Origin of the sequence: Corynebacterium pilosum DSM 20521 = CIP 103422, assembly GCF_000373805.1 — a bacterium.
GTDB classification, from domain to species: Bacteria; Actinomycetota; Actinomycetes; order Mycobacteriales; family Mycobacteriaceae; genus Corynebacterium; species Corynebacterium pilosum.
This window is the reverse complement of sequence record NZ_KB892443.1, coordinates 1-52,329: the sequence shown is the minus strand read 5'-3', so window position 1 is coordinate 52,329 and position 52,329 is coordinate 1. Positions and strand designations below refer to the sequence as shown.

Below are 52,329 nucleotides of genomic sequence, written 5' to 3'. Positions count from 1 at the left end.
AGCCGGGCCATTTCCTCGTTTTCCTCGGTGGTGACACCGGGGGCGGTGCCGGCGTCGACCTCGGCCTGCCGGACCCAGTTGCGCAGGGTTTCCCGGGATACCCCGAGCTCGCTGCCGATGGCGGTGCAGGTGGCGGTCAGTGATCGGTAGTCCTCGCGGTGCTGCTGGACCATCCGGACGGCCCGGGTCTTGAACTCGGGGTCGTAGGACTTTTTCATGCTGGTGATCCTTCCTTATCGGAAGGCGGCAAGAAACCCGTGACGGTTCAGGTAGACGTGATTTGTAGCCAGGGTGGCATTGAGATCAGCAGTATTTGGGAACCGCCCTTTGATGCCTACCCGCTGACTGACCTGTTCGAGACCAGCCAGATCGTGGACATTACCTCGCGCATCAAGAAGATCAACGAAGTTGCCGGGTAGTGCTTCCCTGACCCAGACACATAAAAGGAGAGCGACGTGTGGTTTACATGTCGCTCTCCTTCCGCTCCGTGGAGTTCAACAACGGTTGGCCCGATGAGAAAGAGCGGTTTACACCAGCGCGTAAACACCCCAGGTGATCAGGAATCCGATGACACCGTAAATCGTCGTTAGTGACGTCCAGTACTTCAGGCCTTGTTTCACGTTCAGGCCCAGGTACTTGGTGACAATCCAGAAACCAGAGTCATTGATGTGGGACAGGCCCAAGCCACCAAATCCGATTGCCACCATGATCAGAGTCGCCTCGATGCTGGACAGGCCTGCATCGGCGATGGGCTGGGCGAGTAACCCGGCTGTGGTCAACAGTGCCACCGTGGCTGAACCCTGGGCAGCGCGCAGCGCGGCAGTGAGCAAGAAACCCATCAGGATCAGTGGGAGACCCGTCGAAAGCAATAGTTCAGACAGAACGGAGCCGATTCCGGACTCCACGAGGACGTTGGCAAAGCCACCGCCAGCACCAGTCACGAAGATGATCACCGCGACCGCCGGCAGTGCCGAATCGAGGATGTCCGTGGCCTTTTGGTTGCTCCACTTCTGCTGGCGTCCAATCAGAATCCAGGCCACGATCACAGAGATCAGCAGGGCAACTGGTGAGGACCCGAAGAAGGACACGAACGTGTTAAGGGTGGTCCCTTCGTCGGTAAGCATCTGCCCGGTCGTACCCACCATGATGATCAGGATCGGCAGCAAGATCAGGCCGATGACCAGCCATGGTGAGGGTGGATTGGGAAACTCGCGGGATTCATCGGACTCTGCAGGCGATGAGACACGCGCGATCTTATCCACGCTGATCTTCCGCGAAAAGAAGTAGCCGATGACGGCAGTAACAGCCGCGATGGGCAGCGCCAGGGTGAGAAGTAGCCCCACATCCTCGGTGAGCAGCTCGGCCACAGCCACTGGGCCAGGGTGCGGTGGTAGCACGACGTGGACGGTCAACAAGGTCGCCGCCACCGGCAAACCAATCTTTAGCGGATTGATTCCGGCGACTACCGCGAAACCGAAGACGATTGGTGCCAGGATGATGAAGCCGACATCAAAGAAGACGGGGATGCCAAGAATAAATGCGGCGATCGTAATGGCCACCGGGATCCGGGCACGCCCCAACTTGTCCGTGAAATATGTGGCAAGTGACTGCGCGCCACCGGACTCTTCGATGATCTTGCCCAGCATCGCGCCCAGGCCGACGACGATGGCCACACTACCCAGAGTGCCCCCAACGCCCTTGGTGACAGACTCAACAGCCTCAGACAGTGGGATGCCAGAAGCAGCGGCCGTCACCATTGACACCAGAAGCAATGCCACGAATGCTGGCAAGCGCACCCAAATGACTAGTACGAGGAGAAGCGCGACCGCGGCGATTCCCAAAAACAGAAGTGATACACCGGTCATGGCAGCTTATACTTCCCGCGTCGGGTCGGAGGGGGACACCACTCGGATGATCGACGAATCGTCGTCAGCTCCCATTCCGCGGGCAAGTCCCTGGAGGTACTGTTGCTCGGCGGCTGCAGCAACAGGAACTGCAATTCCTGCGTCTTTCGCGGCGGCAGTCACAATTCCCATGTCCTTGACGAAGATATCGACGCGTGACTTCACCTCAGCCCCCTCGTCGGTGTACGCCTCCAGCATGCGTTTACCGCGATCACCCAGCATGAACGACGAAGCGGCGCCACTCATCAAAGCATCGAGGGCTGCCTTTTGGTCGAGGCCGAGCTTTCCCGCCAATGCCATGGCTTCGCCAGCCGCTGCGATATGTACGCCGCACAGAAGCTGGTTAACGGTCTTCATGGCCTGGCCCTTGCCGGGCTCATCCCCAACGATCACCAAGTTACCGGCCATTTTCTCAAGGACATCGCGGAACTTATCAACCACTTCCGGATATGCGCCAACGGTGACGAGAAGGTCACCTTCGCCAGCGCGAACTGGGCCGCCGGAGACTGGAGCATCGATAATCTCGATGTTGTCGGATTTCAATCGCTGCGCCGCTTCAACGACTGCCGCGATGCCGACGGTGGAGGTGAGCAGGATCGCGGCACCTTCCTTCATCATGTGGGAGATGCCTAATTTCCCGAACAGAACGTCATTGAGCTGCTGTTGGTTTCGCACGGCCAAGAGGACGACATCTGCTTCAGCTACCGCCTCTTGAGAATTTGAAAAGGTGGAAATTCCAGCGGCTTTCGCCAGTGCGAGCCGGGCTTCAGCGATATCGACGCCATTGACCTTGAAATCCTGAGCAAGGTTAGTGGCCATTGGCAGTCCCATCGCGCCTAGGCCGATGACAGTGACAGTGTTAGTCATGGTGAAAACTCCTTTGAGGGTTAGTTGTGTTCAGTGAGTCGAGTGACAACGTCGATAAGCGACTCGTCGTTGCCTACGTTTCCTGCGAATACGATGTACGGGACGCCCTTAGCCGGCCCATCCTCCGACTTCCACAGGCTGATGATTCCGGGCTGCATAGGGCCAACGACAGTCGCCCGCGTCATCTCTAGGCCCTTCGATGCAGTGTCGGAGGACGTGATGCCGCCCTTGGCCACGACAAATTTCGGGGTCACTTGGTGAATCATCTTGTTCACGGTGGAGACCAGGGAATTCGATACTTCGCGTGCAATGCGCAGAGAATCGTCCTTATCCTTGCCGGTGACCAATTCGCGTGATGTGTGGAGAATGACATTGCCCGATTTCAAAGTCTGCGCGATATCGTCGGCAAGCATCTCTGTGTACTGCTCTGGTTCCTCGAGAACCTCGTGGACATTGAGTTCGCGGACCTGGGCGACATTCCTCTCTAACAGTGCGTTGAGCTGACGGGTGGTCGTCGGAACGTGCGAGCCAACGACGATCAACCCGCCCTTGACGTGGTCCTTTGTTACCCCGGCGCTGGTGAGTGCAGCAGCGTCAACGACAGACGGGATATCTTGGCCGATGATGGCGCGGACGAATGGTGGCCCAACACGGTAAATGAAATTCTTACCAGCTTCTTCGGCTTCGTGGAGAGCAATGGCGAGGAGGCGTAAATCATCTTCGGTGACGATGTCGACGGCAATTGGTTGACGGTTTTGCGCGCTTTGAAGTTTTTCTAGCGCAGTCCCACCCCGGAGATCATTCAAGGAAATCTCGATGACGTGGTCAGCGGGGGTTGCTCCCTGGGTTTTCTCCTCCACCCATTTCGCGAGGCGGGAGTGCGAATAGCCAAAAGTGGCGTCCTGGGCGAACTCGGTTTCTGCCACGGGGGTGAAGCCATCGGTGTCATTGCCGGCATAGTGGACGCCATTGACCGTGATGCGCCCCGCATCCCCAAAGGCTGGGACGATCAGATAGCCATCAATATCTTGTCCGGCGGCGCTGGCGACATCGGCCAAGGTGTCGGGTTCAAGTGGGAAATGTCCACGCAAAGTGGAATCGGACCGAGAGACGAAGGTGAGGGCGCGGTTGCCTGCGGCTTCTAATGCCGCGCGGGCTACGTCGCGGTTGATTTGCTCCGCATCAGCAGAGGACAGGGACCGCGAATTGGTCATGATGTAGATCGCCGGCGTGTCTTGGCCCAGTGCCCACCGCAAATCTTCAGGTTCCCAGCGTGTGAGGACGGGAAGATTCGCAACCGATTGAGTGCCAGTTGGGTCATCGTCGAGAACGATCAATGTGTCTGGTCGTCGCGGAACTCCGCTCGCAGCACAAGCAACAGGTGCAAGCATCCCTTCGGTTAGCTGTTCGAGAGAATATGGCATTTTCCATTCCCTTTCTGTCAAGTGTGTCGCCTAACCCCAGACCTCTGTTGCCAGACCTCTGAGGACTTAGGTCAAAGTTAGCGATAAGGGAGTGGAAATGTAAATGGCGGGGGTATTAAAACAGGTAAAAGCCCACTTAAAGCAATTACCGGGGTTAGTGAAGTGGGGGACGATAAGGGTCTGAACCGTCGATGAACGCGCTGATATCGTCGAAGGTCTGGCTCATATGTCCGCGCATCGCATTTTTTGCCCCCTCCGCGTCCCCAGTCTCGATTGCGTGAAGAATGTTGGTGTGATGCTGAATCGCGCGAGCGCGAATTTCAGATATTGAGTTCGTCTCAATCCTGGAATGAGCAAGGGCACCTTTGAGAGGCATGACCATAGCGCGGACGAACGGATTGCCCGAAGCGTCGAGAATAGCGTCGTGGAAATCTACGTCTGCGATGTTAGCCTTTTCTGCATCGTCGGCCGCATCTGCTTCGATGTAGCGGCGCAGGCTGTCTTGCATAATTTCTATTTCTTCTTGGGTTGCATTCTGTGCGGCGAGGCCGGCGGATCCCACCTCGATCATGCGACGCAACTGCGTAAGATACATGCCAACTTGCTTGTTATCGAGTTGCTGCGACAGGGCATACACCACGGTCTGCACATCGGTCCACCGATCCTGATCGGTGACAAAAGTCCCCCGGCCGTGGACGACCTCAAGAACGCCCCGGTTCGCTAGAGTGCGAACAATTTCCCGCATCGTTGGGCGGGATACGTTGAGATACTCTGCAAGCTTGATTTCGTTGGGGAGCGCGTTACCCGGCTGGAACTCACCGCTGATAATGGCGTCGAGAAGGTGCTGAACGCCTTCGGTTACTAGGTCCTTACGCATTTCCTGCCCTACTGTTCAAACATCAACGTATTTAGAGTAGCTGGTGCACAACCCCTATAGCGAGGCCACGACGGTTCTGGATAGGTCTTGACACTACCAAGGTCGCTCAAATTCTATCGAAAAGTAGAAGCGGCGCCGACCTGAACCTTCGGCCCAATGTGCTGACCGGGAACTCGCTTTTCGACGACAGTTTCTGCGGTAATGTTTTCTGAGACGATAGTTTGAATTTTTCAACATCAAGGATGCTCGAAACCATGAAAAAGCTCATTGTTGCTCTTGCCGCGTTGGCCCTAGGCACCGCAGGCTGTACGAATTCGGAGAGCTCACCTGAGCCGACCGCTGAAGAGTCCTCGACATCCAGCGCGTCGTCGACTTCGGTTCGCGAGAATGCGGTGCTGGGCGAAGGAGATAGTTTCGAAGTCCCCTGTTCAACGTTGGATTCGACGAGCTGCATGACAGTTGACATTGTTTCCATCAATGCACAAGCGACCTGCGCAACCTATGAGGGCGCCGAGCCTGGCCGCTTCGTTGCCCTTGAATTCACCGCGTCGATGCCAGAAGACGCAGACGCAGACTTCACTTCGCCTTTCCGCACGATGCCTTGGAGCGTATCGACGACCGATGGCGAAATTAGTCGGGCCGACACAGAAATACACTGCGATGGAGCCGACAGTTACCTCAATTTGATGGACGAATTCCCCGGCTATTCGGCCACCGGTACAGCATACTTGCCGGTACGTGACAACGCTGACTTGGTCCATTTTGAGGTCGCCGATGGTGACAAGGTGAAGATTGCCATACCGGCCGACGAAGGCGGTGCAAAGAGCAACGAGTCTGGTCAGCCGGCGGAAAGCATCGACGAACCTGCACCCGCGGCCTCGCAGCCCCCTGCTCCCACTCGAGCGCCCGCCCCAACCCAAGCTCCGGCCCCTGCGCCAGCACCTGCCCCGCAACAAGAGCCGGTGATCGGCTTTACAGAAGCGCCCGGCCAAGTTGCACCGCACCCGCTGGACAAGCAGATTGCATCATGCGGTGACCCGAGTATCCACGAAACCGGCACCACGTTCTTTACCGATGGCACCTCTGGGTGGACGCAGCAGTGCTCGAACCAGATGATGTAGCTGCTAACAGTGGCCCAACTAAAAGCTTTTTGCAGAAAGCGAACACTTCAGTGCTTTCCCAGTTAAAATACAGCACATGAAACGACTAATCCTAGCTGCGACTGTAATCCTGCCCCTGACGCTAGCTGGATGTGACGAGGCGAACGACGAGCCGGAAACGCTTGCGGAACCTACCTTGGAGACTTCAACAGTCACCTCGGAGGAAACGACCAGCTCAGATAGCTCGTCCAGCGAGGAGAGCGCAGAGGAGCCGACGTCAGAAGAGCCCGAACCAAACTTGGGTCCATGTGATCCGGGCGCCTTTAACCTGGAGGGCCCGACCGAAACGGTGGTTCCTTACTGTGATGGGCAGTGGGCTCACGCGGCTAAGTGGCAAACGGATCACAGGGTTTCTGTCAGGTGGGATGGCTCCCAGTGGACACGACTGGAACATCAGGGCGAGCTTGATAGTGGCGCGTGGTGCTATGACCATGGTTACTGGCTTGACCAGGGTGCACCAGCCGAGTTTGTCGCAGAATTGACGGAGTGCTACTAGTCTGATTCCTCAAATTCGTCGGTTTGAATGGATCTTTTAAAGAAGCAGCCATCTTGCACCAGGTGGGGTGTGCGACGACCTGCAGATTTGCAACGGATCGGTGCGAGATGGCGCCATTCTGCACCGATCCATTTTAAAGCACCTGGTCGTTGGGGAGGGGACCTGGTGCAAGATTGCCCTGTAGTGTCCAAGGGGTCGCCGCTTGCTCGCACCAATCTCCTATGAAAGAAAGCCTTAAGACAAAACTCCCAATCATCATTGGGAAAGTTGGAATGGCTCATTGCAAATGTCCAATGAGGATTTTCCAATGAGGTTCCATCATTGGGAATCAGCTGGTCAGGAAAGTGTAAAACTATGTTAAACTTTTAAACTATGACTTGAGATCATGCGCGATTAACCGACCTGATCGCTAAACTTAGAGCCTTCGGGGATGACACAACGCTGGTGGAGTGTAGAGAAGCGGCTGGTGGCGTGCCTGACCGTCTAGGAGAAACGTTGTGCGCTTTCGCCAATATGCCACAAGAAGGAATCATTGTTCTGGGTGTCAGTGAGCGACAAGGTTTTGCAGTGACGGGTGTAGATAACCCGTCTAAACTTGAGAAGAGCATCGTCAGCGTCAACCGTAACGCTGTAGACCCTGCGCCACAGCTGCGTTTCTTTCACATTCCCGTAGACAGTAAAGACGTGGTGATCGTGGAAGTAGTCCCACTGCTGCCGGCAGCAAAGCCTGCCCGTTTCGAAGGTATCCCGTACTTGAGGCAAGCGGACGGGGACTATGTAATGAACCCTAATGACCTGCGCATGCTCGCGTTGTCAGCGCTGACGGAGAGTGAACAGCCAGAGTTTGACTTCAAGATTTTGCCCGGCACTGATACGGCTGTCTTAGACCAAGAGGTTCTACAGAATTACGTCTCCACGATCCGTCAATCTCGAACGCGTATATCCAAAATTGATGATGACGATCGCCTGTTACAAATGACAAACGTGTGCGATTCAGAGGGAAATCTTCGCTTGGCAGGTCTTTATGCCCTTGGATTTCTCCCCCAATCGACGGAACCTGCCCTAGGGGCGACCGCGGCTGTCCGCCTCAGTAGGGAAGAAGGCGGCGGGAGAAATCGTAATCTCACTGAAATCGAGGGGCCACTGCCAGCGATGCTAGAAGAGGGCATGAACTGGATTCGACGAAATTCATCGACGACCAGCAAATATAACAGTCAAGGGAACCTGGTTGATACCCCCGAGTTCCCACCAACAGCCATTCGCGAGGTCCTTGCTAATGCATTGGTGCACCGCGACCTCGGCCCATCGCTGGACGTGGGGAAGAAGGTAGAAATTCGCATCACTGACCATGCTCTTATCGTCAAAAATCCCGGTGGACTTCGTGGCCTGTCACTTGATCAGCTGGAAAGTAGAACGCTTACTAAGGCTGCGGTGAATCAGCGGTTGTACGAAATCGCCAGGTACATCCGGATGCCCGACGGCGGGAGAGTCATCGAGGGGGAAGGCGGGGGAATTCAGGAGATCTTGGTCTCTGCCAGGGAAGCGCGTCTGCCCAAACCGCGGTTCATCAACACGGGAGTAGATTTTACGGTGATTTTCCGACGAGGCTCCCGTTTTACCCCAGAGGAGGATGCCTGGCTGGCGGGCCTAGGCATTGAACTTGATCCAACTTCCGAAGATCTGTTGGTCACTCTTCGCTCGCATGGTCCGTTGTCGATTGCCAAGATTCTTCAGATCTACCTGCTGATGAGTGAAAAATCATGTGCCACAATGCTGGACTCACTCAGTCGCACTGGGCTGATAGAGCGTGAAAACGAGATCATCCGTCTTGCGAACACTGATGAGGAAGTCAGTAAGCCAAACAATGAAAGCTTTAGCGATCTTGCAGCTCTGGGTAAAAACGTCCCCACAGTTTTCGCAGTTTTGGCGGATGGTGAGTTCACGGTCCGCGAGCTGCAAGAAATTACCAAGCTTTCAGATGGGCAGGTGCGTTACGCCTTGGCACCGTTATTAGAACGCAAAATTGTACGTATGAACGGCGGTCAGGGTAGTAGGAAAACAACTTACTCCCTTCGTGAAGATTTAGAGTCGGAGGCCGCCCGGTCCTGGTAGCGTGAGTGCTCAAAGCTTGCCATAGGTGCAGCCACCCTGCACCAGGTGGGGTGTGCGACGACCTGCAGCTTTGTAACGCAGCGGTGCGAGATGGCGCCATCTTGCACCGATCCATTTTAAAGTGCCTGGTCGTAAGGGAGGGGACCTGGCGCAAGAATGCCCAGGGATTGCCCCCTGCGCGCTGGTCTCCCCGCAAGCCCTGCAGCGGAGAGTCTCGAACCAAAACTCCCAATCATCATTGGGGAAGTTGGAATTCCTCATTGCAAATGTCCAATGAGGAATTTCTAATGAGGGGCCATCATTGGAAATGCACTGTTCAGGAAAGTGCAAATCGCGTTGCACATTCAAAGTATGACTTAAAATGACGTGGATTTCGGTCGCCCAACAGCCCTCTCACCCTGCCAGGATGCGGGTGACCAGCCGGCGCAGCCGGTCCGGCGCGATCTTGCCGGCGACGTAAAGAATCTTGTCCAAGGTAGAGACCCCATAGTGCAGCTTCCCGCGGTTCCATCGGCCGGTCGCAGTCGCGGCGGTGAAGACGGTGTCGGCGACCTGCTCCGGGGTGATGTTTACTCCGAGGCGGCGGACGCTGGCCGCGTCGACGTCGGCAAGCGTCGTCTTTGCCCACAGTGGCCACACGTCGACGACGCGTATGCCGTCGCCCCGCCATTCCAGGCTTAGCGCCTCCGTCAGCGTGCCAACATACGCCTTAGTCGCCGAGTACACGGCAATCGACGGCTGCCCGAAGATCGCCGATGCGCTGGCGATGTTGATCAGCGTGCCGCGCGTTTTCGCAAGGTACGGGTGTGCAGCCCGCGCTCCAAGGGTGACTCCCACGGCGTTGACGTCGACAAGCGAACGGACGCGGTTCGGATCGGCGTCGGCAAGCGGCCCGGAAGCAATGATGCCGGCGTTGTTGTCCACCACGTCGATGCCGCCGCCGGTGTGCTTGGCGAAGTCAGCAAGCGCCGCCTCCCACTGCGCGGAATCGATTACATCCAGCTGACCGGTGACCAAGTTCGGGTGCTCGAGCGGGACATCGGCGATGTCGTAAGCACCGACCAGCCAGCCTTCATCAAGAAAATTCCGGGCCGTGGCCAGGCCGATTCCGCCGGCGGCCCCTGTAATAAAAATAGAACGCATAAGGTCGATCTTAGAAGTTGGACCCACCTCACGGCACCATTCACAGACACAAAGAAACTGCCCGCGCAGACAACAAGTCTGTGCGGGCAGTCTCGATTAAGCGGTTAAGTGCTTACTGCAGTGAACTACAGTGCGCGGACCTGCTGTGCCTGTGGGCCCTTGGCGCCTTCGCCGACCTCGAACCCTACGCTCTGGCCTTCTTCCAGGTTGCGGAAGCCGCTGCCCTGGATCTCGGAGAAGTGCACGAACAGATCGTCGGACCCGTCGTTAGGAGCGATGAAGCCGTAGCCCTTGTCGCCGTTGAACCATTTCACAGTACCCTGTGCCATACATATACCTATTTCTTGCGATGGTGTACGCACATCAGCATGCTTCACTGATGGGCGAGTCGTTTGAACTCCACTGGGACGACTCACTCGAATCATCAGTAGGGCCCGCGTAAAAATTTCCTGCGAGCGAGTAAACCAAATTAAACACTGTGCAATAAAACCGCGACTGGGGCCAATTGTGGCACACATTGGCACGTTCGTCGCACGCGGGTGTGAAAGAGGTTCCTTTCGGCTACCCCCGAGGACGCATCGCAGCAGGCAAAAAGCCCTGTCTCGCGGTCGCACTTGTTCTACGCTTGGGGCTGGAATCCCAACCAAAGGAGAAGCGAATGGCGGGCCTGGTTCTGGAAATTCAGCAGGATGGCGGGGGAGATCCGAGCGTGATCCTAGTGGACTCCTCCTGGACGATAGAAGATCTGCACGAAGCAGTTCAGATCGTCCATGATTGGCCCGGCGAGCTTCTCTTCGCGCCGGAGATTGAGCAGGATCCGTACGCTATCTTGGAAGATGTTTTCGTCGAAAAGCACCAGATCACGGCCGCTTTTCAACCACCGCGCGCATCGCGGATCACGGTGACTCTGCGCGAACGCATCGCCTCCGAGGTCCAATTCCCCAGCCTGCTCAGCAGCAGTAACACCCTCCCGCTCCCGGCCGCCTTCATCCACAATGAGCTGGCAGGGCTCGCCGAGCCCATTTTAACCCCAGTCCCGCGTTCTTTCGTCGAGGCGATGTGTCATGTCAGCCCTACATTCCGCACGCTTTACGACGAGTCCCTCGTGGAACCACACCAGGTGGACACCCCGGAGCTATCCGATGTTGTGACAGACGCGATCGCGCCCCGGCTACGCACAGCTCTGGCGGTCTTCGCGGACGGTGAGATTGAGGTGCCCGAAGTCCCCGAAGACGACATTGATCCGCGCTTAACGACGATGCTCCTAGACCTTGGGATGGACATTGTGGAATCCCCGGAGCTCGTCCTGATTAGTACTGCGGTGGATTGTTTGGAAAGCGCGCAGCTGATTCATGATCCCACCCACTACTCCGTGTACAGCCTGACCAGGGAGGGGGAGGAGGCCCTTGAGCGCCCGGAGCTGTTCTTGGATTATGTGTTGAAGGAGTTGATTGCGGGTTATTCGCCTGATGAGGTGACGGTGGCGTTGATGGACGCGATGGCCTCGTTGATTGGCCGGGAGACGGCCGCGGAGATGATCGATACGCCGGTGGGCATGCTCGACATCACGCTGAGCACGAATCCTGAACTGCCCCCGATGGGCACTGAGGCAGAAACCATTCCCGTGCGCGCTAACGCGTTGCGCGACATGTGGGGCCTACAGGAGCCGAGTCAGGTCAATGGTGCGCCGCCGGAGCTCAACTACGCCGGGGCAGAAGCGCTGCGTTACGCAGTGGGCCGCGCGTTAGGGGCGATTGAGGAGCAAATCCAAGATGACAGCGGATAATTACGCCAGCCCCTGCTAACTCAACGCCCTGCACCCGCTTATGTCCGGAGGGTCTACTACACTGTTCAACCATGACGAACGCGCAACAGGGACCCGCCTTCCGCTACTCGGCGGAGCTGGCGAATACGATCGAAACGAAGTGGCAAAAGTACTGGGCTGACCACGGCACTTTCCACGCCCCGAACCCGGTCGGCGATCTTGCCACAGGCGGTGAGCTGCCGAAGGAAAAGCTCAATGTGCAGGACATGTTCCCGTACCCTTCGGGCGCGGGTCTGCACGTGGGTCATCCGCTTGGTTATATCGCCACGGACGTGTTCGCGCGCTACCACCGCATGCGGGGCAAGAATGTCCTGCACACGCTGGGTTATGACGCTTTCGGCTTGCCGGCCGAGCAGTACGCGATCCAGACGGGCACGCACCCGCGCACAACCACCATGGCCAATATCGAGAACATGGAGCGTCAGCTGGGCTCCCTGGGCCTCGGCCACGATAAGCGCCGCGCGGTGGCGACGACGGATCCGGAGTTCTACAAATGGACCCAGTGGATTTTCCTGCAGATTTACAACGCCTGGTTCGATGAGGAGCAGCAGAAAGCACGCCCCATCGCGGAGCTTATCGACGAATTATCCTCCGGTGCTCGCACCACGAAAGACGGGCGTGAGTACTCGTCGTTAAGTGCTGATGAGCAGCGCGCGGCTGTCGACGAGTTCCGCCTGGTGTACCTGAGTGAGTCGATGGTGAACTGGTGCCCGGGGCTGGGCACGGTGTTGGCGAATGAGGAAGTCACGGCGGACGGTAAGTCTGAGCGTGGCAATTTCCCGGTGTTTAGGAAGCGTCTGCGTCAGTGGATGATGCGGATTACGGCGTACTCGGATCGTCTGTTGGATGATTTGGAGCTGTTGGATTGGCCGGAGAAGGTCAAGGCGATGCAGCGTAATTGGATTGGCCGTTCGCGTGGCGCGGAGGTCGGGTTCACGGCTGTTTCCCCTGGTAGCGGCGAGGAACACACCATCCGCGTGTTTACCACCCGTGCCGATACCCTGTTCGGCGCTACCTATGTTTCTTTGGCACCGGAGCACGAGCTTGTCGCGGCGCTGACCGCCAGCGAATTCCCTGAGGGCACGAACCCGAAGTGGACCTACGGGTGCGAGACCCCGGCAGAAGCCGTGCAGAAGTACCTGCGCGATATCGCGGCGAAGTCGGACCTGGAGCGCCAGGAGAACAAGGAAAAGACTGGCGTTTTCCTGGGCACGTTCGCCACGAACCCCGTCTCGGGTGAGCAGGTGCCTATCTTCATCGCGGACTACGTGCTCACCGGCTACGGCACCGGCGCGATTATGGCGGTGCCGGCTCACGACGAGCGCGACTATGAGTTCGCCACGGAGTTTGAGCTGCCGATCATCGCTGTCCTAGATGGCGACATCTCCGAGACCGCCTTCACCGAGGACGCGGCCCACATCAACTCGGCCAATGACCGCGGGCTGGACCTCAACGGCCAGGGCAAGGAGGAGGCGATCTCCACCACCATCGACTGGCTGGTTGCCGAAGGCGCTGGCGAGGAGAAGATTCAGTACAAGCTGCGCGACTGGCTGTTTGCCCGCCAGCGTTACTGGGGCGAGCCTTTCCCGATCGTCTACGACGAGGAAGGCCATGCGCACCCGCTGCCCGAGTCGATGCTGCCGGTCGAGCTGCCGGAGGTCGAGGACTACAAGCCAGTCAGCCTCGACCCGGACGATATCGATTCCGAACCTTCCCCGCCGCTGGCCAAGGCCACGGAGTGGGTCAACGTCACCCTGGATCTGGGCGACGGCCCGAAGCAGTACAAGCGCGACACCAACGTGATGCCGCAGTGGGCGGGTTCGTCCTGGTACCAGCTGCGTTATATCGATCCGACGAACGATGAGGCTTTCGTTGACATCGAGAATGAGCGCTACTGGACCGGCCCGCGCGGTGAGAACGATCCCGGCGGCGTCGACCTGTACGTCGGCGGTGTCGAGCACGCCGTGCTGCACCTGCTCTACTCCCGGTTCTGGCACAAGGTCCTCTATGACTTGGGCCATGTGACTTCGAAGGAGCCCTACCGCCGTCTGTACAACCAGGGCTATATCCAGGCCTACGCCTACACCGATGCGCGCGGCGTGTACGTGCCCGCCACCGAGGTGGAGGAGCGCGACGGCAAGTTCTACTACCAGGGCGAGGAAGTCACCCAGGAGTACGGCAAGATGGGCAAGTCACTGAAGAACTCGGTGAGCCCAGATGAGATCGCCGATGAGTTCGGCGCGGACACCCTGCGCGTCTATGAGATGTCGATGGGCCCGCTGGACACCTCACGCCCGTGGGCGACGAAGGATGTCGTCGGCGCGTACCGCTTCCTGCAGCGTTTGTGGCGTTTGCTTATCGACGAAGAGACCGGCGAACTGTTGGCCTCTGACGAAGAGCTGACCGATGATGACAATAAGCAGCTGCACCGCACCATCGCGGGTGTGATCGATGACTATGAGAACCTGCGCGACAACACCGTGGTGGCGAAGCTCATTGAGTACGTCAACTACCTGACCAAGACGTACCCGAATGCTGTGCCGCAGGCCGCGGTTGTTCCGCTGGTGCAGATGGTCTCCCCGCTAGCCCCGCACATCGCAGAGGAGCTTTGGGAGCGTCTGGGCAACACGGACACGATTACGTTGGAGCCTTTCCCCACCTTTGAGGAGAAGTGGCTTGTCGACGATTCCGTGGAGCTTCCCGTCCAGATCAATGGCAAGGTGCGCTCCCACATTGAGGTGGCTACCGATGCCTCGAAGGATGAGATTGAGGCGGCCGCGCGTGGCGACGAGAAGGTTGTCGAATTCGTCGGCGACGGCAACATCGTGAAGGTGATTGTGGTCCCAGGCCGGATGGTCAACCTGGTGGTGAAGTAGGCCCGGGCGCTGGGTCAGTTAAACAGCCCGGCGAAGACCACGCCGAACAGAACCCAGCTGAGCGCAAGGCCGACCAGCAGGTTCACGGCGGTGCCGAAGGTGAATACCAGCAGGGGCTTCCACCCGGCTTCGCGCAGGGAACTGAAGCGGAATTCCAAACCGATGGACACGAACGCCAACGTGAACAGGAAGGTTTGCAGTGACTTCGCGGCGTCTAGTCCGGAGTCCAGCCAGCCACCATCAGCGGCTGCGGGGAATGCGGCCGCGAGGATGGTCACCAGCAGTGACGCTGCGATGAAGCCCAGGACGAACTTGGGGAAGCGGGTCCACACTTCGCCCCAGCTTGGTTTGGCGGTCGTCGCGCTGCGGTCCACCTTCATGGTGAAGTAGAGGGACAGTGCGACGGCGACGAAACCGATCAGTGCGTTCTGCGTCATCTTCACGATCGCTGCGTACTGCAGCACTTCCTCGCCAGCCACGGCGCCGGCGGCGGTGACAGCCGCCGTGGTGTCGATATTGCCGCCGATCCACGCGCCGGTCACCGGAGCCGAGAGCCCAAGCACCCCGGCAAGCCATGGCAAGAGGAAAATGGAAGGTACGGCGAAAACGATCACCAAGCCCGCGGTATAAGCGAGCTGCTCCTTGCGCGCGTTCACAGCGCCTGCCGCGGCGACGGCGGCGGAGACGCCACAGATGGATAACGCGGAGGCAAGCAGTGCGCGCAGGTGGTTGTCCACCCCGAGCAGACCTGCGAACCACCAGGTCAGCATGAAGACCGTGGCGATCAATAGCAGCGCCTGGATCACCGCAGGGGCGGCGGCCGACGCGATCACGCCCAGGTTCACGGTTGAGCCCAGCAGGACTAGGCCGGTCTTAATGAACAGCTCGGCCCGGAAGGCGGCGGCCATCTTCTCGGACCAGCCGAGAAGCGAGAGGATGCCGTTGACGGCGAAGCCAAGGATGATGGCATAAATCGGGAACTCGATGCTCTTGGCGAAGGTGCCGAACCAGGTGTCCGCGGTCCATTCGGGTACGCGGGATACAAGCACCGAAACTAAAATCGCAAGGCCGAAGACAAGTATTAGGCCGGCCAGGGTCCACAGCGGGTGGGCCTTGGCCGATTCCTGGTCAGAGTGCTCGGTGGCCTGCGTTGTGTCGGGGGAGGTGTTCTGTGTTGTGACGTGTGACATTAGAACCACTCTCCGATGTTAGGGACGATCCCTGCAAGGCAAGCGATAAGAAGTGCGAGGCCGGCGATCGTTGCTGTCCAGTCCTCGCTGAGTGAGAATTTGCCATGCGAATCCGGTTGCGAAGTCGCAGGCGACGACGAAGCGGGGTCCGCGGGGGACCCAGGCGAATCCGTCGAATGTGCTGTCGTCATGGTGCACCTTTCACGATACAAGTAGACTGAGGGGTCTACCGCGTTTTTGTTAATAGTAGACTTAGCGGTCTACGCTAAAGCTACGGCAGAGACCCAGCGCATTGCACTTTATTATTCAGATGCAACGTCCTGCACTTCAACGACGGTGCGGCCGCTACCAGTGCCGGACAGCAGTGCGGCGCCAGTCTCGATGGCACCTTCAAGATCCACCGTCCGGGTATGGTCGCGCAGCTTCGCCACGTCAAGGTCTTGGGCCAGCAGCGCCCACGCTTCTTCCCGCAGCTCGGCGGGTGCGTCCACCGAGTTCACCCCGGCCAGGTTCACGCCACGCAAGATGAAGGGTAGGACGCTGGCGGGGAGATCGGCACCTGCGGCCATGCCGCACGCTGCCACGGTGCCGCCCCAGGTCACCTGCGCCAACACATTCGCCAGTGGGGTAGAGCCCAGCGTGTCCACCGCCCCAGTAAACCTCGCCTTCTGCAGAGGCTTGCTGGCCTCCATGAATTCAGCGCGGTCAATAATCTCAGCCGCACCCAATTCGCGCAGCCAGTCACTGTGTTCGTCGATACGCCCGGTAGCCGCCACGACCTCCACCCCACGGGAGGCGAGCAGCTGCACAGCGACCGAACCCACGCCACCGGTAGCGCCGGTGACCAGCACGGGGCCGTCGACCTCGCCGAGGGCCAGCACGCACAGCGCAGCGGTGTACCCGGCGGTGCCTATCGCGGCGGCGGTCCACGCATCGAAAGTGTCAGGGACCGGGGTGACGTACTTCGCGTCGATTCTCATCTGCGGGGTATAACCGCCGTGGCGGCGCTCGCCGATGCCATGGCCGTTGACCGTGACCAGGGTGCCGGCCTCAAGCGTGGGGGAGTCCACCACGGTTCCCACCGCATCGATGCCCGGCACCAAAGGTAAGGTGCGCACCACGCCCTTGTTCCCGGCCAGCGCCATGCCATCCTTATAGTTCACGGAGGAATGGGTGACGTTCATCAGGGTGTCGCCCTCGCCGGCGTGCTCCGCGGAAGTGTCGATCAGCTGTGGTCCGTTGTCAGTAACTAGGAGTGTCTGTGTCATGCCCCCACGATAGGGCACCTAGAGGCGAGTCAGCAGCCAACCAATCAGATGCTTGCCCACCTCAGTAGGCTGTACCGCCCCGGACAGCGCATTGATCTTCTCCAAACCGAGCAGCCCACGCAGGTCCTTGTTCAAGGAGCTGGTGGGGGTGACGTGGCCGCCGGTCATATCGTGGATCACCTGAGAGTAGGCGTTATCAAAATCGCTCACACCCACGCCCAGATGGCCTGCCACAACAGAAGCTCCGACCAGCGCGAACAAGGCACTGATGACAGCCTCGATCTGGTGGGTGGAGTTAAAGGCATACGGGAAGTTGCGGTCCACCCACTGCAAGTATTCGGAAGAGTCAGCCAGGCAGTCCTCGCCGCGCTCAGTGAAATACAGCGCGTCAGTGTCGAAGCGGGCCAGACGCATATCCGTCATCAGCTTCACTAAAGACGAGGCCGCCCGCTCCGGCTCGCCCTCCTCAGTAAAGCCACGCTCCAGCGGCACGGTCTGCAACGTCGAACCCACCGGCACCTTCGGGTACTCAATGGGGCCCGCCTGGAGTTCCTCAAGAACAGGGCGCAGAGTTGTGTCGAGTTGCTCGTCGATACGCGCACGCATCTCAGATGAAAGCTCGGCGTAACGGCTAAGGTCAGCGGCCTCAATGATGGGGGCCAGGCGCGGATAACCCTGCGCGAGCACGTCGAAAAGGCCCATCTCGCCCTGCACGGCGACGGAGACACGCGCGTCGCCCTGCTCGAAGTAGAAGACCGCGCCGGGGCTTGTTAGCGCCTCGGACAGAGATTCCATCTCGTCGCCGCCGGGCTCGAGCGTGAAGCGGAAGTCCGCCTCGACGAGTTCGAACAGCGGGCTGAGTACGCGCTGCAGCTGGCTTGGGCTGAGGTCGGTCGGGACGGTGATCGTTTGTTGGACGGGCGGTTCGGTGCCCTCGAGGTCAAGAAACAGGGTGGTCTCGGTCATTGTTCCGAGCCTAGTGACCCTAGCGGCTCTGTGCAAAATACGCGTACAGTGTGGGGCTGTGTCCACCAAAACTCAACGTCATCGTGTCCTCGCCCTGATCACGGGAGTGTTCTGGGCTCTTGTGGTGGCCAGTTTTACGCTGCTGAAGTCCAGCGTCTCCCTGCCCGGGCTGTGGGATGCGGACGTGCACCAGCGACGTGAAATTCGCTTGATCCCGCTGCAGGGTTTCGTGGATCCATATATTTGGTGGGGTCCGGTGCTTAACCTGGTGGGCAATATTGGTTTATTCGTCCCCGTGGGGTTCTTGCTGGTCATCGCGCTGCGTCCCCGTCGGCCGATCCTCACTGCGACCCTTACCGGTTTTGTACTCAGCCTGGCCATCGAGGTCGCCCAGTTTGTGTTCGCGCGCGGCTATAGCGATATTGATGACCTCATCTTCAATACGTTGGGCGCGTTGCTCGGGGCGTGGATCGCGTCGCGCGTGCCGACGAAGGCTGTGACCATGTGTATTGGCTTCATCGTGGCGGTGGGCATGATTGCTGTGCTGCCCTTTGCTGTTGACATGGCGCAATGGGTGCGGGCGGCGGTCATAGAATAGGGGCCATGAAGGATTCTCAGGACGAGCCCCGGGACGAGCGCGGCGCATTAGCGCGCGCGGTGTTCCCGGACGGTGAGGAGCCAGATCCGCGCTTCACCTTGGCGAATGAGCGGACGTTTTTGGCGTGGACGCGAACGTCGTTGGCGTTCCTTGCTGGTGGTATCGCGCTGGAGGCGTTTGAGATGCCCAGTATCGACGAGGGACTGCGACGCGTCGCGGCGGTGGTGATCATCGTGATCGGGATGCTGATCGCCTTGGGCGCGGCAATCCGCTGGGTTCGCGTGGAGCGCGCCATGCGCCACGGGAAGCCGCTGCCGGTCCCGGCGATCGCCCCGGTTTTAGGCGTGGGGATTTTTGTGGCTGCCATCGTTGTGTTGGCGGCGTTGCTGTGAGGCTGCCTCGCGAATTCCCGTCCCGGGTGAAGGATGCGCAGATCCCCATTACGGACCTGGGCCTGCAGCCGGAGCGCACCAGCTTGTCGTGGTCGCGCACCTCTCTTGCGATGCTGGTGTGCTCGGCGACGCTGCTGCGCTGGGCGTGGCACTACGCGGCCGTGGTCTACGTGGCCATCGGGCTGCTGGCGGTGTTGTCGCTGGTCATCGTCGTCACGCAGCGCCGCCGCTACTTCGTCGAGGCCCAGGGCATCCAGCGCGAATCCACCGAACCGAACGTGCGGCCCGTCTTCGCGATGACGGCGGGCATGGTCTTTCTCGGGGCGATCGGGCTATACCTCATCGGCATGCCGTTCTAGCAGCTGTGCCAGGAAGCGCTGCCCGGCTCCCGTCATGGTCAGCCCGTTGGTCGGCTCAAGCACGCCCAAGCCGACGAAGACGTCGGCGGCGCGTTCCACATCCGTGGGCATCGGGGTAGAGGCGCGCAGCAGCGTTTGGGCGCCTGAGCTGGCGGTCAGCCACATCAATACGCTGGGCCACTCGGCCTGTGGAAAGGCTTGGGGCAGCTCCTCCACGAGGTGGTCGACAAGTGCCGGGGTGTCGTCGATAAGCGCCTGGCCCAGCGGCGACAAGCGGACTTCGTGCGCCTTTTCCTGGATCACCCCGGCGATGGTGAGCACCTGGCGCAAAGCGCGGACGGGGCCGGCGTGCTCCTCGACGTGGTTACCGCGCAGGCCCAGGTTGGCGGCGATGGCGCGCACATCCTCCATGCGCAATTGGCCGTGTTCGTCCAGCTGCACGCCGTCGGAAACATAGTCCAGGATCACGGTCAGGTTGTGCTGCATCGGGTCGTCGCCCTCGTCTTCGATGAGGGCGTCGGAGAAGAATTCGGCGATGGCCTGCACCAACGTCGGATTATGTTCCGGGTGCGGGTCCAGGTTGATGATCTGCTGCAGCTCAGGGCGGCTGTCCAGGAAGAGTTCGAACTCGTCGGCAAGCATGTTGGCGCGCGGATCCTGGGCCGCACGCGAGAGGGAATCGATCTGCAATTCCTCGGCGACATAGGCGATGCGCTCAGAGATGGTGACGTGGTCGGCGCTGGTCAGCCTTTGCAGGATGCGTTCCGGGCTCATCACCGGCAGGAAGCTCAGCAGCAGCGGTGCTACTTCCATGTTGGGCACAAGGCCCGCGGTGAGGCGCCGGGCTTCGTGGTGGAAGCGCGTCATCATGGCGGGGCTGCCGCTGGCCTCCACCACGTCGGGGCCAAGCGCGTCCACGAGTAACGGCGTTGGCCCGTCGATTTCGGATTCCCCCAGCGGCTCGACGGCCATGTTCCAGTTCGCGCTCGTGTCATACACGAAGGTGGTTGGGCCAATATCGGCCACCGTGACGGTGTGTTCCGCGATTTCACCTTCCGCGGGTGAGGTCGCGTACACGTTGCGGGTGGGACCGGTGGAGTCCATGTACATGTGCGTGGCCATGCCCGAAAAACCGAAGGCAGCTTCAATAACGTTTGCTAGTTCCCCCAGGTGAATCGAGTCATCCACGTTAATCAGCCGTGACATTTCGGGCTTGGAGCCCTCCACGGTTATCAGTAGTGAGACGATCATGTGTCTTAGGGTACGACGGATCGTCGTCACGCGCGCGCCAAGTGCCCACGAGCGCGCCCGGAACCGTTTAAGGTAGGACTTAACAACAATTTCCTAATGTTTCCTGATCGCCTAGGGAGCGTGACCATCATGAAGGCACCCAAGACCCGCAAGATCCCTACCATGTCCGTCCCGCTGGACGAATCGCGCGGACCGTACGTACTGGCGATGGATGTTGGGTCGACCGCCTCGCGCGGTGGGCTTTACGACGCATCGGGCCGCCCCGTCAAAGGTTCCAAGGAGCGCATCTCCCACGAATTTGAAAGCGGCAATGACGGCAACTCCACCATCGATGGGGACCAGATCGCCGCGGAATGTCGTGAGATCGTCGACGGCATCGTCGCCTTCGCCCGCGACAAGGGCCTGCAGATCAAAGGCGTGGCTTTCGATTCCTTCGCCTCCTCATTCATGCTTGTCGACGAGGATGGCAACGCCTTGACCCAGTGCGCCACCTACGCGGACTCGCGGTGCGCCAAGTACGTGCCGCATTTGCGTTCGCTTGTCGACGAAGATGCCTACCACCAGCGCACCGGCGTACGCATTCACACCTCTTATCACCCCGCAAAATTCTTGTGGGCGCAGGAGGAGTGGACGGACCGCTGGGAGGCTGCCCGCTGGGTGATGACCATCGGCGAGTATGTCTATTTGAAGCTGGCGGACGTGATGGGCTTGGCCGTGTCCACAGGCGCGTGGTGCGGCATCGTGGACGCGCGCACCGGTGAGCTGGACACCGAGATCCTTGAGGCCTGCAACGTGGACCCCAAGATGATTGCCCCACTGCATTTCCCTGATGAGCCCGACTACCCGACGGGCACCGACTGGCCAGAGCTGGATGGGGTGCCCTGGTTCCACGGCATTCCCGACGGCTGGCCCTCCAACGTGGGCCCGGGCGCGGTGGACGAGGCCACCATCGCCGTGGCGGCCGCGACCTCGGGTGCGATGCGCGTGCTGCTGCCGGAGGTTCCCGAGGAGATCCCTTCTGGGCTGTGGTGTTACCGCGTGACCCGCGACCAGGCGATTCTGGGCGGCGCGCTGAATGATGTCGGCCGGGCTGTGAGCTGGATGGAGCGGGTAATCACGCCCGTGGATCCGGAAGATTTGGATGCCGTGCTGCGCGGTGACACCAGCGAGTACGCGCCCGCTGTGCTACCGTTCTTCTCCGGGGAGCGCGCCACCGGGTGGGCGGCCGATGCGTCGGCAAGCTTCGTGGGCATGTCCGACGACACGAGCCCCTTGGACCTGTGGCGCGGCCTTATCGAGGGCCTCGCCATCTCCTATGAGCGCGTCTATGAACAGCTCGACATTGCGGGTGCCAGTCCGGAGCGCATCATCGCCTCCGGGCGTGTGACCACCGAGCACGAAGGGTGGCTGGCCGTGCTCGCCGACGCCTTGGAGTGCGACGTGATCCCACTGGCCATGAAGCGCGCGACGCTGCGCGGCACCGCGATCATCGCGCTTGACGTGATCAACCCCGGTGGAGAGCGCGCCGTCCCACCATTCGGTGAGCCCATTAAGCCAGTGGAAGAGCACCTCGAATACTTCAGGGCCTTGCGCAAGCGTTTCGACGAGCTCTACGGCAGTCTGATCTAGATACTGGAGCGCTAGCCGCGACCCCTCTGCCCGGAGACAGGTGGAGGGGTTTCGTGCTGCTTGGTTGGAGGTGCGATAAAACCACATGACCATTGCGTTCAGATTAGGCTAAGAAAGAATTAAGTTATGGGCCGGGTGAAGGTCTCGTCGTAAAGCATTCTGCGGGAATAAGTATCGTTTGACGTGGAAAAAGTGTCTATGTGGCAAAAGTTTTCGGGTTATGTAACAATGTGTTTCGATTCTAAGAAATCATTAAGATACACCCACAAGAGGAAAGGCCCTTCATGGTTGATAGAAGAGGGACAGCGCGCGCTTTCGCCGTCGCAGGCGTGATCGCGTTGGGAACCACCATGGCCATGCCCGCGGCACACGCACAAGACACTGAAGGCGTGGAGGACCGGGAACAATCGGAAAGCCGCCTAGCCACCACAGAGCTCACGATTGATCAGAAACAGACGGACCGATTCATCGTCCGCTACAAAGACAACTCCGAAACCCCGCAGGACCGCCAGACTGCCACTAACTCCGCCGGCGATCAGGTGGGGGTGGACGTGGACGAAGTGCGCTCCCGCCCTGACGGCACCGTCGTGGTTTCCGTGGACAAGGTCTTGGAACCTGCTGAATCCCAGGAATTCATGGACCAGATGACCGCCACCGGCAACGTGGACTACATCGAACCGGACACCATCATGACGGCGTTTGCCGCCAACGACGAATTCTACAACCTGCAGTGGCCCTTCCACGGCCCCAACGGTGGCCGCGTGGAGGAAGCGTGGGAAGCAAGCCCAACCAGGGGCGACGGCGTGACCGTTGCCGTGGTGGATTCCGGCTACGCTGCCCACCCGGACCTGGATGCGAATGTGGTTGCCGGATATGACTTTGTGTCCGATCCTCAAGCTGCCCGCGATGGCAACGGCCGCGACAACAACCCCACCGACGAAGGCGACTGGTACGCCGCCTACCAGTGCGGGAACAATCCACATGCTGCTGTCTCCTCGTGGCACGGTACCCACGTGGCTGGCACCATTGCCGCCCAGGCCGACAACGGCATGGGGGTTGCCGGTGTCGCACCCAACGCCAAGGTGCAGCCACTGCGTGCCCTCGCTGCCTGCGGTGGGTATACCTCCGATATTGCGGACGCCATCATGTGGGCATCCGGTGCCAACATCCAGCAGGTGCCACGAAACAACACCCCAGCGCAGGTGATCAACCTGTCCCTGGGCGGTAATGGTCGCTGCTCCCGCACCTACCAATCCGCGATCGACACGGCCCGCCAGAACGGCGCCACGGTCGTCGTCGCCGCAGGCAATGAGCGCCAAAACGCCGCGAACGTCCAGCCCGCTAACTGTGAAGGCGTCATCACCGTGGGCGCTTCTGGTGAAACCGGCAACGTGGCTTCCTACTCCAACTTCGGCGACCGAGTCGACGTGACGGCGCCGGGTGGTGACTTCCAGCGTGACAGGGGCGTGCTGTCTACTCTGAACTCTGGCGAAACCCGCCAGGGGCGCCCCAACTATGCCTACTACCAGGGCACGTCCATGGCCACCCCATTTGTCTCCGGGGTCATCGCGAACATGCTCGCGGTTGATCCGAGCCTTTCTCCTGACCGCATCGAGCGGATCATCAAGGACACCGCCCGCCCGATGAACTGCCAGTACGGTTGCGGCGCTGGCCTGATCGACGGTGGCGCAGCAGTTCGTAGTGTCGCCGGCAATGCTCCCGCGCCCGTGCAGCCGGCTCCGGAACCTGAGCCTGTCGAGGCACCGTTGCCGAACGACGAGCAGCGGGAGATTGGCCTACCTGTTCCTCCGGAGGAGAGCGAACGGGATGCGGACGACGATCGCCCACGCCGCTGGACCCCATGGGATCTGCTCGGCGGCAACCCAGACGGTGAAGAGGAAGCAGCACCTGCCCCGCGCGAAGCCCCCGAGCGCCGGTGGAGCCCATATGACCTCCTTAATGGCTACAACCAGACCGCTAACCAGACAGAATCAGAGCCAACCGCCCGCTGGTGGAAGCCCTGGACCTGGTTATAAATCGCATTGCGCGGTGAATGAATATCTAAAAGTGGCTGCACCAGCCAAGGGTGAGTTCTAGGCTTAAGGCTTATGACTCAGCCAATTCGGCGGCTCCGCACCGGCTACTTCGCGAAAGCGAAAGCCGAGCGGCGCCGCTTTTCTATGCTCACCTCCTATGACGCGTTGACGGCGCGCATTTTCGACGACGCCGGCATCGACATACTGCTGGTCGGTGATTCGGCCGCCAATGTGGTCTATGGGATGGAGACCACCCTGCCAATCACGCTTAACGAGATGATCGCCATGGGTGCCGCTGTGGTCCGCGGGTCCCGCCGCGCCTTTGTGGTGGTGGACTTACCCTTCGGCACCTATGAAGCTGGCCCTGAGCAAGCGCTGGCAAACGCGGTGCGCGTCATGCAGGACACCGGTGCGCACGCCGTGAAGCTGGAGGGTGGGGTCGCGCGCGCAGAGACGATTCGCACCCTGGTGGGCGCAGGAATCCCTGTGTGCGCGCACATCGGATACACCCCTCAGTCTGAGCACGCGCTCGGCGGCTATGTCGTCCAGGGGCGCGGTGACTCTGCCCAGGCTGTGCTTGCCGACGCCCACGCGGTCGCCGAAGCCGGCGCGTTCGCGGTGGTACTCGAGATGGTTCCAGAGAAGGTCGCTGCCCAGGTCACCAAGGAGGTGGGCATCCCTACCATCGGTATTGGTGCAGGTAAGAACACTGATGGGCAGGTGCTCGTGTGGACGGATGCCTTCGGAATGGATCCGCACGGCAAAGCACCACGCTTCGTTCGTCGATACGCGAGCCTCGGCGAGGAACTCACCCGCGCCGCCCGGGCCTACCATGACGACGTGATCGCTGGGGACTTCCCCGGCGCGGACGAAACTTTCAAGGAGTGACCATGCTGGTGGTGAGTACCCGCGCCGAGCTGTCCCGTGTGCTGGCCAACATCAAGGGCAAAGACGGCGGGGCAGGCACGGTGGGGCTGGTGCCGACGATGGGCGCGCTGCACTCTGGGCACGCGGCACTGATGAGGGCGGCGCGTGCCGAGTGCGACGTGGTCGTCGTGAGTGACTTTGTGAACCCGTTGCAGTTCACTGACCTTGGCGATTGTGATGACTACCGCCTGTATCCTCGCGATCTTGAGGGCGATGCTGACGTGTGCCGTCGCGCCGGGGTAGATATTCTTTTCGCTCCCAGCGTTGAGGAAATGTATCCCAGTGGTGTGCCTGCAGTGTGGGTGCGTGCCGGGGAGCTGGGGGAGGTGTATGAGGGCGCGTCACGTCCGGGGCATTTCGACGGGGTGGCCACCGTGGTATCCATCCTGTTTCACCTGGTTGGTCCGGACCGCGCGTATTTCGGGCAGAAGGACGCCCAGCAAGTGGTTGTGCTGCGCCGCATGGTGGCTGATCTACATTTTCCGGTTGAGATCGTCGCCGTGCCCATCCAGCGCACCAGTGAGGGCCTGGCGGAATCCAGCCGGAATCAGCGACTGAGCGCCCAGGGAAAAGCGGACGCGCTGGCGTTATCGCGTGCCCTGCGGGAGGTAGAGACGCGGCCGGTGGACGAAGTGCGCGCTGAGCTGGCTGCCGCGCAGGGGGTTGTGCTGGACTACTTCGAACTAGTAGACCCAGCGACTATGCGTCTGCTGCAGGATCCCGCGCAGCGGCCTGCTTTGGCGATCGTCGCTGCCGAGGTTGAGGGCGTGCGTCTGCTGGACAACGCGATTCTGGGAATCACTACCGCGAAGGAAAGTGCTTCAACTAGCGCACGAACGCAGCAGAGATGACGAAAGAGGGAGATATGACCGCACAATCCTGGCATACGAACTATCGAGATCACCCTCGACAGCGATGAGTCAACCTCGTTGAAAAACGCGATTGACTCACATACGCTAGCAGAAGGCCTTATGGTGCACACAGATCAAGGTATTCATTATCAACATTCCAGCTGGAGCGAGCTTATTGCCTCTGTCGATGACTACATCGTCTGGTACAACAACCGACTCCAACAACGACTCAAGGGCCTGACCCCGATGCAATATCGGAATCAGACCCTTGATGCCCTCATCGCCTAGAATTAAACCAGTCCAACTTTTAGGGGCTAGTTCAACCTATAAACCGATAGGATTCGCAGATGCTTACTTGGTTAGGGATAAAAAGAGAAGTCAACACCCCCCCAGGCTCGACAGTTTTTTAGTGGTGTTTCGAAGAGAACAGTCGTCATAACACTGGCAAGTGCATTAGCAGTCATGATAGGCGTCCGGATGAGTTTAGTAACACTTTTACCTGATGTTGTATTGAACGACCCGGTGGGGGCAGTAATGCCAGGGGTCATAGGGCTTTGGATGACCTTGATACTAGTAGGAGTGGTAGAGCGATTGGTTACAGACCAGAACCCGTAGCACTCTGATGAAAATCTAGGAGCTTTTTATAACAGCCATTGCAAGTAGCCTTTACCCGTTCAGAGGCTAGTTCAGCAACTTTTCGTTCTTACAACAAAACCCGGGACACTTCATTTTGGTCAAAATTGAAAACCGAGTTCTACGACCGTCGGACATGGCAGAACCGTGATCAAGCGCGTCGAGCCGTAGCACATTGGATTGAAGCGTTCTACAACCGGCAGCGGCGTCACTCTTCACTCCGCTACGTCAGCCCCTGCGACCTCGAGAAAGCGAAGGTCGAAGGCGCACTGATTCATGGATGTATGTGTGCGCCCTTCAACTTTCACCACCGAGAATTCTGAGCGTCCGCCTAGACTCCTACTGATACTTCTGCGCCAGCAGGTGGTCCACGCGGGGCTTGACCTCTTCAGCCAGCAGGCGGGTCGAGTCCAGTACGTACTCGTGCGGGGTGGCGCCCACGTCCATCTGGAAGAAGTGGCGCATGTGCCCCAAATGCTCGTGCAGGTTGACGATACGACGAGCAATCTCGTCGGGGCTGCCAATGAAGTAAGCCCCGTGCTCGCCGGCCTGGGCGTAATACGCGCGGGTATCTGGTTCCTGCCAGCCGCGCAGCTGCCCCATCTCAATGTTCAGGTTGATCCAGCCCGGCAGCATTTTCTCAAGAGCCTCATCCTTGGTCTCCGCGATGAGTCCCCAGGTAGCTACGGACACCTTAAGTTGTTCGTCGGAATGCCCTGCCTGGCGCCCGGCCTGCCGGTAGAGCTGGGTCAGGGGTGCGAAGCGGGCGGGCTGGCCACCGATGATGCCATAGCTGACGGGCAGCCCGAGTTGCCCGGCGCGCATGGAGGAACCAGGGTTGCCGCCGGTGCCCAACCAGATGGGCAGCTTTCCTGAGACCGGGCGTGGAACGACGGCTAGGTTATCGATCTCCGGTCGGGTTGTGCCTGACCAGGTGACCTTTTCTGTCTCTGAGTTGTTGAGGGTCAGGAGGAGGTCGAGGCGATCGGCGAAGAGCTCGTCGTACTGTTGCAGCGAGTAGCCGAATAGGGGAAAGGTTTCTGTCGAGGAGCCGCGCCCTGCGGTGATTTCGACGCGGCCGGGCGCGATGGCATCGGCGATGGCGAACTGTTGGAAGACGCGGACCGGGTCATCCGTGGAGATGATGGAGGCGCCAGAGCCGAGTGTGATCTGTTTGGTGGCGGCTGCCGCGGCGGCGATCATGGTGCCCGGCGAGCTCATGGGCATGGTTTCGGTGTGGTGTTCGCCGATGCCGAAGTAGTCGAGGCCCAGTTCGTCGGCAAGCGTGATTGCTTCGAAGAGGTTCTGGATGGTGGTGCCGGTGTGGGTGAGGTTGCCGTCGGCGTCGCGTTGGGTGTCGCCGAAGGAGTAGACGCCGATTTCGATGGAGGGGATCATGTTATGCCTGCGCTTTCGCTAGTTGGAGAAGGTGGGTGAGCTCGCGGGAGTTGTGGGAGCCGTTGAAAATTTCGGTGCCGTTGGCCATCGCGCGGGCGTCGTTGAGGGTGCCGGCGTCGACAGGGTCGAAGCCGACAGTGTCGATGAAGTTCATGACCAGCTGTTTTGCCTCTTCGTCGTCGGCGGCGACGGCGAGCGCTCTGCGGTCGGGTGCGCCAGCGGGACGGTGGTCCTCATCCATGTCGTGGTAGCCGATGTGATTGAGGGTGCGGACCACGGTGGATTGGGCTAAGTGCTTAGCGACGATCTCTGAGCTGGATAATTCTGGGTCCTCGAAGGCATCGATGGTGCCGTCGGTGGGTGCCCAATAATTCATGGTGTCGATCACCACCTTGCCGTCGAGCAGGTCGGGGTCGAGCTCCTGATATTTGCGCAGGGGGATCGACACGACGACAAGGTCTGCTGTGGCGATCTCGTGCGTATCGACGGCGCGGGCCCCGGGAACCATGAACTCGGTGAGCATCTGGATCTCTTCTTTGGGCTTCGCGGTGGCAATGAGCGTGGTGTATCCGGCGTTAGTGGCTAAACGCCCGATGGCGGTGCCTACTTTGCCGGCGCCCAGGATGCCGACGGTGGTGATCTGTGGTGGGGTTTTCGTCATAATGGCCCCAGCCTATCTAGTGATGGTGACTTGTCAATAACCTAGTGTGGGCGTGGCCGGATGCGCCCTTAACGCAGCAGCGGGCGCGACCACAATGCCAACGTCAGCCCGGCCGCCGTTGCGAGCACGCCCAACAGAACAACGGTGCCGGGCAAAAAGCCACCGTCCACAGCGACTGACCCCAGGGCGGAACCCGACGCGATACCTACCTGATATGTGACCACGTAGATGGAGCTCGCGCGGTCCTGATTCTCCTTACCCGCGTGCAGGAAAATGGTCGTGGCCACGGTGGGCAGCGCACCATAACCGGTGCCGAAGATCGCGATCATGAGGAAGATCAGCGCCACAGTGGTCGTGCCCGTCGATGCGAAACCAAGCAGGCCCAGGACGGCGGCGAGCACCATGGAACCAGCCGTCAGAGTATTCAGGCGGATCATGCGCGTATCCACCATGCGGGTCGCCAGCAAGACGCCGACCACCCCGAAACCGCCGAAAGCCGCAAGCCCAATGGCCACCAGCTCGGGGCCGGATGTGACCTCCACGATTAGACCCAAATAGGTATAGGCGGAAAAGGCGGCGGTGACGGCCAGCAACAAGTACACGATCAACGAGGGCAGCGCTGAACGCTGACGCACCTGCTCGGTGGCAGGTGGGGGAGTGCGGGCAGGCATCGTCGGCAAGCTGAAAAACAAAGCGATAAAGGCGAGCACAACGAGCCCGCCCAAAAGCCAGGTGGCGGTGCGCCATCCCAACCACGTGCCGAAGAAGGTGGCCAGTGGGGAGCCAACCACCAGCGCCATCGTCGAACCGATCGAGACCACCCCGATCGCTCGGCCCGCATGACCCGCCGGCGCCAGGCGCGCAGCCATCGGATTCACCGCGGACCAGAACAAACCGTGCGTCAGGGCAGCTGCGACACGGCCGGCCACCAACACCCAATAATTCGTGGCGATCCCCTGCAACACGATGCCCAGGATCAGAAATAACAGCGTGGACATGAACAGTGGCTTGCGGTTCAGGTTGCGCGTGAAATACATCAGCGGGAGCGTGACCACGGCCACGATGCCCGCATAGACCGTCATCAGCAGACCAATCTGCCCCTCCGTCACGCCGAGGTCGCGCGACATCGGAGTGATCAGGCCCACGGCGAACATCTCGAAAGTGACGTAGATGAACGCCGCGAAACTCATCGCGGAAAGGGGCAGATACGGAAACTTTTGTGGCACACCGTGCACCCTAGTCCTTTACCGCACCCGCGTGCTCAGCGGTGCCCCGCGTGTGATCAGCGCCCCGCGATCGCCGCCGCCGTCTGCTTCGCAAACGGGCTGACCCCCATGATCGTATCCGCGCCGGGCCCATTCGCCTCCGCAAAGCCCACCAGGTACAGGCCCTCCACGGTCGGCTCCGCACCATCCAAGAGGTGCTGGACCGGGCCCCAGGCGGGCCGGAAGCCGGTACACCAGATGAGGTGGTTGACACCCTCAAGCTCGTCGAGGTCATCAACCATCGGGCGCGCCTGCAGTCGGCCCTCGTCGCGGGCCCTCTTAACCTCGGGGACCATGACAATATCGCCCAAGTTCTCCACGCCACCTGGGTCCTTTTCGCCCTTAGCGGCGGCCAGGTAGCGCTCCCGGTTGCGTCGGAACAGGTCAGCGCCGTCGATCTCGTCGGGCATCCACCGCGGCTCGCGCCGGGTCAGCCACACCACCTCCGCCACCTCGGAGAGTTCGGCTGCGATCTGCGCGCCCGAATTCCCGCCGCCGACAACGGCCCCCTTCGTGTCCCGGAACGTTTCCTTTCCGGGGTAGTTCGCCGCGTGCCAGAACTGGCCCTCCAGAGTGCCCGGCACCGAGGGCACAAAGGGCGCGGTCCAGATGCCGGTGCACACCACCACGTTGTCGGTGCTCAGTTCCAGCGGCTCGGCGGTAGAGAAATCGTCGGCAGGCGCTGCGCGAACGATGAAACGCTCGCCATCGTGCACCACCTTGCCCACCACGTATGGCCTGCGGATATCGAAGTCATAGCGCTCTTCCCACGCCGTGAAGTAGTTCACCACATGGTCCCGCGGCGGGTAGCCCTCATAGCTGGGCATGGGCATGCCGGGCAGGTTGGAAAAACTCGCATTAGAGAACAAAGTGAGTGAGTCCCAGTACTGCTGCCACGCACCGCCGGGGCCGGGTTGGGCGTCGATAAGCACGGGCGCAATCCCGCTGCGGCGGAGGTAGTAGGCGGTGGCGAGACCAGCCTGGCCTGCGCCGATGATGATGACGGGAACGTGCTGCATGCCCCCCACCCTAAAGCAAGCGCCGCTGGCGTGCCTGATCCACCGCCGCCGTCCGGTTGTCCACGCCCAGCTTCGAATAGATGTGGATCAGGTGGGTTTTCACCGTCGCCTCAGAAATGAACAGCGCGGCGGCGATCTCCCGGTTCGACTTGCCGGTCTGCAGCGCCTCAAGGATCTCCATCTCGCGCGCGCTCAAGGCTTCGTCGGGGCGCATCATCCGGTCCGCGAGCACCTCAGCGACTTCCGACGATAGGGTGCGCCGGCCGGCCGCCGTGGCCACCACCGCCGCATGCAACTCCGACTCGGGCGCGTCTTTGAGCAGGAAACCCATCGCGCCGGCCTCCACCGCGGCCAAAATATTGGCCTGCGTGTCATAGGTGGTCAGGATCAACACCGGTGGCCCGCCCGCAGCCCGCAGACGCCGGGTCACCTCGATCCCGTCCACCCTGGGCATCTGGATATCGGTGATCACCACGTCCACGCTCTCTGGCATCTCGGCGATCGCCGCGCCGTCAGAACCTTCCGCCACCACCTCCACATCGGGGAAGTTGTTCAAAATAGCGCGCAGGCCCGCGCGGACGACCGGGTGATCGTCGATAAGCATCACATGAATCATGGCTGCACCTCCCGCGGCAGGCTCGCTGCCAGCACCGTTCCGCTTGACGACGACTCTACCGTGAATGTTCCTCCCGCTTCCTCCACGCGGCGGCGCAGCTGGGTCAGACCATAACCCGGTGCCGTGTCCATGCCGCTGCCATTGTCGAAGACGTCCACGGTGAGCTGCCCCGGCAGCGCATCCACCGTGATCACGGCCTGGGTGGCGTGCGCGTGGCGGGCAATATTACTTAAGCCCTCGCGCACCACCGCGGCCGCCACATCGGCGGCAGGGCCGGTAATGTTCGGGGCCACGCTGGTGCGGATCTCCAGCGGCGTGCCCAGCGCGTCCTGGCGGCGGCGCACCTTCTGCGCCTCGTGCTCAACGCGCTGGTCAAGCGCAAGATCGGTGTTCTTTTCGCCGCGGATCAGGGCGCGGGCCTGGGCCAGATTGTCCTGCGCGGTCTCCTCAATCGAGTCCAACGCTTCCGCGACCGCCTCGCCCTGGCTACCCCGCCCGGCGCGCGCCAACAACACAATCGATGAGAAACCCTGCGCCAACGTGTCATGGATCTCGCGAGACAGGCGGGTGCGCTCCTCCATCACGCCGGCCTGGTGCTGAGCCTCCGCCAAATCCTCCTGCGTGTGCGCAAGCCGGGTGGCAAGCTTGCGGTAGTGCTCCGTTTCGCGCTTCAAGGCCTGGTAGGAGTAGTAAATCACCACCGCAAGCACGGTGCCGATCCCCGGGCCTACCGCCCCCGCAACACCCGAGGCCGGCACGGAGACCACCACGGCCACCACCCACGCCAGAAAAGTTGCCACCACACCCCACGGCGCCGGCGCCACATACAGCAACAAAAACACCAGCGGGAACAAGAGCCACACAAAACTTGGGGAGGCCCACACCAGCACCACCCACAGCGCGCTGATCACCACCAGCCAAACCACCGCGGCGGTCGTCGAAAAGCGTCCGCCCCGGTTATGCCACACAGTGCCCACCACATACACCGCAGCAAACACGGCGGCCACGCCCACCACCCACGGCTGATCCCACACCTGGATCACGCCCAGCAGCAACAAGAACGCCACCAGCACGTGCGAAGCAATGCGTAAGGACAACAAAATACGGTGCGTGGTTTTCACCCCATCCACGCTAGCCCCGGTTGGTGGAACCGGGCTCAACCGATCGGTTGATTTCAGAATCCACCCCGCAGGCGATGTAGATAGTGCCTGGTCGGACGCATGATGAAAGCATGTTCGTAGGAATGAGAGAATTACGCCGCGCCCCCGGTCGCATCGGCCTGATCACCGCAGTGGTGGGACTGATCACCATGCTGCTGGTCCTGCTGACCGGGCTGACCGCCGGCCTAGGCAAACAAAACACATCCGCGCTTGAAGAGCTCAACCCCACCGGAGTGATCTTCGAGGATCCCGAGGACCCCTCCTTTACTACTTCGCGTATCGACGAAGCCCCTGCCGGGACCACGCCTTTGGGCACTGCTCAGACACTGCTGCAGGACGAGCAGGGTAATGAGCAGTCCGTCGCCGTGCTTGGCCTGCCCGAAGGCACGCAGCTGCCCGGGGGTGAGCTCTTGGGTGATGGGGCGGTGGCTTCTTCGTCGTTAGGCTTGTCGCTTGACGACGAGGTCACCCTCGGTGCTGCCACCACCAGCGTCGATGCTGTGGTTGAGGACACCCACTACTCCCACACGCCCGTGATCTGGGTGCCCACGCAGGTGTGGCAGCAGGTCGCGCACACCGATGCCGAAGGAACCGTGGCGCTGACCAATGACGCCGACGCGCCGGGTGCCGTCACCCTGCAGGAATCCTTCCAGGGGCTCAGCGCCTACCAGTCCGAGCAGGGCTCACTGCTAACGATGCAGGGCTTCCTCTACGCCATCTCTGCCCTCGTCACGGTCGCGTTCTTGTCCGTGTGGACGATCCAGCGCACCCGCGACCTCTCCATCTTGAAGGCCATCGGCGCGACCAACCGATACCTGCTGCGCGACGCCCTGGGGCAGGCAGCAGTCATCCTTGCCATCGGGGTGATCGCCGGCACGCTGCTCGCCGCCGCCATTGGTGTGGCCGCTGCCACCGTGGTGCCTTTCTCGCTGGACTGGCTTTCCATCCTCGGCCCCGCCGCCGGCATCTGGGTGCTCGGCATGATCGGTGCCGCCCTGACCACCCGCACGATCACCCGCATCAACCCCAACGACGCACTCGCAGGAGCAACAGCATGACACTTTCTAACACACCTTTGAGCATCACTAACGCCACAGTTACGTATCCCGACGGCCTTAGCCGGTTCACCGCCCTGGACAGCGCGACCTTGGAACTGGGCGCTGGCGAGCTGGGCTTCGTCGTCGGCGAATCCGGCTCCGGCAAATCCACCCTCCTGTCCGTGGCCGGCGGTTTGATCACCCCGGATTCCGGCACCATCCACGTCGCCGGCGAGGAGCTCACCGACGATAATCGCGCCGCCGTACGCCGCGACCACATCGGCATCATCTTCCAGCAGGCCAACCTCATCGGATCGCTGACCGCCGCCGAACAACTGCTGGTCACAGACCACATCCGCGGAACGCGACCCCGCCGTGATCGCGCCGACGAACTCCTCGACCGGGTCGGTCTTGCAGGGCTTGGCGATCGCCCCATCGGTCAACTGTCCGGCGGGCAACGCCAGCGCGTCGGCATCGCCCGCGCCCTGATGGGTGAGCCTGAGCTGGTGCTTGCCGACGAACCCACCTCCGCTCTTGACAGCCGTTCCACCGCGGAAGTGGTGGAGCTCATCCGTGATCTGGTCCGCGACACCGGTGTGGCCTGCATGTTCGTCACCCACGACAGGTCTCTGCTGCGCGAGGATGACCGCGTGATCACCGTCGCCGATGGCCAGGTGCTGGAGCCACAGTTGATCTAGTTCCGCGGCACCCGGTCCCACACCTCTCACACCCCGCAAACCGATATAGTCCTCGGCCCATAGTGCGTGATGCCATTTCGTTTTCAATAAGCCACTCGCACTATGCACGGAGGACTATATCGGTTTGCAGGTGGGTAGACACGCGTTGAGGTGGGACGGGAGTTAGAATCGCTCACCATGGCCTATCAACCGCCTCCGTGGACTTCACTACACACTGGCAGGTCGCACCAGACCATTACACAGTTCGACCGCACGCACCTCACCGTGCTTGTTTTGATCATCATCATCTCCGGGATCCTCGTTGTCGCAGTGCGTCAACTGCCGAAGAACGTGGTCAAAGCCGCGCGCAAAGTGGCCGGCGTCCTCCTGGGGGTGATGGTCTTCTCCTACTACGCGTATGTGCTGCACCCGCAGCGCATCGTGTGGGATGAGACCGCCCCTTTCCACGTGTCCGACTTCCTACGCGTGATCACCCCATTCGCCGTGCTCTCCGATAACCCCACCGCCACTGCCCTGAGTTTCTACTGGGGCACGCTGCTGAATTCCATGGCGCTGCTCACTCCGGACATGGCGTACGTGCTGGACCGGCCCCGCCTCCAGGAGTTGGCGTACTGGTTCTTCCACGCGGTCGCGCTGGTGGTCCCAGTGGTGCTCACCTTTGGTCTGGGCTACCGTCCGAGCTGGCGCGATTGGCGCGTGACCACCGGAATCACCGCCGCCTGGGCCGTGTTCGCCGCCCAGATGAACAAGGTGACCGGCGGGAACTATGGCTTCTTGGCCCGCCCGTCACGCGGGTGGTCGGAGTTGCACATCCTTGGTGGGTGGCCCACCTATCTCTTTATTCTGGTTCCAGCAGTCCCCGCGATCTGGGCGGGCATGACGTGGTGGGCTAATCGTCGTTAAGCGCCTGTGAGCTGCGCCGATGCTGCCGGGACGGCGTCGGCGATTCTCGTGGCGCTGGTCGGGCCCTCACCGTAGGGGGTGGTTGCGCTGAGCTTCGCGGCCGCCGCGTGGATGGCCACGGCTTGGACCACCGCGTCCGGGGTGTCGGCGGCTAGGTGCGCGCCGGCGATGCCTGAAAGGACGTCCCCGGATCCGGGGGTCGCCGCCCAGGAATTGCCAGCGTCGATGATGTGGGTGCGGCTGCCACCTGCGATGATCGTCGAGCGGCCCTTGCGCACCACTGTCGCCTGCAGGTGCTGCGCCAACGTCTCAGTCTCTGCGAGGCGGCCGGCGGAATCGAGCCCGCACGCCTCCCGCAGGCGCGTGAATTCGCCATCGTGCGGTGTGAGCACAGTGGTCGCTTTGCGCTTAACGACGAGGCCCCTCAAGTTCTCGTGTTCTGCCAGAAGGGTGAGCCCGTCGGCATCAATAAGGACCGGCAAGTCTGTTTCTAGCAGGTACTCGAGTTCCGCGGCGGCGTCTTCGTCGGTGCCGGCGCCGGGGCCGAATACCCACGCCTGGACGCGGCCGGCGTCCTGGATGGTCTCGGTGACCACGACCTCTGGATGGGCGCGCACCACCTCTAAAGCTTGGGGGCCGGCGTAACGCACCATGGCCGAGGTCGCGTCGACAGCCCCTCGCACAGAAAGCAGCGCCGCCCCCGGGTAGGTGCCGCTGCCAGCACGGATGCCGACGACACCACCGCTGTACTTGTCATCGGTGGCGCTTGGCTCCACGCTCGTGATGGCGGGTGGGCGCAGGGTTTGGAGGGATTGAAGCGGTTCAAGCCAGGAGGTGTCTGGCAGAGTCGCGCGGTGCAGAACATAAGGGGAATTCTGCCGCTGCAGAATGTTGGACAGGGGTGGGGTGCCGATCTCCGCGAGCACCTGCAGCCCGCACTCCGGCGCCAAACCGTGCGCTAGCCGGAAGCCGCCAAAGGTGACGGTCACATCGGCGGTGACGTGCTGGGGGTGGGCACGGCCGGTATCGGCATCCACGCCGCTGGGCACATCAACCGCCAACACGGGGACCTGCCCGGCGCGGGCGGCTTCGACGATGCGGTAGGCCTCATCAGCAATCCCACCGGACCCGCCGATGCCGGTCATCGCATCGATCACCAGCTGGTAGCGGGCGCACTCCTCGTCCGTCGGTGCTTCCGTGAGCACCGTGCCACCCGCCTGCTCAAAGACTGTCAGCGCGGGTTGGTGCGCCTCACCCGCGGTGAGAAAAGCGGAGACTGCCACGCCCTGCATCGCTAATTGGGCGCCGGCGTATAAACCGTCGCCACCATTGCCCCCTTTGCCGGCCAGGACCAGAACCGCGGGGTGATCGTCGTCAAGCACCAGTGCCCGCGCCACCTCAAACACGGCCGAAGCGGCCTGCTGCATCAGTTGATCCGGGAAATCCTGCGCCTCAAGCAGGGGCTGTTCGGCGGCACGGATCTGGTCGGCTGTGTAGGCATAGCTCATGGTGCCCAGGGTAGCGCGGGCCGACTAATTCGGCTGGCAGTGCGAACACCAGAACAGGTTGCGGCCCTGCATCACCTCGAAGGACACGGGCGTGCCACACACATAACAGGGCTCGCCCTCGCGGCGGTAGACGTAGACTTCGCCGCCGTGCTCGTCGTCACGCGCGGCGCGCCCCATCGTCTCGGGCATGTGCTCATCGCGCACAGTATTGATCTCCCCGTCGCGCACGCCCAGGCGCATTAGCAGCACGAGGTCGTCCCAGAGCGCGTCGAACTCGGCGCGGTCAAGCTGGGTGCCGGCGAGGAAAGGGGAGATGCCCTGGCGGAAGAGCACCTCGGCGCGGTAAATATTGCCCACGCCGGCGAACATGGACTGGTCCATCAGCATCGCGCCGATCGTGCGGCGGGAACGGTGCACGCGCTCCCACAGGCTGTCCGGGTCTGCGTCGTCGCGGATCGGATCCTCGCCCACCCGCGCCAGGATTGTCTTGCGCTCCTCTTCCGTGATGAGGCGGCAGAACTGGGGCCCGCGCAGGTTAGCGGACTGGTCGTCGGTCTCGATGCGCAGGCGCATCTGGCCCCAGTGGGCGTCGGCAGGCTCGAAGCGCAGGTGCCCGATCAGACCCAGGTGGATATAGACGATGTGGGCGGGGGCCTCCACGTCGAAGTCGATGAAGAGGTGCTTGCCGAAGGTCTCCGCCAGGGCGATCTGCGAGCCATCGAGCACCGCCGCTTCTTGCGTGAACCGGCCCTGCGGGCTGCTGACGGAGAGGGGTTGGCCGCGGAAATCGTCGTTGAGGCGGCCGGCGAGGCGATGGATAATGTGACCTTCAGGCATGAAGATCAGTATAGGGAGGCATGCTGTAACATTGGCCCGTACGTCGTTCATGCGATTCGGAGGACAGGCCGTGCCCCACACCATTGGTTTTGACCGCGAAAGATATATTCAGCTGCAGTCAGAGCACATCAATAAAAGGCGGGCAGAAATCGGGGGCAAGCTCTACCTCGAAATGGGTGGCAAGCTTTTCGACGACATGCACGCCGCGCGCGTCCTGCCCGGGTTCACCCCGGACAATAAAATTGCGATGCTGGAGCGCATCAAAGACGACGTGGAGATTATGGTGTGCATCAACGCCAAGGACCTCACCCGCCAGAAACGCCGCGCCGACCTCGATATCCCTTACGAAGAAGACGTGCTCCGGCTGATCGACGAATTCCGCAGCGCGGGTTTCCTCGTCGAAAATGTGGTGATGACGCAACTCGAAGACGGAAACGCTCCAGCCGAAGCCTTCATCGCCCGCCTAGAACGCCTGGGGCTGAAGACCGCGCGCCACCGCATGATCCCCGGCTACCCCAACAACACCGAGCTGATCGTCTCCGAGGAAGGCTTCGGCCTCAACGAATACGTGGAAACCTCGCGCGACGTGATCGTGATGACCGCGCCGGGCCCCGGATCCGGCAAGCTGGCCACCTGCCTTTCGCAGGTCTACCACGACCACAAACGCGGCATCAACGCAGGTTATGCGAAGTTTGAAACGTTCCCGATCTGGAATCTGCCCCTCGAACACCCCGTGAACCTGGCCTATGAGGCCGCCACCGCGGACCTGGACGACATGAACCTGATCGACCCCTTCCACATGAGCGCCTACGGGGAGCAGGTGACCAGCTACAACCGCGATGTCGAGGTATTCCCGCTGCTCAAGGCGTTGCTGAAGCAGGTGCTGGGGGAGTCGCCCTACCAGTCGCCCACGGACATGGGCGTGAACATGGCCGGTTATTGCATTTCCGACGACGAAGCCTGCCGTACTGCATCCCGCCAGGAAATCATCCGCCGCTACTTCAAGGCGCTTGTCGACGAACGCCGCGAGGACCGCGACGAAGATGAGTCCACCCGCATCTCCATGATCATGCGGAAAGCCGAAATCACCGTCGCCGAGCGCACCGTTGTCGCCGCCGCTCAGAAGGTCGCCGCTGAGACCGGCAGCCCGGGTGCCGCACTGGAGCTGCCCGATGGCACCATCGTCACCGGCAAGACCTCCGAATTGTTGGGTCCGTCCGCCGCCGTTGTGCTCAACGCGCTGAAGCACCTAGCCGGCATCCCCGACGAGGCCCTGCTACTGTCGCCGGAATCCATCGAGCCGATCCAGACGCTCAAGACCGAACACCTCGGCTCCTCCAACCCGCGCCTGCACACCGACGAAGTGCTCATCGCCCTCAGCGTGTCCGCCGCCGACAACGAGGAATCCCGCCGGGCGCTCGCCGAACTACAGAACCTCTCAGGCTGCGACGCCCACACCACCACCATCCTGGGCAGCGTCGACGAAGGCATCTTCCGCAACCTCGGCGTGTTGGTCACCTGCGATCCGCAATATTGGAAGAAACGCCTCTACTACAAAAGGTAGGGTGGGGTCCATGTCTGTTGACTTCAATCATGTGGAATACATTGGCGGCTACTCCCTGATCTTCGAGGCCTTCACCACGGACGTGGATCAGACAATCGCAGACCGCGGCTTCTCACCCATGGGCTACTTCTGGGAGCGCGTGGTCGTCTACCTGTGGGAATGCGACCGCCTCAACGGCCCCTTCTCCTTCGACTGCTCAGCCGACTTCTTCTCCGCATCCTCCGCCGAAGCTGAACCGATCGAGCAGCTCAAGACCACCCTTGAGGAGCTCACCTCCCAGCCCGCCGCCATCACCTCGCTTATCGACGAGGCCCTCGACGACGATTTCGAGCTCGAGTTCTAGGGGCTGTTAGGCACCTAGGCAGCCTGCGATTATTCTGGGATTATGTCGCAGAGCAAAATCCTTCTTTATTACCAGTTCCGCCCTATCGCTGACCCAGAGGCGATCCGCTTGTGGCAGCGTGACCTGTGCGAATCCCTCGACCTCCACGGCCGCATCCTCATTTCCGAGCACGGCATCAACGGTACCGTCGGCGGCAGCATGGACGCTTGCAAGAAGTACGCGAAGAAAACCAAAGAGTACTTCAAAGGCATGGAGTACAAATGGTCCGAGGGCGGCAAGGAAGATTTCCCGAAGCTATCGGTGAAGGTGCGCGATGAGATCGTGGCTTTCGGCGCGCCGGGTGAGCTCAAGGTGGACGAGCACGGTGTGATCGGCGGGGGCGAGCACCTGAAGCCGCACGAGGTTAATGAGCTCGTCGAAAAGTACGGCGATGACGTGGTGTTCTTCGACGGGCGGAATGCGCGTGAAGCGGAGATCGGCAAGTTTAAAGGCGCGGTGGTGCCCGATGTGGAGACCACGCATGACTTCATCGATGAGCTGGAGTCTGGCAAGTATGACTGGATGAAGGACAAGAAGGTCATCAGCTACTGCACGGGCGGCATTCGCTGTGAGATCCTCTCGTCGTTAATGAAGAACCGCGGGTTCAACGAGGTGTACCAAATCGACGGCGGCATCGTCCGCTACGGCGAAAAGTACGCCAACTCGGGGCTGTGGGAGGGCTCGCTGTTCGTGTTCGACGCGCGCCAGCACACCCAGTTCGGTGACCCGGATGACCCGAACTACATCCAACTAGGGCACTGCGTGCATTGTGGCGCGCCGACGAACCAGTTTCAGAACTGCAGCAACGAGCCACACCATCGCCAGCAGTACCTGACCTGCGATGAGTGCTGGGAGTCCAACCCGTTCTGCGCGGAGTGCACCGCGGCGAACCAGCCGAGCTAGACCGCCGGGTACTCCATCGGGGAACCCGGACCCAGCGGAATGCCCATGTAGTACCAGGCGAGGAAGAAGAGGAACCAGCCGCCCATCATCGCCATCGAATAAGGCAGGGCCAGCGACATCAGGGTGCCCACCCCGGCCTTGGAGTAGTAGCGCTGCAGGAAGGTCAGGGCCAGGGCGAAGTAGGGCGACATCGGGGTGATGATGTTGGTCGGCGAATCACCGATGCGGTACAGCATCTGCGTGACCTCCGGTGAGATGCCGAGGTACATCATGATGGGCACGACCACCGGCGCCATCAGCGCCCACTGGGCAGAGCCCGAGGTGATCAGCAGGTTGAGCATGGCGACCAGCAGCACGAATGCGGCAAACAGCGCCCAGTGCGGCAGGTCTAAGGCTTGGAGCAGTTCGGCGCCGCGGATGGAGGTCCACTGGCCCAGGTTGGACCATTCGAACCAGGCCAGGAACTGGGAGACGGCGAAGAACAGCACGATCATCGGCAGCATCGTCTTGAGGCCCTCGGCCATCATCTCCGGCACGTCGGCGGCAGAGGTAATGGAACGCGCCACCACACCGTAGGTGATGCCGCACAGCAGGAAGAAGGCGGTGATCGGCACGGCAATCGAGCGGATCAGCGGCGAATCCATCACCTGCCCATCGTTGACGAAGGGCGAGCCCGGCACGAAGAGCAACGCGAAGTACACCGCGAGCAAGATCACCAGCACCACGCCAGTAACCTTCAGCGCCTTCTTCTCATGATCGTCGAGCTTCAGCTGCTCCAGGCGCTCCTCCTCGGACTTGGGAGCTTCGTCGCCGAAGGAGACTTCCTCCTCATTGATCTCATCGTGATTGATCATCTGACGAGCTTTCTTATCGACGAAAAACTCCGTCACGACTGTGATGATCAACGACAGCACGATGGCCGATGGGATCACGAAGAAAATATTGGCCAGCCCAGACACTTCATAGGTGTCGTCGACAAGCTGCGCGGCCGACGTGGAGATGCCGGCGAGCAGCAGGTCGGTGATATTCAGGACCAGCGAGGCGTTGAAGCCTGCCGACGAGGCCGCGAAAGCTACCATCGCGCCGACGATCGGGGAGCGCCCCAGCGCGTAGAAGGCCATCGCGCCTAGCGGAATCACGATCACGTAAACGGCATCAGAGGCCACCGAACCCGTCACGCCGGCCAGCGCCACCACAAAAGTCAGCGTGCGCGGCCCCGTTTTGGAGACCATCCCACGCACGGCCGCCGACAGCATTCCCGAATGCTCAGCGACGGCCACACCTAGCATGGCCACCAAGATGACACCCAGCGGCGGGAAGGTAACAAAGTTATTCACCGCGTCAGAGACCATCTGCTGCAGCCCGTCACGGGTGAGCAGGTTCACCACGTCCACCGTCTCACCGGTGTCGGGTTGGGTGGCGCTCATCCCGATGCGCGAGCCGATCCACGACGCGACCAGCGTAATGCCACCCAGGATCACGAAGAGCCAGAAGGGGTGCGGGAGCTTGTTGCCTATCCTTTCGACATATCCCAAGAAGCCCTTGGGTTGGGCTTGAGTGTCGCTTGTCGAGTTTGTCGAGGAGTCGTCGTGTTCAGCAGTTGTGCTACCCGAAGTGCGGGCCTCATGGTCTTTAGTCATGGGTGTCCATTCGTAGGCTGTGATGTAGGTGACAGGTTATTGTGATCTACCTGTCAGCGCACAACTGCACCCCCATCAGGTGGGGGGTGCTGCTGGGCAAGCCCAGCAGCACGGCTTACATGAAGTCGGTGGCCAGGATGCCCACGGTGATGGTTAGCCACCACATCGTGAAAGGCAGCAGTGGCAGCCACAACACACCCATCCAAGGCATCCACCGCTCATAGCGGTTGAGCTTGCGCACCATAATCACCGCGCACCCAATCAACGCCGCCACCGGCGGAATCGAACTCAACACCGCCCACCACGTGCGCTGCGACTGCGAGCACAGCCATACGGCCTCGCCGGCTTCGCACAGCGGTCCGCCGATCAGCCGGAAGATGAGGGCGAGGGTGCCGGCGACAGCGAGCGTGACGACGATCGACGAGACCATATACAAGATGGCCTGCCGCGTTGAGGCCTTGTTCCGCTCGGCAACCACGAGCGGGTCCGGCTGGTCAGCGAGCTCATCAAAAGACTCTGCATCTGGCCGGGCCCGGTTCGAATAGTCATAATCGGAGGACAGATCATTTTCGGGGTGAGTCATAGTCCCCAGCCTAGGCGCTCCGGTACGGGTGAATCACTACGGGCACAGTCACGTGCCGCAAAAATTCATTCGCTGTCGAACCGACAAACACGCGCTCCAAAGTCCCCATGGGGTGGGAGTCCATGCAGATCAGGTCGCCCTTCTTCCACTTCAGGGAATCGACGGCATTGCCCCAACCGCGGCCCGAACCAACCTCTGTTTCCACCTCGATGAAGTCTCGGTGCTCAATAACGCGGTCCCGGGCAAGATCCAACATTCCAAGGGATTGCTCGTTCCACTCGTCGATAAGCTCGCTGCTCATGCCCTTCGGCTTGCTCAACGTCACATCGGACAAACCGGTGGGGGAGAAGGTGATGATGCGCAGCGGCACCTCGAGTTCGGCCGCCAGCTCCGCGGCGAAGAGGAGGCCGGGACTATTTTCGTCGGCGCGATCGTCGATATACGCGAAGTTGACGCGGGTCACGCCCTTCTTGGACAGCTTCACCGCGCGCGGGGCCAAGCCGAGCGCGGTTGGCGAAGAGTGCATCAGGGCATCGGTGGTGGAGCCGGCGAGGAAGCGGCCTTTCGACGCCGCCGCGTTTGAGCCGAAGAGGATGAGGTCCGCTTCGAAACGCTCCGCCTCGTCGGTAAGCAACTGAGCCTCATTCTGGCCGTCGGCGAAGGTGGAGAACTGGGGGTCCCACTGAGAGCGGGGCAGCTCGACGTCTGTCAGCGCCTTTTCGACGGCCTTGGCGCAGGCCTCGGCTTCATTCTTGCGCCACTTCTTGTATTTCTTCCCCGACTTGTTCAACGATGCAGGCCACGGGCGCAAGAGGGTGGACGCGACACGCACGGTCACCGGCATGCTGCGGCCCAGCCAGGCGGCAAATTCGAGGGCTTCTGTGCCGCCGGTATCGTCGTTCGCGGGGTCCCAAGCAACGAGGATGCGGAGCGGGCTCTCGCCCAGGAGGGCGGCGGCGGTGGCAGTCGATGATTGATCAGTGGGCATAAAGAAGTCGTGAGTAATGCTCAGGTAGTAGTAACTATGTAACTACCATTATCGCAGCCTACTCAGACTTATTGGAAATCTGCTCCATGCTGTAGGTCTCTGCCAGCACATTAATCACATCGGCAAGCTCCGCGGCCTTTGCCCGATGTTCGTCGTCAAGCGTTGCGATCATGTCCGCAAGGTAACGGGTGCGCTCGTCGCCAACGCGCTCCAACTCCTGCTCCCCGAGGGGAGTGAGCTCGACCAGCACGCCGCGGCGGTCCGATGTTTCGCGGATGCGACGGACCAAATCGCGCTGCTCAAGCTGGTGCAGAGCGTTCGATGCGGTGGGCATGCGGATGCCCTCTGCCTGGGCGACGTGGCTGATGCGCGAAGCACCGTTTTCCTTCAGCCGGGCCATGATCGACAGCTGTGGGCCCGTCAGATCCGACTGGTCAGCAATACGGAAATAGGTCACGTACAGCTTGGTCAGCGACGGGCGGATGCGTGCCGCAATGTCTAGGGGGTCAAGAGATTCAGTTGAAGCCATGACCCCATTGTAGACATAGTTGCGTGGACGAAATTGTCTAGCCAGCCTGATTTATCTAATCTTCAGACCCTGCGATATAGCTTTCCAGCTGAGCGCGCGCGTCCTCGTCGCCAAGCTGAACTGGAGGAGACTTCATCAGGTAGGCGCTGGCCGGCAGGATCGGGCCCGCATCTCCGCGGTCGAGGGCGATCTTCGCAGCTCGCACCGCATCGATGATGATGCCGGCCGAGTTCGGGGAGTCCCACACCTCCAGCTTGTATTCCAGGTTCAGCGGGACCTCACCGAACGCGGTGCCCTCGAGGCGGACGTAGGCCCACTTGCGGTCATCCAACCACGCCACGTAGTCGGACGGGCCGATGTGGACGTTTCGGTCTTCCTTCTTGCCGGCGATCGGCGATTCCTTCAGGTTGGACGTGACAGCCTGGGTCTTGGAGATCTTCTTGGATTCCAGACGGTTGCGGTCCAACATGTTCATGAAGTCCATGTTGCCGCCCACGTTCAGCTGCATGGTGCGCTCCAGGCGCACGCCGCGGTCCTCGAAGAGCTTCGCCATCACACGGTGGGTGATGGTGGCGCCCACCTGGCTCTTGATGTCATCGCCGACAATGGGCACGCCGGCCTCCTCGAACTTCTTTGCCCACTCTGGGTCCGAAGCGATGAAGACGGGCAGAGCGTTGACGAAAGCCACGCCCGCATCGATTGCGGCCTGCGCGTAAAACTTGTCGGCCTCCTCAGAGCCCACTGGCAGGTAGGAGACCAGGACGTCCACCTTGCGCTCGCGCAGCACAGCGGCCACGTCGACAGGTTCCTCCGCGGATTCCTCGATGGTGTCCAGGTAGTGCGTCCCCAGACCGTCGAGGGTGGGGCCGCGCTGAACAGTCACGCCCAGCGGCTCCAGGTCCGTGATCTTGATGGTGTTGTTCTGGCTGGAGCGTGTGGCGTCGGCAAGATCCTTGCCCACCTTGTCCGCGTCCACGTCGAAGGCGGCGACGAACTCGAGGTCGCCTACGTGGTAGTCGCCGAATTGGACGTGCATCAGGCCAGGCACCTTGGTTGCGGGGTCGGCGTTACGGTAGAACTCCACACCCTCGATCAAGGAAGTGGCGCAGTTGCCAATTCCGGCGATGGCTACTCGGATTGTGCTCATGAGATCTGTCTATCCCTTTCGTTGAGACTGACCTGCAATTGTTGAAATTTCAGGTATATCTCCATCAGACTAGAAAGGATTGGCCGGAAATACCCCATCCGGAACGCGAAAACTGCAGGTTGATCGATCAAGTAGGATGGTTGACGTGATCAAATACAGTCAGCAAATTTCACATGAATGGGAGCGCAGAAACCTTCTGCGCCACGTTCATGCTGGGCGCGTACCCCGCGACAACGTGTGTGATGCTGACTTCCTCCTCATCACAGCTGCACAATTTCACGGGCGGTCGTCGTCACGCGCATGCCCCATCTGTGAGAGCGAGATGCGGAACGTGAAGTGGATCTACAGCGAGAAGCTTGGTCGGCGTTCGGGCACGGCGCGTAACGACGAAGAGATCGCCGAAATCACAGCTGAGATCGGGGAACTCACCGTGCACACGGTGGAGGTATGCCCCACATGCCATTGGAATCATCTGCTTGTTGAAGAGCGGGCGCACGTGAGCGCGTGAATAATTCACGTATCTCTACAAAACGAAGTAACCTGCACTAAGAGCAATAATCGCAAATTCATAAGTGAACCGGTAGGACAAACTGCGTGGCTACAGACTCTGAGAATGGTGGCAACACCAAAAACGGTGGAGGCGCGACATCCTCGCGCGCCGAAAAATCGACCAGCAAGGGCTCGTCTTCAGCGAAGGGCCGTCGAAAAAGCAATACGCGCCAGACAATTTTGGCGACCCTCGCCGTAGTCATGGCGCTGATCATCGCCATCCCTATCGGCGCGTTCGGCGTGGCCTACCTCAAGGTGGACGTACCGGAGCCGCAGGAACTGCAGGCCGCCCAGGTCTCCTCGATTTACGCGGCGGACTCCACGACGGAACTTGCGCGCATCGTGCCCCCGGAGGGCAATCGCGAGCAGATCCCGCTGGAACAGATCCCGGAACACGTCCAAAACGCGGTGCTTGCCGCGGAGGACCGAGAGTTCTGGACAAACCAGGGCTTCTCCTTCACCGGCTTCGCCCGCGCTGTCATCGGGCAGTTGACGGGCAATGACTCTGCCGGCGGTGGCTCCACGATCACCCAGCAGTACGTCAAGAACGCCCTGGTCGGCAATGAGCACTCTTACGTGCGTAAGGCACGCGAGCTGGTCTATTCGGTGAAGATGACCAACCAGTGGGAGAAGGAAGACATCCTTGCCGCATATATGAACACGGTGTACTTCGGGCGCAACGCCTATGGCATCGAGGCTGCAGCGCACGCCTACTACGCCAAGCCCGCGTCTGAGTTGACCGTTGAGGAAGGCGCGATGCTGGCCGCCCTGATCCAGCTGCCAAGCCAGCTTGACCCATGGACCAACCGCGAAGGCGCTGAGTCCCGCTGGAACTACGTCATGGACGGCCTGGTGGAGATGGAACATCTCTCGCCGGCGCAGCGCCAGGCGGCCCAGTTCCCAGAGGTCCGTGACCCTGCCGAGTACTCCGCCTACACCGAGGCCTCTGGTGCTAACGGCATGATCAAGAACCAAGTGATCAGGGAGCTCGAGCTGATCGGTATCACCGAGCAGGACGTGACGAACCGTGGGCTGCAGATCACCACGACGATCGACACGAACGTGCAGCAGGCCGCCCTGGACGCGGTGGACCAGAACCTGGCCACGCTGCAGGACGATGCTCGGGCGGCAGTGGTCGTCGTCGAGCCCGGCACCGGCGCTGTGCGCGGCTACTACGGTGGCGACGACGCGTCCGGCTGGGACTATGCCGACGCAGCGCTGCAGACCGGTTCCACTTTCAAGATCTTCGGCCTGGCAGCCGCACTGCAGCAGGGCATCCCGCTGAGCGCGACCTATGATTCTTCGCCAGTGACGCTGCCTGGCGGGATCACGGTGACTAACGCCGGGGGTGTATCCGCGGGCTATACGACGATCGCGAACGCCCTGACGCACTCCTACAACACCTCCTTCATCCGCCTCCAGGACGACCTGGCTGATACCACTCAGGACACCGCCGACATCGCCCACGCGCTGGGAATCGCGCGTTCGTTGCCTGGGATCCCAGAGACCTTGACGGAGAACGGGAAGAAGCCTTATGAGGGCATCGTGTTGGGCCAGTACCAATCTCGCGCCTTGGACATGGCGACCGCGGTGGCAACCTTGGCCAACCACGGTGTGTGGCACCCCACCCACTTTGTGGAACGCGTAGAAACCGTCGACGGTGAAGTGCTGTACCAGTTCGATCCCGAATACTCTGAGCGCCGCGTGTCCGCCCAGGTTGCGGATGCCACCATCAACGCGATGGAACCCGTGGCTGCGTACTCCAACGGCGCGCTGGCCGGTGGCCGCCCCTCCGCGTCCAAGACCGGTACCTCCCAGTTGGGCGACACCGGCCTGAACAAGGACACCTGGATGGTGGGCACAACGCCACAGCTGACCGCCGCAGTGTGGGTGGGCACCGCCGATAACACCTCCGCCATCTTCAACCAGTGGGGTGGCAACATGTACGGTTCCGGCGCCGCCACCGACATCTGGAAGCAGGTGCTGGACACCTCGCTGCAGGGCCAAGACTTCGAATCTTTCCCCACCGCTGACCCGATTTTCTGGGGTGTGAACGGCTCCGGATACACCGGTGGCGGCTACGCATCGGGCTACGGCTCGACGGATTCCGGTTACTCCTCGGGCTACGGTTACAGCTCTGAGTCCACCGGGACGAGTGGTAGCGGTGGGAGTAGTTCCAGCGCCGTACAAGCGCCCGCACCGGAGCCTGAGCCCGCACCAGAGCCAGCTCCCGTTCCACCGGCCGCGCCTGCACCAGCCCCTGCACCAGCCCCTGCACCGGCACCCGCCCCGGCCCCAGAACCTGTGCCGGCACCGGTACCGGACGTCGGCGAAATCCTCGACGGCCTCGACCTCGGGTTGTGATAGCAGTGTCCAACGGCGGCACACAAGCTTCTTCCAGCACCGCCCCGCACCCGCGACACCGCGTCCAGCCCGCGCACACAGAACCTTTGGCGGCGGGCGTCGTCGACAAGCTGGGCGGGCCGATGGGACGTTTTGCCCGCATCGGCAGGGCCCGCTGGTGGACACCCCTGCGGGTCCTGATCGCCCTCGCCTGGGTGTTCCTGGGCTTCGGGTTGCTGGCGAAGGCGAACTGCGCCGGCGGGGCGCGTGCCGACGACGGCAGCATCGTGCTCAACTGGTCAGGTAACCGCCAGTACACCTCTTTTTGCTACAACGACATCACCCCGCTCTACGGCGGGCGCGGCCTAGACCAACCCGGTTTCGTCTATGCCTACTCCTGGGTGGACGGCGACCTGACCCGCTACATGGAATACCCCGTGCTCGCGGGACTCTTCCAAGGCTTTATGGGCTGGATTGCTCGCAACACGTACGGGCTTGTCGACGACTTCCTGCCCGATGCCGGCTGGTACTTCTATCTCACCGCGCTGGTCTTGTCGATTATCTGGGTGTGCACCATCCGCATCGTGGCGGAGCTTGCAGGCAACCGGGTCTGGGACACCATCTTGGTGGCCGCATCGCCGCTGTTGATCATGCACGCCTTCACCAACTGGGATATTCCCTCCATCTTCTTTGTCGCTGCAGCACTGTTGCTTGCCCGCAACAAGAGGTTCATCTGGGCGGGCGTGATGATCGGGGCGGGTGCCGCCTTCAAGATGTGGCCACTATTTCTGTTGGGTGCCTATCTGGTGGTGGCGATCCGCCGGCGTTCCTTCATTCCCTTCGGGATGATGACGCTTTCCGCAGTTGCCACGTGGCTGGTGGTTAACGTTCCCATTATGATGGCGTACCCGCAGGCGTGGGCGGAATTTACCCGCCTGAACTCGGAGCGCTCCTGGGAATGGACCACCATCTATGCGGTGATCTCACGCATGACCGGTTGGGCAGGTTTCGACCAGGGCGAGGGCGCCCCGGAGATCCTGAACACGGTCACCCTCGTCCTCTTCATCGCAGCCTGTGCGGTCATCTTGATCCTGGGCTTGAAAGCGCCGCGCACACCCCGGATCGCGGAGCTGCTTTTTCTGATCGTCGCCTGCTTCCTCCTGATCAACAAGGTGTGGAGCCCGCAGTACTCACTCTGGCTAGTCGTCCCAGCCGTCCTGGCGCTGCCGCAGTGGCGGTTGCTGCTGAGCTGGATGACCGTGGACATGCTCGTGTGGCCCATCCTGATGTGGCACATGCTGGGCGTGGAGAACAAGGGCTTGCCCGGGGAGTTCCTCAATCTCGTTGTGCTTGTGCGCGATGGGTTTATCGTCGTCATGATCGTGCTCGTCGTAAAGCAGATGTGGAACCGCCGCCCCGATAAAGTTTTTGCCGCCCATGGTGGCCATGATCCGCTGCTCACCACACCTGATGTGTGGGGAAAGGAAGACCAAGGATGCTCAACCTCACCACAATCCTGGGAATCATCTCCATCTTCATCTCTTTCATCCTCTTCGGAGCCGCCTTCTACTCCGTGATGAAGAAGAAACCGTGGAAGGTTCCCATCACCTTAGGCGTGCTGGCTTTTCTGTTCATGACGATCATCCCGGTCAGCCTGGCTATCTTCTTCGCCGTGCCCGAGGGAGCGGCGGGCTAAAGCCCTAGCTTGGGGCGATTTTTTCGTGCTTGACGGATGGGGTACGCTGGGGTGGTTGCTTGACGCAACGAACCCTCCTGCTATCGCCAACAGTGGCGATGGCCGAAACCGATAACAAGACCATAGGAGGTGATGAGGTCCGTGCGTCACTACGAAGTCATGATCATTCTCGATCCGCAACAAGATGAGCGCACTGTCGCCCCGTCCCTGGATAAGTATCTAGAGCGCGTCCGTAAGGACAAGGGCACAGTGGAGAACGTTGATGTGTGGGGCAAGCGTCGTCTTGCGTACCCGATCAACAAGAAGGAAGAGGGAATCTACGTTGTTGTCAACCTCGAGTGCGAGGCTGACACCGTTTCCGAGTTTGACCGCGTTGTTAACCTAAGCGACAACGTCATGCGTACCAAGGTTCTGCGAACCGACAAGTAAGAGCGAAATCTGGTACACAAGCCAGTAAGAAGCTCATTAGTTCACTGACTTTTACGGACAACTTGTAGGAAGGCAAAAACCATGGCACAAGGAGATACTCCCATCACACTCGTCGGCAACCTGACCGCCGACCCAGAGCTGCGCTTCACCCCATCCGGTGCTGCCGTAGCAAACTTCACCGTCGCATCCACCCCGCGTCAGTACAACCGTGACTCGGGCCAGTGGGAGGACGGCGAAGCCATGTTCCTGGATTGCAGCGTGTGGCGTCAGGCCGCAGAAAACGTTGCTGAGTCCATGTCAAAGGGCATGCGCGTGATCGTTACAGGACGTCTCCGCCAGCGTTCCTACACCAACCGCGACGGCGAAAAGCGCACCGTTTTCGAGGTCGACGTTGACGAAGTTGGACCATCCCTGCGTTGGGCATCCGCTCAGGTGAACCGCAATCCCCGCGATGGCGGCGGGTCGGGCGGCAACTGGGGCGGAGGCAACCGCGGCGGTGGCCAGCAGCAGTCTCAGAACGACTTCGGCGGCCAGCAAAGCAGCCCGAACCAAGGCGGCTTTAGCCAGGGCGGTCAAGGTGGCCAGCAACAGTCACAGGGTGGCTTCGGCGGCCAGCAGCAGGGTCAGTCCCAGCAGCAGGGTCAGCAGCCGGCCAATGATCCGTGGAACTCAGCCCCGCCAGCCGGTGGATTCGGCGGCGGAATGGACGATGAGCCTCCGTTCTAAACGATCACATTTTTCAACTGAAGGAAGGTAATGGATCATGAAGCTGATCCTCACCGCTGCCGTTGATAACCTTGGCGCACCCGGCGATATTGTCGAGGTCAAGGGCGGCTACGGACGTAACTACCTGCTTCCACGCGGCCTGGCCATCGTGGCCACGCCTGGCGCAGAGAAGCAGATCGAAGGCATCAAGCGTGCCCAGGAGCAGCGCGCAGTGCGCGACCTGGATCACGCAAAGGAGCTGCGTACTCAGCTCGACGAGCTCACTGGCGTGACCGTCAAGGTACGTACCTCGGAGTCTGGCAAGCTGTTCGGCTCCGTCAACGCTGGCGACATCGCAGATGCGATCAAGGCAGCAGGCGGCCCAGCTATTGACAAGCGCATCATCGACCTGCCAAAGGGTCACGTGCGCAAGACCGGTAACCACCAGGTCATCGTCAACCTCCACGACGACGTGGAAGCCAAGGTGAACTTCGCGGTCGAAGGCGCATAAGTTCGCTTTTCGACGATCCACTGGCTGCAGCAGTGGCACCGGGTGAGGCCGGTCCCTAATTTCGCAGCCTGACTGGATCTTATGACAACAGCATTTTTGGGCGCAGCCCCCGCACTTGTGAGGAGTGCCGGGGGCTGCGCCCTTTTTCGCGCCATTCGGCCCCAATTCTCCCGTTACCGGGCCGAACTGTCGAAGCTGAACTGTTGGAACTGGGCACTTTTTGAACCGTCACGGGTTTCTTGCCGCCTTCCGATAAGGAAGGATCACCAGCATGAAAAAGTCCTACGACCCCGAGTTCAAGACCCGGGCCGTCCGGATGGTCCAGCAGCACCGCGAGGACTACCGATCACTGACCGCCACCTGCACCGCCATCGGNANNGAGCTCGGGGTATCCCGGGAAACCCTGCGCAACTGGGTCCGGCAGGCCGAGGTCGACGCCGGCACCGCCCCCGGTGTCACCACCGAGGAAAACGA

52 protein-coding genes and 1 pseudogene are annotated in these 52,329 nt (G+C 61.0%); 28 read left to right on the top strand and 25 right to left on the bottom strand.

The features are described from left to right. On the bottom strand, positions 1 to 218 hold a 218-nt coding region (locus B097_RS12425), incomplete at its 3' end, for a transposase (RefSeq protein ID WP_018581244.1). A gap of 39 nt (positions 219 to 257) precedes the next feature. Between B097_RS12425 and B097_RS13465 the strand changes: the two genes are divergently transcribed. Further along, the gene (locus B097_RS13465; protein WP_018581243.1) at positions 258 to 419 is read left to right on the top strand and encodes a hypothetical protein; all 162 of its coding nucleotides are present in this window, start codon (positions 258 to 260) and stop codon (positions 417 to 419) included. A gap of 108 nt (positions 420 to 527) precedes the next feature. On the opposite strand, the gene B097_RS0103900 is transcribed toward B097_RS13465, so the two are convergent. From B097_RS0103900 to B097_RS0103885, 4 genes are all read right to left on the bottom strand, one after another. Continuing rightward, a complete protein-coding gene (locus B097_RS0103900) occupies positions 528 to 1,865 on the bottom strand; it encodes a GntP family transporter (protein ID WP_018581242.1) in 1,338 nt (445 codons plus the stop codon). Between the two features lie 6 nt (positions 1,866 to 1,871). Further along, positions 1,872 to 2,771 carry an NAD(P)-dependent oxidoreductase gene (locus B097_RS0103895; protein WP_018581241.1) on the bottom strand — a complete coding sequence of 300 codons (900 nt, stop codon included), beginning with the start codon at positions 2,769 to 2,771 and terminating at the stop codon, positions 1,872 to 1,874. A 20-nt stretch (positions 2,772 to 2,791) separates the two neighbouring features. Then, entirely contained in the window at positions 2,792 to 4,195 is a 1,404-nt protein-coding gene (locus tag B097_RS0103890) for a four-carbon acid sugar kinase family protein (RefSeq protein WP_026254289.1), read from the bottom strand. Between the two features lie 154 nt (positions 4,196 to 4,349). Further along, complete coding sequence (locus B097_RS0103885) at positions 4,350 to 5,072, bottom strand: FadR/GntR family transcriptional regulator (RefSeq protein WP_018581239.1); 723 nt, start codon at positions 5,070 to 5,072, stop codon at positions 4,350 to 4,352. 254 nt (positions 5,073 to 5,326) lie between these two features. On the opposite strand from B097_RS0103885, the gene B097_RS0103880 reads away from it, so the two are divergent. Both B097_RS0103880 and B097_RS0103870 read left to right on the top strand, forming a co-directional pair. Next, the gene (locus B097_RS0103880; RefSeq protein WP_026254288.1) at positions 5,327 to 6,193 is read left to right on the top strand and encodes a hypothetical protein; all 867 of its coding nucleotides are present in this window, start codon (positions 5,327 to 5,329) and stop codon (positions 6,191 to 6,193) included. Between the two features lie 937 nt (positions 6,194 to 7,130). After that, positions 7,131 to 8,840: an RNA/DNA-binding domain-containing protein gene (locus B097_RS0103870; RefSeq protein ID WP_048402590.1), complete on the top strand. Its 1,710-nt coding sequence runs from the start codon at positions 7,131 to 7,133 to the stop codon at positions 8,838 to 8,840. Between the two features lie 393 nt (positions 8,841 to 9,233). Here the strand turns inward: B097_RS0103870 and B097_RS0103865 are convergent, their stop codons facing one another. Both B097_RS0103865 and B097_RS0103860 read right to left on the bottom strand, forming a co-directional pair. Beyond that, positions 9,234 to 9,983 carry an SDR family oxidoreductase gene (locus B097_RS0103865; protein WP_018581234.1) on the bottom strand — a complete coding sequence of 250 codons (750 nt, stop codon included), beginning with the start codon at positions 9,981 to 9,983 and terminating at the stop codon, positions 9,234 to 9,236. Between the two features lie 125 nt (positions 9,984 to 10,108). Beyond that, a complete protein-coding gene (locus B097_RS0103860; RefSeq protein ID WP_018581233.1) occupies positions 10,109 to 10,312 on the bottom strand; it encodes a cold-shock protein in 204 nt (67 codons plus the stop codon). 329 nt (positions 10,313 to 10,641) lie between these two features. Here B097_RS0103860 and B097_RS0103855 point away from each other — a divergent pair, with 329 nt between their 5' ends. Both B097_RS0103855 and leuS read left to right on the top strand, forming a co-directional pair. Beyond that, positions 10,642 to 11,769: a hypothetical protein gene (locus B097_RS0103855; RefSeq protein ID WP_018581232.1), complete on the top strand. Its 1,128-nt coding sequence runs from the start codon at positions 10,642 to 10,644 to the stop codon at positions 11,767 to 11,769. 71 nt (positions 11,770 to 11,840) lie between these two features. Next, positions 11,841 to 14,684, top strand: a complete 2,844-nt coding sequence (gene leuS, locus B097_RS0103850; RefSeq protein ID WP_018581231.1) for a leucine--tRNA ligase — start codon at positions 11,841 to 11,843, stop codon at positions 14,682 to 14,684. 14 nt (positions 14,685 to 14,698) lie between these two features. Here the strand turns inward: leuS and B097_RS0103845 are convergent, their stop codons facing one another. The 4 genes from B097_RS0103845 to B097_RS13550 form a co-directional block, all read right to left on the bottom strand. Next, complete coding sequence (locus tag B097_RS0103845) at positions 14,699 to 15,874, bottom strand: YeiH family protein (RefSeq protein ID WP_018581230.1); 1,176 nt, start codon at positions 15,872 to 15,874, stop codon at positions 14,699 to 14,701. Next, on the bottom strand, positions 15,874 to 16,065 hold the full coding sequence (locus tag B097_RS13245; RefSeq protein WP_081618002.1) for a hypothetical protein: 192 nt from the start codon (positions 16,063 to 16,065) through the stop codon (positions 15,874 to 15,876). Before B097_RS13245 ends, B097_RS0103845 begins: the two co-directional genes overlap by 1 nt. 111 nt (positions 16,066 to 16,176) lie before the next feature. Next, positions 16,177 to 17,142, bottom strand: coding sequence for an MDR family oxidoreductase (locus tag B097_RS0103840; RefSeq protein WP_018581229.1), 966 nt, complete (start codon positions 17,140 to 17,142; stop codon positions 16,177 to 16,179). A gap of 18 nt (positions 17,143 to 17,160) precedes the next feature. Beyond that, positions 17,161 to 18,108 carry a hypothetical protein gene (locus tag B097_RS13550; protein WP_018581228.1) on the bottom strand — a complete coding sequence of 316 codons (948 nt, stop codon included), beginning with the start codon at positions 18,106 to 18,108 and terminating at the stop codon, positions 17,161 to 17,163. Between the two features lie 58 nt (positions 18,109 to 18,166). Between B097_RS13550 and B097_RS0103830 the strand changes: the two genes are divergently transcribed. Genes B097_RS0103830 through B097_RS0103820 form a run of 3 tightly spaced genes read left to right on the top strand, consistent with a single transcriptional unit; the run spans position 18,167 to position 19,457 of the window. Next, positions 18,167 to 18,706, top strand: coding sequence for a VanZ family protein (locus tag B097_RS0103830; RefSeq protein WP_018581227.1), 540 nt, complete (start codon positions 18,167 to 18,169; stop codon positions 18,704 to 18,706). A 5-nt stretch (positions 18,707 to 18,711) separates the two neighbouring features. After that, positions 18,712 to 19,098: a YidH family protein gene (locus tag B097_RS0103825; RefSeq protein ID WP_018581226.1), complete on the top strand. Its 387-nt coding sequence runs from the start codon at positions 18,712 to 18,714 to the stop codon at positions 19,096 to 19,098. After that, complete coding sequence (locus B097_RS0103820) at positions 19,095 to 19,457, top strand: DUF202 domain-containing protein (protein ID WP_237559254.1); 363 nt, start codon at positions 19,095 to 19,097, stop codon at positions 19,455 to 19,457. The genes B097_RS0103825 and B097_RS0103820 overlap by 4 nt, the downstream gene beginning before the upstream one ends. On the opposite strand, the gene B097_RS0103815 is transcribed toward B097_RS0103820, so the two are convergent. Continuing rightward, positions 19,431 to 20,708 (bottom strand): plasmid pRiA4b ORF-3 family protein, encoded by a 1,278-nt coding sequence (locus B097_RS0103815; RefSeq protein ID WP_018581224.1) that lies wholly within the window; start codon positions 20,706 to 20,708, stop codon positions 19,431 to 19,433. The two genes, B097_RS0103820 and B097_RS0103815, sit on opposite strands and share 27 nt — an antisense overlap. Before the next feature lie 129 nt (positions 20,709 to 20,837). Between B097_RS0103815 and B097_RS0103810 the strand changes: the two genes are divergently transcribed. From B097_RS0103810 to B097_RS13790, 6 genes and pseudogenes are all read left to right on the top strand, one after another. Continuing rightward, entirely contained in the window at positions 20,838 to 22,337 is a 1,500-nt protein-coding gene (locus B097_RS0103810) for a gluconokinase (RefSeq protein ID WP_026254287.1), read from the top strand. Positions 22,338 to 22,621: 284 nt separating this feature from the next. After that, on the top strand, positions 22,622 to 24,373 hold the full coding sequence (locus B097_RS12420; RefSeq protein ID WP_081618001.1) for a S8 family peptidase: 1,752 nt from the start codon (positions 22,622 to 22,624) through the stop codon (positions 24,371 to 24,373). A gap of 72 nt (positions 24,374 to 24,445) precedes the next feature. Next, complete coding sequence (panB, locus tag B097_RS0103800; RefSeq protein WP_018581222.1) at positions 24,446 to 25,261, top strand: 3-methyl-2-oxobutanoate hydroxymethyltransferase; 816 nt, start codon at positions 24,446 to 24,448, stop codon at positions 25,259 to 25,261. A 2-nt stretch (positions 25,262 to 25,263) separates the two neighbouring features. Next, positions 25,264 to 26,151, top strand: a complete 888-nt coding sequence (panC, locus tag B097_RS0103795) for a pantoate--beta-alanine ligase (RefSeq protein ID WP_018581221.1) — start codon at positions 25,264 to 25,266, stop codon at positions 26,149 to 26,151. 13 nt (positions 26,152 to 26,164) lie between these two features. Next, positions 26,165 to 26,439, top strand: a pseudogene (locus B097_RS13685) (IS3 family transposase); the annotation flags it as partial. A 365-nt stretch (positions 26,440 to 26,804) separates the two neighbouring features. Beyond that, complete coding sequence (locus B097_RS13790) at positions 26,805 to 27,107, top strand: integrase core domain-containing protein (RefSeq protein ID WP_081618000.1); 303 nt, start codon at positions 26,805 to 26,807, stop codon at positions 27,105 to 27,107. Between the two features lie 16 nt (positions 27,108 to 27,123). On the opposite strand, the gene B097_RS0103790 is transcribed toward B097_RS13790, so the two are convergent. From B097_RS0103790 to B097_RS0103765, 6 genes are all read right to left on the bottom strand, one after another. After that, positions 27,124 to 28,182 carry an LLM class flavin-dependent oxidoreductase gene (locus B097_RS0103790; protein WP_018581219.1) on the bottom strand — a complete coding sequence of 353 codons (1,059 nt, stop codon included), beginning with the start codon at positions 28,180 to 28,182 and terminating at the stop codon, positions 27,124 to 27,126. Between the two features lies 1 nt (position 28,183). Further along, on the bottom strand, positions 28,184 to 28,843 hold the full coding sequence (locus tag B097_RS0103785) for an NADPH-dependent F420 reductase (protein WP_018581218.1): 660 nt from the start codon (positions 28,841 to 28,843) through the stop codon (positions 28,184 to 28,186). Between the two features lie 68 nt (positions 28,844 to 28,911). Next, positions 28,912 to 30,033, bottom strand: a complete 1,122-nt coding sequence (locus B097_RS0103780; protein WP_048402594.1) for an MFS transporter — start codon at positions 30,031 to 30,033, stop codon at positions 28,912 to 28,914. 92 nt (positions 30,034 to 30,125) lie between these two features. Beyond that, a complete protein-coding gene (locus tag B097_RS0103775; protein ID WP_018581216.1) occupies positions 30,126 to 31,127 on the bottom strand; it encodes an FAD-dependent oxidoreductase in 1,002 nt (333 codons plus the stop codon). Between the two features lie 10 nt (positions 31,128 to 31,137). Beyond that, entirely contained in the window at positions 31,138 to 31,743 is a 606-nt protein-coding gene (locus tag B097_RS0103770) for a response regulator (protein ID WP_018581215.1), read from the bottom strand. Next, positions 31,740 to 32,864 (bottom strand): sensor histidine kinase, encoded by a 1,125-nt coding sequence (locus B097_RS0103765; RefSeq protein WP_018581214.1) that lies wholly within the window; start codon positions 32,862 to 32,864, stop codon positions 31,740 to 31,742. Before B097_RS0103765 ends, B097_RS0103770 begins: the two co-directional genes overlap by 4 nt. A gap of 110 nt (positions 32,865 to 32,974) precedes the next feature. Between B097_RS0103765 and B097_RS0103760 the strand changes: the two genes are divergently transcribed. The 3 genes from B097_RS0103760 to B097_RS0103750 all read left to right on the top strand — a co-directional run bounded on the left by B097_RS0103760 (position 32,975) and on the right by B097_RS0103750 (position 35,541). Then, entirely contained in the window at positions 32,975 to 33,961 is a 987-nt protein-coding gene (locus B097_RS0103760) for an ABC transporter permease (protein WP_026254285.1), read from the top strand. Continuing rightward, positions 33,958 to 34,638 (top strand): ABC transporter ATP-binding protein, encoded by a 681-nt coding sequence (locus B097_RS0103755; RefSeq protein WP_018581212.1) that lies wholly within the window; start codon positions 33,958 to 33,960, stop codon positions 34,636 to 34,638. Before B097_RS0103760 ends, B097_RS0103755 begins: the two co-directional genes overlap by 4 nt. Positions 34,639 to 34,815: 177 nt before the next feature. Continuing rightward, on the top strand, positions 34,816 to 35,541 hold the full coding sequence (locus tag B097_RS0103750; protein WP_018581211.1) for a YwaF family protein: 726 nt from the start codon (positions 34,816 to 34,818) through the stop codon (positions 35,539 to 35,541). Here B097_RS0103750 and B097_RS0103745 read toward each other — a convergent pair. Both B097_RS0103745 and B097_RS0103740 read right to left on the bottom strand, forming a co-directional pair. Beyond that, complete coding sequence (locus B097_RS0103745) at positions 35,538 to 37,049, bottom strand: bifunctional ADP-dependent NAD(P)H-hydrate dehydratase/NAD(P)H-hydrate epimerase (protein WP_018581210.1); 1,512 nt, start codon at positions 37,047 to 37,049, stop codon at positions 35,538 to 35,540. The genes B097_RS0103750 and B097_RS0103745 overlap by 4 nt on opposite strands. 24 nt (positions 37,050 to 37,073) lie before the next feature. Next, positions 37,074 to 37,886, bottom strand: a complete 813-nt coding sequence (locus B097_RS0103740; protein ID WP_018581209.1) for an Fpg/Nei family DNA glycosylase — start codon at positions 37,884 to 37,886, stop codon at positions 37,074 to 37,076. A 70-nt stretch (positions 37,887 to 37,956) separates the two neighbouring features. Between B097_RS0103740 and B097_RS0103735 the strand changes: the two genes are divergently transcribed. Genes B097_RS0103735 through trhO form a run of 3 tightly spaced genes read left to right on the top strand, consistent with a single transcriptional unit; the run spans position 37,957 to position 40,735 of the window. Beyond that, positions 37,957 to 39,450: a DUF1846 domain-containing protein gene (locus B097_RS0103735; protein WP_026254284.1), complete on the top strand. Its 1,494-nt coding sequence runs from the start codon at positions 37,957 to 37,959 to the stop codon at positions 39,448 to 39,450. Positions 39,451 to 39,460: 10 nt separating this feature from the next. Further along, the gene (locus B097_RS0103730; RefSeq protein ID WP_018581207.1) at positions 39,461 to 39,793 is read left to right on the top strand and encodes an Imm51 family immunity protein; all 333 of its coding nucleotides are present in this window, start codon (positions 39,461 to 39,463) and stop codon (positions 39,791 to 39,793) included. 42 nt (positions 39,794 to 39,835) lie between these two features. After that, positions 39,836 to 40,735 (top strand): oxygen-dependent tRNA uridine(34) hydroxylase TrhO, encoded by a 900-nt coding sequence (gene trhO, locus B097_RS0103725; protein ID WP_018581206.1) that lies wholly within the window; start codon positions 39,836 to 39,838, stop codon positions 40,733 to 40,735. Here the strand turns inward: trhO and B097_RS0103720 are convergent. The 5 genes from B097_RS0103720 to B097_RS0103700 all read right to left on the bottom strand — a co-directional run bounded on the left by B097_RS0103720 (position 40,732) and on the right by B097_RS0103700 (position 45,622). Continuing rightward, positions 40,732 to 42,375: an AbgT family transporter gene (locus B097_RS0103720; protein WP_026254283.1), complete on the bottom strand. Its 1,644-nt coding sequence runs from the start codon at positions 42,373 to 42,375 to the stop codon at positions 40,732 to 40,734. The two genes, trhO and B097_RS0103720, sit on opposite strands and share 4 nt — an antisense overlap. Positions 42,376 to 42,490: 115 nt before the next feature. Next, positions 42,491 to 42,958 carry a hypothetical protein gene (locus B097_RS0103715; protein WP_018581204.1) on the bottom strand — a complete coding sequence of 156 codons (468 nt, stop codon included), beginning with the start codon at positions 42,956 to 42,958 and terminating at the stop codon, positions 42,491 to 42,493. 10 nt (positions 42,959 to 42,968) lie between these two features. Continuing rightward, entirely contained in the window at positions 42,969 to 43,946 is a 978-nt protein-coding gene (locus tag B097_RS0103710) for a universal stress protein (RefSeq protein WP_018581203.1), read from the bottom strand. 58 nt (positions 43,947 to 44,004) lie between these two features. Beyond that, a complete protein-coding gene (locus tag B097_RS0103705; protein ID WP_018581202.1) occupies positions 44,005 to 44,475 on the bottom strand; it encodes a MarR family winged helix-turn-helix transcriptional regulator in 471 nt (156 codons plus the stop codon). Positions 44,476 to 44,530: 55 nt separating this feature from the next. Continuing rightward, entirely contained in the window at positions 44,531 to 45,622 is a 1,092-nt protein-coding gene (locus B097_RS0103700) for an inositol-3-phosphate synthase (RefSeq protein ID WP_018581201.1), read from the bottom strand. A gap of 136 nt (positions 45,623 to 45,758) precedes the next feature. Between B097_RS0103700 and B097_RS0103695 the strand changes: the two genes are divergently transcribed. From B097_RS0103695 to B097_RS0103660, 8 genes are all read left to right on the top strand, one after another. Continuing rightward, positions 45,759 to 46,130 (top strand): DUF5318 family protein, encoded by a 372-nt coding sequence (locus B097_RS0103695; protein ID WP_048402585.1) that lies wholly within the window; start codon positions 45,759 to 45,761, stop codon positions 46,128 to 46,130. An 86-nt stretch (positions 46,131 to 46,216) separates the two neighbouring features. Then, positions 46,217 to 48,535: a transglycosylase domain-containing protein gene (locus tag B097_RS0103690; RefSeq protein ID WP_018581199.1), complete on the top strand. Its 2,319-nt coding sequence runs from the start codon at positions 46,217 to 46,219 to the stop codon at positions 48,533 to 48,535. Between the two features lie 5 nt (positions 48,536 to 48,540). After that, complete coding sequence (locus B097_RS0103685) at positions 48,541 to 50,091, top strand: glycosyltransferase family 87 protein (RefSeq protein ID WP_018581198.1); 1,551 nt, start codon at positions 48,541 to 48,543, stop codon at positions 50,089 to 50,091. Further along, entirely contained in the window at positions 50,088 to 50,210 is a 123-nt protein-coding gene (locus tag B097_RS13785) for a hypothetical protein (protein WP_272913528.1), read from the top strand. The genes B097_RS0103685 and B097_RS13785 overlap by 4 nt, the downstream gene beginning before the upstream one ends. 132 nt (positions 50,211 to 50,342) lie before the next feature. Beyond that, positions 50,343 to 50,639 (top strand): 30S ribosomal protein S6, encoded by a 297-nt coding sequence (gene rpsF, locus B097_RS0103675; protein WP_018581196.1) that lies wholly within the window; start codon positions 50,343 to 50,345, stop codon positions 50,637 to 50,639. Between the two features lie 81 nt (positions 50,640 to 50,720). Then, complete coding sequence (locus B097_RS0103670) at positions 50,721 to 51,365, top strand: single-stranded DNA-binding protein (RefSeq protein WP_018581195.1); 645 nt, start codon at positions 50,721 to 50,723, stop codon at positions 51,363 to 51,365. A gap of 37 nt (positions 51,366 to 51,402) precedes the next feature. Continuing rightward, entirely contained in the window at positions 51,403 to 51,855 is a 453-nt protein-coding gene (rplI, locus tag B097_RS0103665) for a 50S ribosomal protein L9 (protein WP_018581194.1), read from the top strand. Between the two features lie 271 nt (positions 51,856 to 52,126). Further along, a partial coding sequence (locus B097_RS0103660) for a transposase (protein ID WP_018581193.1) occupies positions 52,127 to 52,329 on the top strand: 203 nt, incomplete at its 3' end.

What these genes read in the sequence shown, in the direction of transcription:
- B097_RS0103900 (WP_018581242.1), bottom strand. Translation starts at nt 1,865, where the DNA reads ATGACCGGTGTATCACTTCTGTTTTTGGGAATCGCCGCGGTCGCGCTT.
- B097_RS0103895 (WP_018581241.1), bottom strand. Translation starts at nt 2,771, where the DNA reads ATGACTAACACTGTCACTGTCATCGGCCTAGGCGCGATGGGACTGCCA.
- B097_RS0103890 (WP_026254289.1), bottom strand. Translation starts at nt 4,195, where the DNA reads ATGCCATATTCTCTCGAACAGCTAACCGAAGGGATGCTTGCACCTGTT.
- B097_RS0103885 (WP_018581239.1), bottom strand. Translation starts at nt 5,072, where the DNA reads ATGCGTAAGGACCTAGTAACCGAAGGCGTTCAGCACCTTCTCGACGCC.
- B097_RS0103880 (WP_026254288.1), top strand. Translation starts at nt 5,327, where the DNA reads ATGAAAAAGCTCATTGTTGCTCTTGCCGCGTTGGCCCTAGGCACCGCA.
- B097_RS0103865 (WP_018581234.1), bottom strand. Translation starts at nt 9,983, where the DNA reads ATGCGTTCTATTTTTATTACAGGGGCCGCCGGCGGAATCGGCCTGGCC.
- B097_RS0103860 (WP_018581233.1), bottom strand. Translation starts at nt 10,312, where the DNA reads ATGGCACAGGGTACTGTGAAATGGTTCAACGGCGACAAGGGCTACGGC.
- B097_RS0103855 (WP_018581232.1), top strand. Translation starts at nt 10,642, where the DNA reads ATGGCGGGCCTGGTTCTGGAAATTCAGCAGGATGGCGGGGGAGATCCG.
- leuS (WP_018581231.1), top strand. Translation starts at nt 11,841, where the DNA reads ATGACGAACGCGCAACAGGGACCCGCCTTCCGCTACTCGGCGGAGCTG.
- B097_RS0103845 (WP_018581230.1), bottom strand. Translation starts at nt 15,874, where the DNA reads ATGTCACACGTCACAACACAGAACACCTCCCCCGACACAACGCAGGCC.
- B097_RS13245 (WP_081618002.1), bottom strand. Translation starts at nt 16,065, where the DNA reads ATGACGACAGCACATTCGACGGATTCGCCTGGGTCCCCCGCGGACCCC.
- B097_RS0103840 (WP_018581229.1), bottom strand. Translation starts at nt 17,142, where the DNA reads ATGACACAGACACTCCTAGTTACTGACAACGGACCACAGCTGATCGAC.
- B097_RS13550 (WP_018581228.1), bottom strand. Translation starts at nt 18,108, where the DNA reads ATGACCGAGACCACCCTGTTTCTTGACCTCGAGGGCACCGAACCGCCC.
- B097_RS0103825 (WP_018581226.1), top strand. Translation starts at nt 18,712, where the DNA reads ATGAAGGATTCTCAGGACGAGCCCCGGGACGAGCGCGGCGCATTAGCG.
- B097_RS0103815 (WP_018581224.1), bottom strand. Translation starts at nt 20,708, where the DNA reads ATGATCGTCTCACTACTGATAACCGTGGAGGGCTCCAAGCCCGAAATG.
- B097_RS0103810 (WP_026254287.1), top strand. Translation starts at nt 20,838, where the DNA reads ATGAAGGCACCCAAGACCCGCAAGATCCCTACCATGTCCGTCCCGCTG.
- B097_RS12420 (WP_081618001.1), top strand. Translation starts at nt 22,622, where the DNA reads ATGGTTGATAGAAGAGGGACAGCGCGCGCTTTCGCCGTCGCAGGCGTG.
- panB (WP_018581222.1), top strand. Translation starts at nt 24,446, where the DNA reads ATGACTCAGCCAATTCGGCGGCTCCGCACCGGCTACTTCGCGAAAGCG.
- panC (WP_018581221.1), top strand. Translation starts at nt 25,264, where the DNA reads ATGCTGGTGGTGAGTACCCGCGCCGAGCTGTCCCGTGTGCTGGCCAAC.
- B097_RS0103790 (WP_018581219.1), bottom strand. Translation starts at nt 28,182, where the DNA reads ATGATCCCCTCCATCGAAATCGGCGTCTACTCCTTCGGCGACACCCAA.
- B097_RS0103785 (WP_018581218.1), bottom strand. Translation starts at nt 28,843, where the DNA reads ATGACGAAAACCCCACCACAGATCACCACCGTCGGCATCCTGGGCGCC.
- B097_RS0103780 (WP_048402594.1), bottom strand. Translation starts at nt 30,033, where the DNA reads ATGAGTTTCGCGGCGTTCATCTACGTCACTTTCGAGATGTTCGCCGTG.
- B097_RS0103775 (WP_018581216.1), bottom strand. Translation starts at nt 31,127, where the DNA reads ATGCAGCACGTTCCCGTCATCATCATCGGCGCAGGCCAGGCTGGTCTC.
- B097_RS0103770 (WP_018581215.1), bottom strand. Translation starts at nt 31,743, where the DNA reads ATGATTCATGTGATGCTTATCGACGATCACCCGGTCGTCCGCGCGGGC.
- B097_RS0103760 (WP_026254285.1), top strand. Translation starts at nt 32,975, where the DNA reads ATGTTCGTAGGAATGAGAGAATTACGCCGCGCCCCCGGTCGCATCGGC.
- B097_RS0103755 (WP_018581212.1), top strand. Translation starts at nt 33,958, where the DNA reads ATGACACTTTCTAACACACCTTTGAGCATCACTAACGCCACAGTTACG.
- B097_RS0103750 (WP_018581211.1), top strand. Translation starts at nt 34,816, where the DNA reads ATGGCCTATCAACCGCCTCCGTGGACTTCACTACACACTGGCAGGTCG.
- B097_RS0103745 (WP_018581210.1), bottom strand. Translation starts at nt 37,049, where the DNA reads ATGAGCTATGCCTACACAGCCGACCAGATCCGTGCCGCCGAACAGCCC.
- B097_RS0103740 (WP_018581209.1), bottom strand. Translation starts at nt 37,886, where the DNA reads ATGCCTGAAGGTCACATTATCCATCGCCTCGCCGGCCGCCTCAACGAC.
- B097_RS0103730 (WP_018581207.1), top strand. Translation starts at nt 39,461, where the DNA reads ATGTCTGTTGACTTCAATCATGTGGAATACATTGGCGGCTACTCCCTG.
- trhO (WP_018581206.1), top strand. Translation starts at nt 39,836, where the DNA reads ATGTCGCAGAGCAAAATCCTTCTTTATTACCAGTTCCGCCCTATCGCT.
- B097_RS0103720 (WP_026254283.1), bottom strand. Translation starts at nt 42,375, where the DNA reads ATGACTAAAGACCATGAGGCCCGCACTTCGGGTAGCACAACTGCTGAA.
- B097_RS0103715 (WP_018581204.1), bottom strand. Translation starts at nt 42,958, where the DNA reads ATGACTCACCCCGAAAATGATCTGTCCTCCGATTATGACTATTCGAAC.
- B097_RS0103710 (WP_018581203.1), bottom strand. Translation starts at nt 43,946, where the DNA reads ATGCCCACTGATCAATCATCGACTGCCACCGCCGCCGCCCTCCTGGGC.
- B097_RS0103705 (WP_018581202.1), bottom strand. Translation starts at nt 44,475, where the DNA reads ATGGCTTCAACTGAATCTCTTGACCCCCTAGACATTGCGGCACGCATC.
- B097_RS0103700 (WP_018581201.1), bottom strand. Translation starts at nt 45,622, where the DNA reads ATGAGCACAATCCGAGTAGCCATCGCCGGAATTGGCAACTGCGCCACT.
- B097_RS0103695 (WP_048402585.1), top strand. Translation starts at nt 45,759, where the DNA reads ATGGTTGACGTGATCAAATACAGTCAGCAAATTTCACATGAATGGGAG.
- rpsF (WP_018581196.1), top strand. Translation starts at nt 50,343, where the DNA reads ATGAGGTCCGTGCGTCACTACGAAGTCATGATCATTCTCGATCCGCAA.
- B097_RS0103670 (WP_018581195.1), top strand. Translation starts at nt 50,721, where the DNA reads ATGGCACAAGGAGATACTCCCATCACACTCGTCGGCAACCTGACCGCC.
- rplI (WP_018581194.1), top strand. Translation starts at nt 51,403, where the DNA reads ATGAAGCTGATCCTCACCGCTGCCGTTGATAACCTTGGCGCACCCGGC.